Annotated in this window: 45 protein-coding genes (1 of these 45 running past the window's edge); 29 read left to right on the plus strand and 16 right to left on the minus strand. The window is 69.0% G+C overall.

Annotation, left to right across the window (positions count from 1 at the left end):
* The 4 genes from VFK57_15520 to VFK57_15535 all read left to right on the plus strand — a co-directional run.
* A partial coding sequence (locus VFK57_15520) for a glycosyltransferase family 4 protein (protein ID HET7697120.1) occupies positions 1-750 on the plus strand: 750 nt, incomplete at its 5' end.
* A gap of 40 nt (positions 751-790) precedes the next feature.
* On the plus strand, positions 791-2,065 hold the full coding sequence (locus VFK57_15525; protein HET7697121.1) for a glycosyltransferase family 4 protein: 1,275 nt from the start codon (positions 791-793) through the stop codon (positions 2,063-2,065).
* Between the two features lie 30 nt (positions 2,066-2,095).
* The gene (locus VFK57_15530) at positions 2,096-2,350 is read left to right on the plus strand and encodes an AbrB/MazE/SpoVT family DNA-binding domain-containing protein (GenBank protein HET7697122.1); all 255 of its coding nucleotides are present in this window, start codon (positions 2,096-2,098) and stop codon (positions 2,348-2,350) included.
* A complete protein-coding gene (locus VFK57_15535) occupies positions 2,347-2,814 on the plus strand; it encodes a PIN domain-containing protein (GenBank protein ID HET7697123.1) in 468 nt (155 codons plus the stop codon). The genes VFK57_15530 and VFK57_15535 overlap by 4 nt, the downstream gene beginning before the upstream one ends.
* 64 nt (positions 2,815-2,878) lie before the next feature.
* Here VFK57_15535 and VFK57_15540 read toward each other — a convergent pair whose 3' ends face one another.
* The 4 genes from VFK57_15540 to VFK57_15555 form a co-directional block, all read right to left on the minus strand.
* Positions 2,879-4,321, minus strand: coding sequence for a sigma-54 dependent transcriptional regulator (locus VFK57_15540; GenBank protein ID HET7697124.1), 1,443 nt, complete (start codon positions 4,319-4,321; stop codon positions 2,879-2,881).
* Complete coding sequence (locus tag VFK57_15545; protein ID HET7697125.1) at positions 4,318-7,191, minus strand: ATP-binding protein; 2,874 nt, start codon at positions 7,189-7,191, stop codon at positions 4,318-4,320. The genes VFK57_15540 and VFK57_15545 overlap by 4 nt, the downstream gene beginning before the upstream one ends.
* A gap of 172 nt (positions 7,192-7,363) precedes the next feature.
* Entirely contained in the window at positions 7,364-9,256 is a 1,893-nt protein-coding gene (locus VFK57_15550) for a TonB-dependent receptor (GenBank protein ID HET7697126.1), read from the minus strand.
* Positions 9,257-9,267: 11 nt separating this feature from the next.
* On the minus strand, positions 9,268-10,389 hold the full coding sequence (locus tag VFK57_15555; protein HET7697127.1) for a hypothetical protein: 1,122 nt from the start codon (positions 10,387-10,389) through the stop codon (positions 9,268-9,270).
* A gap of 107 nt (positions 10,390-10,496) precedes the next feature.
* Between VFK57_15555 and VFK57_15560 the strand changes: the two genes are divergently transcribed.
* The 4 genes from VFK57_15560 to gpmA are packed head-to-tail and all read left to right on the plus strand — an operon-like array spanning position 10,497 to position 14,541.
* Positions 10,497-11,135: a cyclase family protein gene (locus tag VFK57_15560; GenBank protein ID HET7697128.1), complete on the plus strand. Its 639-nt coding sequence runs from the start codon at positions 10,497-10,499 to the stop codon at positions 11,133-11,135.
* Positions 11,132-12,394 (plus strand): glucose-1-phosphate adenylyltransferase, encoded by a 1,263-nt coding sequence (glgC, locus tag VFK57_15565; GenBank protein ID HET7697129.1) that lies wholly within the window; start codon positions 11,132-11,134, stop codon positions 12,392-12,394. Before VFK57_15560 ends, glgC begins: the two co-directional genes overlap by 4 nt.
* Before the next feature lie 55 nt (positions 12,395-12,449).
* Positions 12,450-13,763 (plus strand): phosphopyruvate hydratase, encoded by a 1,314-nt coding sequence (gene eno / locus VFK57_15570; GenBank protein ID HET7697130.1) that lies wholly within the window; start codon positions 12,450-12,452, stop codon positions 13,761-13,763.
* A gap of 31 nt (positions 13,764-13,794) precedes the next feature.
* Positions 13,795-14,541: a 2,3-diphosphoglycerate-dependent phosphoglycerate mutase gene (gene gpmA / locus VFK57_15575; GenBank protein HET7697131.1), complete on the plus strand. Its 747-nt coding sequence runs from the start codon at positions 13,795-13,797 to the stop codon at positions 14,539-14,541.
* Positions 14,542-14,571: 30 nt separating this feature from the next.
* Here gpmA and VFK57_15580 read toward each other — a convergent pair whose 3' ends face one another.
* The gene (locus VFK57_15580; protein ID HET7697132.1) at positions 14,572-14,892 is read right to left on the minus strand and encodes a hypothetical protein; all 321 of its coding nucleotides are present in this window, start codon (positions 14,890-14,892) and stop codon (positions 14,572-14,574) included.
* Between the two features lie 183 nt (positions 14,893-15,075).
* Here VFK57_15580 and VFK57_15585 point away from each other — a divergent pair, with 183 nt between their 5' ends.
* From VFK57_15585 to VFK57_15600, 4 genes are all read left to right on the plus strand, one after another.
* Positions 15,076-16,611, plus strand: coding sequence for a methylmalonyl-CoA mutase family protein (locus tag VFK57_15585; protein ID HET7697133.1), 1,536 nt, complete (start codon positions 15,076-15,078; stop codon positions 16,609-16,611).
* Positions 16,601-17,623: an ABC transporter ATP-binding protein gene (locus VFK57_15590; protein ID HET7697134.1), complete on the plus strand. Its 1,023-nt coding sequence runs from the start codon at positions 16,601-16,603 to the stop codon at positions 17,621-17,623. The genes VFK57_15585 and VFK57_15590 overlap by 11 nt, the downstream gene beginning before the upstream one ends.
* A complete protein-coding gene (locus tag VFK57_15595; protein ID HET7697135.1) occupies positions 17,623-18,501 on the plus strand; it encodes an ATP-binding cassette domain-containing protein in 879 nt (292 codons plus the stop codon). The genes VFK57_15590 and VFK57_15595 overlap by 1 nt, the downstream gene beginning before the upstream one ends.
* A gap of 79 nt (positions 18,502-18,580) precedes the next feature.
* Complete coding sequence (locus VFK57_15600) at positions 18,581-20,902, plus strand: ABC transporter permease (GenBank protein ID HET7697136.1); 2,322 nt, start codon at positions 18,581-18,583, stop codon at positions 20,900-20,902.
* Positions 20,903-20,920: 18 nt separating this feature from the next.
* On the opposite strand, the gene VFK57_15605 is transcribed toward VFK57_15600, so the two are convergent.
* The 8 genes from VFK57_15605 to VFK57_15640 all read right to left on the minus strand — a co-directional run bounded on the left by VFK57_15605 (position 20,921) and on the right by VFK57_15640 (position 30,416).
* On the minus strand, positions 20,921-21,634 hold the full coding sequence (locus tag VFK57_15605; protein ID HET7697137.1) for an ABC transporter ATP-binding protein: 714 nt from the start codon (positions 21,632-21,634) through the stop codon (positions 20,921-20,923).
* The gene (locus tag VFK57_15610; protein HET7697138.1) at positions 21,625-23,061 is read right to left on the minus strand and encodes a hypothetical protein; all 1,437 of its coding nucleotides are present in this window, start codon (positions 23,059-23,061) and stop codon (positions 21,625-21,627) included. Before VFK57_15610 ends, VFK57_15605 begins: the two co-directional genes overlap by 10 nt.
* Positions 23,062-23,118: 57 nt before the next feature.
* The gene (gene acs / locus VFK57_15615; GenBank protein ID HET7697139.1) at positions 23,119-25,065 is read right to left on the minus strand and encodes an acetate--CoA ligase; all 1,947 of its coding nucleotides are present in this window, start codon (positions 25,063-25,065) and stop codon (positions 23,119-23,121) included.
* A gap of 69 nt (positions 25,066-25,134) precedes the next feature.
* A complete protein-coding gene (locus VFK57_15620) occupies positions 25,135-26,136 on the minus strand; it encodes a tetratricopeptide repeat protein (protein ID HET7697140.1) in 1,002 nt (333 codons plus the stop codon).
* Positions 26,133-27,086 carry an AAA family ATPase gene (locus VFK57_15625; protein HET7697141.1) on the minus strand — a complete coding sequence of 318 codons (954 nt, stop codon included), beginning with the start codon at positions 27,084-27,086 and terminating at the stop codon, positions 26,133-26,135. Before VFK57_15625 ends, VFK57_15620 begins: the two co-directional genes overlap by 4 nt.
* 56 nt (positions 27,087-27,142) lie before the next feature.
* A complete protein-coding gene (locus tag VFK57_15630) occupies positions 27,143-28,336 on the minus strand; it encodes a hypothetical protein (GenBank protein HET7697142.1) in 1,194 nt (397 codons plus the stop codon).
* A 254-nt stretch (positions 28,337-28,590) separates the two neighbouring features.
* Positions 28,591-29,103 carry a hypothetical protein gene (locus VFK57_15635; GenBank protein HET7697143.1) on the minus strand — a complete coding sequence of 171 codons (513 nt, stop codon included), beginning with the start codon at positions 29,101-29,103 and terminating at the stop codon, positions 28,591-28,593.
* On the minus strand, positions 29,103-30,416 hold the full coding sequence (locus VFK57_15640; GenBank protein HET7697144.1) for an inositol-3-phosphate synthase: 1,314 nt from the start codon (positions 30,414-30,416) through the stop codon (positions 29,103-29,105). The genes VFK57_15635 and VFK57_15640 overlap by 1 nt, the downstream gene beginning before the upstream one ends.
* 56 nt (positions 30,417-30,472) lie before the next feature.
* On the opposite strand from VFK57_15640, the gene VFK57_15645 reads away from it, so the two are divergent.
* Positions 30,473-31,021, plus strand: a complete 549-nt coding sequence (locus VFK57_15645) for a methyltransferase domain-containing protein (protein ID HET7697145.1) — start codon at positions 30,473-30,475, stop codon at positions 31,019-31,021.
* Between the two features lie 19 nt (positions 31,022-31,040).
* Here VFK57_15645 and VFK57_15650 read toward each other — a convergent pair whose 3' ends face one another.
* On the minus strand, positions 31,041-31,796 hold the full coding sequence (locus VFK57_15650; protein ID HET7697146.1) for an SDR family oxidoreductase: 756 nt from the start codon (positions 31,794-31,796) through the stop codon (positions 31,041-31,043).
* A 135-nt stretch (positions 31,797-31,931) separates the two neighbouring features.
* Between VFK57_15650 and VFK57_15655 the strand changes: the two genes are divergently transcribed.
* From VFK57_15655 to VFK57_15705, 11 genes are all read left to right on the plus strand, one after another.
* Positions 31,932-32,981 (plus strand): energy transducer TonB, encoded by a 1,050-nt coding sequence (locus VFK57_15655; GenBank protein ID HET7697147.1) that lies wholly within the window; start codon positions 31,932-31,934, stop codon positions 32,979-32,981.
* Positions 32,982-33,134: 153 nt separating this feature from the next.
* The gene (locus VFK57_15660) at positions 33,135-33,830 is read left to right on the plus strand and encodes a hypothetical protein (GenBank protein ID HET7697148.1); all 696 of its coding nucleotides are present in this window, start codon (positions 33,135-33,137) and stop codon (positions 33,828-33,830) included.
* Positions 33,827-34,939 carry a VWA domain-containing protein gene (locus VFK57_15665; protein HET7697149.1) on the plus strand — a complete coding sequence of 371 codons (1,113 nt, stop codon included), beginning with the start codon at positions 33,827-33,829 and terminating at the stop codon, positions 34,937-34,939. The genes VFK57_15660 and VFK57_15665 overlap by 4 nt, the downstream gene beginning before the upstream one ends.
* Positions 34,940-34,968: 29 nt before the next feature.
* Positions 34,969-35,700 carry a ZIP family metal transporter gene (locus VFK57_15670; GenBank protein ID HET7697150.1) on the plus strand — a complete coding sequence of 244 codons (732 nt, stop codon included), beginning with the start codon at positions 34,969-34,971 and terminating at the stop codon, positions 35,698-35,700.
* A gap of 14 nt (positions 35,701-35,714) precedes the next feature.
* Positions 35,715-37,589: a carboxypeptidase-like regulatory domain-containing protein gene (locus tag VFK57_15675; protein HET7697151.1), complete on the plus strand. Its 1,875-nt coding sequence runs from the start codon at positions 35,715-35,717 to the stop codon at positions 37,587-37,589.
* Between the two features lie 71 nt (positions 37,590-37,660).
* Complete coding sequence (locus VFK57_15680) at positions 37,661-39,061, plus strand: AAA-like domain-containing protein (GenBank protein ID HET7697152.1); 1,401 nt, start codon at positions 37,661-37,663, stop codon at positions 39,059-39,061.
* Entirely contained in the window at positions 39,030-42,233 is a 3,204-nt protein-coding gene (locus VFK57_15685) for an AAA-like domain-containing protein (GenBank protein ID HET7697153.1), read from the plus strand. The genes VFK57_15680 and VFK57_15685 overlap by 32 nt, the downstream gene beginning before the upstream one ends.
* Before the next feature lie 107 nt (positions 42,234-42,340).
* Positions 42,341-44,125, plus strand: a complete 1,785-nt coding sequence (locus VFK57_15690) for a S41 family peptidase (protein ID HET7697154.1) — start codon at positions 42,341-42,343, stop codon at positions 44,123-44,125.
* Between the two features lie 28 nt (positions 44,126-44,153).
* The gene (locus VFK57_15695) at positions 44,154-44,795 is read left to right on the plus strand and encodes a hypothetical protein (protein HET7697155.1); all 642 of its coding nucleotides are present in this window, start codon (positions 44,154-44,156) and stop codon (positions 44,793-44,795) included.
* The gene (locus tag VFK57_15700) at positions 44,782-45,744 is read left to right on the plus strand and encodes a WD40 repeat domain-containing protein (protein HET7697156.1); all 963 of its coding nucleotides are present in this window, start codon (positions 44,782-44,784) and stop codon (positions 45,742-45,744) included. Before VFK57_15695 ends, VFK57_15700 begins: the two co-directional genes overlap by 14 nt.
* Positions 45,745-45,777: 33 nt before the next feature.
* Entirely contained in the window at positions 45,778-46,272 is a 495-nt protein-coding gene (locus VFK57_15705) for a hypothetical protein (GenBank protein ID HET7697157.1), read from the plus strand.
* Positions 46,273-46,316: 44 nt separating this feature from the next.
* Here VFK57_15705 and VFK57_15710 read toward each other — a convergent pair whose 3' ends face one another.
* Complete coding sequence (locus tag VFK57_15710; protein ID HET7697158.1) at positions 46,317-47,132, minus strand: hypothetical protein; 816 nt, start codon at positions 47,130-47,132, stop codon at positions 46,317-46,319.
* A 32-nt stretch (positions 47,133-47,164) separates the two neighbouring features.
* On the opposite strand from VFK57_15710, the gene polA reads away from it, so the two are divergent.
* Entirely contained in the window at positions 47,165-49,858 is a 2,694-nt protein-coding gene (polA, locus tag VFK57_15715; protein HET7697159.1) for a DNA polymerase I, read from the plus strand.
* Between the two features lie 4 nt (positions 49,859-49,862).
* Here polA and VFK57_15720 read toward each other — a convergent pair whose 3' ends face one another.
* Entirely contained in the window at positions 49,863-50,660 is a 798-nt protein-coding gene (locus tag VFK57_15720) for a hypothetical protein (protein ID HET7697160.1), read from the minus strand.
* Positions 50,661-50,756: 96 nt separating this feature from the next.
* Here VFK57_15720 and pcnB point away from each other — a divergent pair, with 96 nt between their 5' ends.
* The 4 genes from pcnB to VFK57_15740 form a co-directional block, all read left to right on the plus strand.
* On the plus strand, positions 50,757-52,124 hold the full coding sequence (gene pcnB, locus VFK57_15725; GenBank protein HET7697161.1) for a polynucleotide adenylyltransferase PcnB: 1,368 nt from the start codon (positions 50,757-50,759) through the stop codon (positions 52,122-52,124).
* A 309-nt stretch (positions 52,125-52,433) separates the two neighbouring features.
* Positions 52,434-55,805, plus strand: a complete 3,372-nt coding sequence (locus VFK57_15730) for a TonB-dependent receptor (protein ID HET7697162.1) — start codon at positions 52,434-52,436, stop codon at positions 55,803-55,805.
* 87 nt (positions 55,806-55,892) lie between these two features.
* The gene (locus VFK57_15735; GenBank protein HET7697163.1) at positions 55,893-57,272 is read left to right on the plus strand and encodes a tetratricopeptide repeat protein; all 1,380 of its coding nucleotides are present in this window, start codon (positions 55,893-55,895) and stop codon (positions 57,270-57,272) included.
* Positions 57,269-57,671 carry the beginning of a CRTAC1 family protein gene (locus VFK57_15740; GenBank protein ID HET7697164.1) on the plus strand. The gene runs 1,319 nt beyond the window's last position, so 403 of the gene's 1,722 nt are visible here — the first part of the coding sequence; the start codon lies at positions 57,269-57,271; its stop codon lies beyond the right edge, outside the window. The genes VFK57_15735 and VFK57_15740 overlap by 4 nt, the downstream gene beginning before the upstream one ends.

Raw genomic sequence — 57,671 nt, forward strand, 5'->3', positions numbered from 1 at the left:
TTCCGCCTCGCGGCGCTGGGCCGCCAGGAGCTGGCGACGCTCGCCGGACGCGTCGATCTGGCGCTGGGGGATTCCGACTTCAACCGGCAGGAACTGGAAGCGCTCGGCTTCGAACGCACGGGGGTGATGCCGATCGCGGTGAACACGGAGCGCATCACCGGGGCGCCGCGCCGGCCGGCGCTGGAGCGGATCCTCGCCGACGGGCTGATCAACATCCTCTTCGTCGGCCGCATCGTCCCCAACAAGCGGATCGAAGACCACGTTCGCCTGGCGGAGATGTACAAGCGCTACGTCGACAGCTACTACCGGTTCATCTTCGTCGGGCGCTACGACGGCGTGCCGCGCTACTACGCGCAGGTGCGGGCGCTGATCGAGCAGTACGAGATGCTGCCGGACCGTTTCTGGTTCACCGGGCCGGTGCCCGACGAGGATCTGGCGGCGTTCTACCGCTGGTCGGACGTCTACGTGTCGCTGAGCGAGCACGAAGGCTTCTGCGTGCCGCTCGTCGAAGCGATGGCGGCGGACGTGCCGATCGTGGCCTACGCCGCCGGCGCGGTGCCGGAAACGCTCGGCGGGGCGGGCCTGCTGTTCGCCCCCAAGGATCTCGAGGTGGCCGCTGAACTGATCGGCAGCGTCGTATACGATCGCGAGGTCCGCGGCCGCGTGCTCGACGGGCAGCGCCGCCGTCTCGCGGATTTCGCGCCCGACACAATTCAGAACAGGCTGGTTGAGGTATTGGAGCAGCTGTGAGCGAGCGAAGCGAAGCGAACCGCGCGAGCCTCGGAAGAAGATGAAGATCGCGTTCATCGTGCAGCGCTACGGAACGGAGATCCTGGGCGGATCCGAATACCATTGCCGCCTGATCGCCGAGCGCCTCGCGCCGAAGCACCAGGTCGAAGTGCTGACCACGTGCGCGCAGGACTACATCACCTGGAAGAACGAGTATGCCGAAGGCACCGACCGCATCCGCGGCGTGACGGTGCGGCGGTTCGCCAACGCGCGGACCCGGGACATCGACGCCTTCAACCGCTACTCGGAATGGATCTTCACCTCCGCGCACACGCGCGACGACGAGATGGAGTGGCTGCGCCAGCAGGGGCCGTGGTGTCCGGCGCTGCAGGACTATCTGGAGCGCAACCATCAGCAGTACGACATCCTGATCTTCTTCACCTACCTGTACGCGCCGACGGTGCTCGGCGCCCGGGTCGCACCGCACAAGTCGATCCTGGTGCCGACGGCGCACGACGAGCCCGCGATCCATCTCGAGATCTACAAGGAGCTGTTCGCCGCCCCGGCCGGCGTCGCGTTCAATACCGATGTCGAGCGCCGCTTTCTGACGACGCACTTCTCGATGCGGGCGATTGAAGAGGAAACCGTCGGCTGCGGCGTGGACCTGTCACAGGCGCAGATCTACCAGCACGACAAGCCGGACGAGGACCTCAAGGACGAGCCCGAGCCCGAGAACGTGCCCGATGACGAGCGCTCTCCGTCCTGGCGGCCGCACCTCGCCGGCCGCGGCGTGCTCTTCAAGCGGCGTCACCGCCTGCACGGCCCGCTCGCGCTCTACGGCGGCCGGATCGATCCGGGCAAGGGCTGCGAGGAGCTGATCGAGTACTTCAGCACCTACGTGCAGGAAGGGGGCGACGCCTCGCTCGTGCTGATGGGCGTCAAGCTCATGCCGCTGCCCGAGGAGCCCTTCATCCACTTTGCCGGCCGTCTGCCCGACAACGAGCGGCTGCAGGCGCTGGAAGCCGCGACGGTCGTCGTCGTGCCGTCCCCGTACGAGAGCCTGTCGCTCCTCGCGCTGGAGGCGTTCGCGGTCGGCACTCCCGTGCTGGCCAACGCGCGCAGCGAGGTCCTCGTCGAGCACTGCCAGAAGAGCAACGCCGGACTCTACTACGCGGATCGCGACGAGTTCGTCGAAGCGATGAAGCTGCTCGTGGCGGATCACCGGCTGCGCGCCGCGATGGGGCGCAACGGACGCGCCTACGTGCGCAAGAACTACCGCTGGGACGTGATCATCTCGAAATACGAGCGGATGTTCGCGAAGCTGCGCGGACGGTGACCGGTAGCCGGTAGCCGGTAATGTAATGCCATGCGCACTACCATCGACAAGGCAGGACGCGTGGTCATTCCGGCGCCGATCCGCGGTCGTGCGGGGCTGACTCCCGGCACCGCCCTGGAAGTCACTGCGGACGAGGCCGGCATCCGGATCGAGCGGGTGGCCGCTGGCCCGAAGCTGGTCCGGATTGGCAAGCGCCTCGTGGCGCGACCGACGGTCGGCGCCGACGAACGGCCGGCGGTCGATATCGCGGCGCTGATCGAGGACGAGCGGAACCGCTGGCCGTGAGCGTGTTCCTGGATACCAGCGTGCTGGTCGCGGGACTGATCGATCTCGGCCCGCAGAGCGCGCCGGCGCATTCACTGATGCATGGTGTGGCGGAACGGACGATCGGGCCTGCGGCGACCGCCTGGCACTGCTGCCTCGAGTTCTTCTCGGTGTCCACGCGGCTGCCGGCGGAGTTCAGATTGTCGCCGGGCGACGCCGCCCGCCTCGTCGAGGAGGAGATCTTCGCGCGCATGAGCGTGCACGATCTGCCCGCGGGCCATCGTGCGCCGCTGCTGCGCGCGGCGGCGCACGACGCGATCGCCGGCGGCCGCATCTACGACGCGCACACCGCCGGCGTCGCGCGCGCGGCACAGGCAGATGTCATCGTCACCGACAACCGCCGCCATTTTCTCGCCGCGCTGCGTCACGGCATCCGCGTCGAGACGCCGACAGAGTTTCTCGCCGGCCGGAAGAAGCACCGCTAGCCAGCACCTGGCACCGGCAGCGGTCAGCGGAAAGCCGTCAGCCGGAAGCTGTACGCGGCAGCCGTCAGGCGACGGTTTCGTGCTCGGCGTCGGTGTCGTCTTCGGTGGCGCGCGAGCCGTTGCCCGCCTTGCGGCGGCGCGGGCGGATATCGTGCCGCTTGATCATCTCGTTCAGCGTCGTCGGCTTGATCTGCAGCAGCTCGGCGGCGCGCTTCTGCACGCCGCCGGCGGCCTCGAGCGCCGATTCGATCAGTCCGCGCTGGAACGACGCCTCGGCGTCCCGGTAGGAGATCCCTTCGGGCGGCACCACGAACTGCGGCATGTGGAAGCGCCGGCTGCTGCGGACGTTGTCCGGGATCAAATCCGCGTCGATGCGGGATCCGGTGGAGAGCACGGTGGCGCGCTCGATCACGTTCTCGAGCTCGCGGACGTTGCCGGGCCAGTCGTAGTCGATCAGCAGGTCGAGCGCCTCGGGCGTGATCTCCAGCCCGGGCTTGTTGTTCTCCTGCCCGTACTTGTCGATGAAGTGCTGCACCAGGAGCGGAATGTCGTCCTTGCGATCGCGCAGCGCCGGCAGCTCCACGGTGATGACGTGCAGGCGGTAATAGAGGTCCTCGCGGAACTTCCCCTCCTGCATCATCTTGTGGAGGTCGACGTTGGTGGCGGCGATGATCCGCACGTCCACCTTGATGTTCTCGACCCCGCCGAGCCGCATGAACTCCCGCTCCTGGATGACGCGCAGCAGCTTCGCCTGGGTCTCGAGCGGAATGTTGCCGATTTCGTCGAAGAAGATGGTGCCCTTGTCGGCGAGCTCGAAGAGCCCCTTCTTCGGGTAGACGGCGCCGGTGAACGCCCCTTTGACGTGGCCGAACAGGTTCGACTCGAGCAGGTCGGGCGGCAGGTTGCCGCTGTTCACGGTGATGAACGCCCGGTCCGAGCGCGAGGAATTCTGATGAAGCGACCGCGCCACCAGCTCCTTGCCGGTGCCGCTCTCGCCGTTGATCAGGATGGTGGTCCGGCTCGGCGCCGCCTGGATGATCAGGTCGAACACCGCGCGCATCCGCGGGCTCTTGCCGATGATGTCGCCGAAGCGGTTGGCGTGCGCCTGCAGGTTCTGCCGCAGCGCCCGGTTCTCCGCCACCAGGCGCCGCTGGGCGAGGGCGTTGCGCAGGACGGCGAGCACCTCGTCGTTCTTGAACGGCTTGCTGATGTAGTCGTAGGCGCCGCGCTTCATCGCCGCGATCGCATTCTCGACCGAGGCGAACGCGGTGATCATCAGCACCGGCAGGTCGTCGTCCAGCTTGCGGATCTCGTCGAGCGCGGTGACGCCGTCCATCCCGGGCAGCATGACGTCGACGATCGCCGCGTCGAACGGCATCGAGCGCAGCAGGTCGAGCCCCTCGCCGGCGGTCGACGCGCAGCGCACCTGATACCCCTCGCGGGTCAGCAGCGTCTCGAGGATCTCGCGCATGATCTCCTCGTCGTCGATCACCAGGATGGTGCTCATCGCGCCTTGCGGACCGCCCCGGCGAGCGGCAGGTGAATCGTGAAGCGCGTCCCCTGCCCGAGCTGACTGTCGCAGGTGATGTGGCCGCCGTGTTCCTGGACGATGCCGTAGGTGATCGAGAGCCCGAGCCCGGTCCCCTTGCCGATGGCCTTGGTGGTGAAGAACGGATCGTAGATGCGCGACAGCTGGTCGGCGGGAATGCCGGATCCGGTATCGGCGATCTCGACGACGGCGCCGTTGCGCTCCTGCCGCGTCACGATCGTCAGCCAGCCGCCCTTGGGCATGGCGTCGCGGGCGTTGAGGAACAGGTTGAGGAACACCTGCTGGAGCTTGTGCTCGATGCCCTGGACGATCGGCGCCGCCGCGGCCAGCTCCTTGCGCACCTGGATGCTGCCGGTGCGGAACTGGTGCTCGAGCAGCGACAGCACGTCGTTGATCACCGCGTTGATGTCGCACGGGCCGCTGTCGACCTGCGCCGGACGGGCGAGGTTGAGCAGGCCGTTGACGATCTTGGCGGCGCGGAACGTCTGGCGCTCGATCTTCTCGAGCACCTTGGTCGACGGATCGTCGGCCGGCGCCTGCTGCAGCAGCATCTGCGTGTAGCTGGAGATGCCGGTGAGCGGCGTGTTGACCTCGTGAGCGACGCCGGCGGCGAGCAGGCCGATCGACGCCATCTTGTCCGAGATCTGCAGCTGCTCTTCGAGCTGCACGCGGGTCGAGATGTCTTCGATGATGACGATGGTGCCGACGATCTCGGCGGCGGAATCACGGAGCGGCGTCGCCCCGACGTTGACCAGGAGGCGGCGCGGCGGATCGTGACGCGTCGACATCGGGATCCGGTAATACGCCGCGCCCTCGCGCGACGCGCCGCGGATCATGGCGACCAGCGAGGAATCGAGCAGCGCATCGAGCGGCTGGCCGACCGCCGCTTCGTGGCGCACGCCGTAGAGCTCTTCCATCTGGCGGTTCCAGCGGATCACGCAGCCGTTGCGGTCGAGCACCGCCAGGCCGTCGTTCAGCGATTCGAGGATGTTCTCGCTGAACTGCCGCATCCGCTCGAGCTCGTCCGCCTTGGTTCGCAGCTGCCGGTACAGACGGCCGTTCTCCAGCGCCGTCGCCGCCTGCGCCGCCACCGCCGACAGCAGCGCCATGTCTTCGCTGCTCAACGGCTCGCCGCCTTCGCCCCTGCGGGGCTTCGGCGAGACCGCCTGCGGCGGCGCGAGCTTCCGTCCCAGGGCCATCACCGCGATCGTTCCCTCCTTTGAGACGCAGGGAACGAAGTAGTGGATTCCGGCGTGGCGCCAGAAATCCACTTCGTGCGGGTCGAGCCGGCGCAGCGCGAACGTGTCGTCGAGCGCGAGCGTGTGCCCCGAGAACAACCGCGTCGCCACCTCGGAGCCCGCCTGCAGCGGCGGCGGCCCGTCGGCGAAGCCGGCGTGCGCGATGGTGACGAAATCGCCGGCCGCCGCGGAAACCGGCGCCAGCATCAGCGCCATGCGATCGACCACCAGCGTTTCGGTGACCCGGTTGACCAGACGCTCGCTGAGCCGCTGCAGATCCAGGTCGCTGTTGAGATCGCGCGCGAATCCGACCAGCGCGCGCCGGTAGTCGTAGCGATCGCGGTAGTACACCCGATCGAGCCCGGTCTGGATCGCGTTCTTGACCGGCCGCGACAGGAGCACGACGACGAACGTCGCGAGCAGCGCGATGACCGGGTTGCTGCGCTGATCGGCGTCGCGCAGGAACACCGCCCCGGCCATCCGCAGCAGCACCGCGTAGATCGCCGCGATGGCGGCGAGCGCCGCCGCGTAGACCAGCGCGCGCTTGATGATCACCTCGACGTCCATCAGCCGGTAGCGCACGATGGCGGAGGCAAAGGCGAGCGGGATCAGGCCGAGCAGCAGCGCGGTCAGCTCGAACCCCCTGATCGGCGGCAGGCCGAACGCGAACGGCAGCGCATAGCCGAGAACGAACGGCACCGAGCCGAGCGCGGTGCCCCACACGATCCATCGCAGCTGGCGGCGGGCGGTCACCGATCGGACGCGGCGCAGCGCCCGCACCATGATCGCCAGCCCGGCGATCAGGCTCACCGCCAGGTAGACCAACTGGGCGGCCTGCACCAGGCCGGCGACACGCGTCAGCACCTCGCCGTGACGCGCGCCGTTGACGACGCCGGCCACCGACACCGCCCCCAGCAGCAGCGCGGGCAGATAGATCGCGGGCACCAGCGTCCGCCCGGTATCGCTGCGCACCCACGCGTCGGGCCGATCCGGGAAGACCAGCGCGAAATGCAGGAACAGCGGCGGCAGCAGCAGTTGCGCCGTGATGTCCCCCCAGTAGAACGTCCAGTCGAGCGGATCGAGCTTGCCCGTGAACGAGAACGCCATGACGCCGAAGAAGGCGACGGTGAGCCAGAAGAAGTGCAGCGTCGCCTGATGATCCGGCCGGCGCAGACGCACCGACGCGCCGACGAGAAGCGAGAAGATGCCGACCGCGGCCAGCGACAGATAGAGCCCGAACGGACCCGACGGGACGGGCGCGACGTCGATCTCGGCGTGCTGCTGCGCCCGCATCCGCAGGATCGTGTAGCGCAGCCGGTCGCCGGCCGCCGCCTCGTGCAGCCGCGACACCACGTCCTCGACGCGCTCGACGATCTGCCCGTCGACCATCAGCAGCACGTCCCCCTGCTCGACGCCGGCGCGCGCCGCGGCGGTCCCGGCGGCGACTTCGGCCGCCACGACCTCCCCCCCGGGTCCCATCTTCCAGAGGACGCCGTCTTCGAGCTCCCGCCACGTCCATCGCTGGGCGACGTTCAGCCCGGCGAGGAGGAGCAGGGCGGCGACGATGAGGCTGGTGCCCGTGCGGATCATGCGTACAGGGTGTATCCACCCCGACCTAGCAAACGGCATACCCCGCACCCGGCCGCAGAATCAGCATCGAAACCCTTTGTTTTCAGCCATTTATATCACGGCGCAGAGGCACCGGCGGCGCCGATTCCAACGCCGTGGAACAACGCATCCAAATTGTTGGAGCGGGGACTGTCTAGAACCGGATCAGGACGCCGCCGACCATCCGCTTCGGCGGCCGGACGACGAGCAGCTCGTCGTAGATCGATCCGGCGTCGTTCGGATCGCGGAACAGATTGCGAAGCCCCACGAGCACTTCCCAGCGCGCGGCGTTGCTGAACGGCATGAACGGCAGCGCCTGGTTGACCTGGACGTCGAACCGGTAGTCGAGGGACGGACGCGTCGGATCGTTGCCGCGCGCGAACGCGTTGTTCACCTTGTAGAGCACGAACACGCGCGTCGCGGTGTGCGGCAGCTCCGTTTCGAGCGACGTGGTCACGTCGTGGATGTCTTCCTGCCGCGGACGGATCGCGGCCGGCGCCCACATCGCGATCGCGGCCATGTCGCCGCGCGCGATCCACTGCGTCCGGGTGACGCTGTAATCGACCGAGCCGCGGATCTTCTGCGCCGGCGTGCTGCTCCAGCGTACGCCCCAGCCTTCCGCCTCGAGCCCCCCGGCGTTGGCGACGAAGTAGTGTCCGGGAGACTTCGGACCGCCGTTGATCGGCAGGCCGAAGAGCGTCGCGACCTGGCCGTTGACGCGCTGCTCGAAGCGGCGCACGCCGATGACGAACGCGCCGCTGAACTCGTGCGCGATGCCGACGTCGACGAACCGCACGCGCTCGACGCGCAGGTCTTCTCCTTCGAGCGGCGCGAACGTGCGCTCGGGCGGCAGCCACGGCCCGACGGTGGCCGGCGCGAGGAACTCCTCGGCGCCCGGCGCGACCATCCGCTGACCGGCGGTCGCGGTCACGAACGTATGGCGGTACGGCGTGAGCGTCAGCCCCAGACGGGGGCTGAGCAGCGACCGCTGGCGGAGGTAGTCGTAGCGGGCGTAGCGCGCGCCGTATTCGAGGGCCAGCGTCGGCGACACCGTCCAGCGATCGCGCCCGTAGATCTCGCCGACGTTGCGCGACTCGTCGTTCACCGGGGCGGCCCCGGACAGCAGCGCCCGCCGCGGGTGGGTGTACTGCTGCGTGCTGTACGACACGCCGAACGCGGAATCGTGCGACGTGGCGATGCGCGACGAGAACGACCCCGCGACGATCCACGCCGAGACGTCCGACTGGCTCATCGACGCCCGCACGTCCCAGCGGCCCGCCGCGGCGGGCGCGCCGATCGACATGTAGGCGACCCCGCGCGGCACGAACTCGCTGAACAGCAGCGGACCCGGTCCGAACGCCGACGTGGTCAGGAAGTTGACTTCGCCGGAGAACGGGGTCGCGGTGAAGAACGTCGCGGCCATGGTCGCGGCGCTGTCGAGCGCGCGCCCGAAAATCGATCCGGCCGGATCGCCGTCGAACCCGCTGGTGCGTGCCGCGTCGGCGATCGAGACGACGCCGCTCTCCTGTTTCAACACGCTGCGCTTGATGTGGCGCAGCCGCCACGCCGTCTCGGAATGATTGTCGTCGTCGGGGACGGGATTCTCGCCGGACGGGACCGACATCCCCGCGGCGAGAATCGTCCGCGCCGCCAGCGGGGCGTCGTCCGCGCGGCGCATCTGGATCTTGTCCACGTCTGCCGCGGCGGCGTTGACGCGGACGCGGTCGCGGCGCGTCGAGACGAACCCGGCGCGATGCACCCGCAGCTGATACTCGCCCGAGGGCAGCGGCTGGATGACGAAGCGGCCGCGCGCGTCGGTCGTCGCCATGAGGGTGGCGGCGCCCAGCGCCGAGACCATCGCGCCCGCCACCGGCCCGCCGCGGTCGTCGATGACGGTCCCCTGAATGCTGCCGAGCATGAGCCGCGCCTGCTGCCCCTGGACGCTGGCACGCAGCGGGGTCGCGGGAATCCGTGACTGTGCGTGCGCCGGCCCCACCGTCGCCCCGACGATCGCCGCCGCCGCGAAAAGCCCGGTCAGGCGTGCCATTGGATGTCCTCCTACGGCGTCACGGTGAAATTCACGTTCTGCGTCAGGGTCTTGGCGCTGAGCTTGTCGGTGATCTTGATTTCGAGCCGGTACGTGCCTTCGGGGAAACTCTGCAGCGGGACGCCCTGCCCCGCCTGGATGCTGCTGTTGCCGGACGGGTCGAACCCGGCGCCCATCGTCTCGGCGCTGAACGTCTGCGGCTCGGTGCTGTTGAACCGCTTCTCCGTCCCGCCGTCCTGGCGATAGAAGGTGTAGGTCGCCTCGAGATTGAATTTCTTCTCGGGCGTCAGCATCGGGTTGTAGATCTGCAGCAGGACGATCAGCTCCTGCGATTTCTTGAATTTCCGCTCCGGCGACACGACGATTTCGGTCTGGCCGAAGGCATACGGCTTCTCGGACTGCTGATCCGGGGTAATCGGCGCCGGGAGCTGATCGACGCGTTCGGCGAGGATCACCGAGCTGGTGGCGAGCTCGCCGTTGGCGTAGTTCGGCACGTCGAGCGGCTGCTTCAGCACCGACGTCTTGCCGCCGGCCGGTGCGGCCGCCGCTGACGCAGTGGACGGCGCCGCAGCGGCGCGCTCGTGCAGGACGATGTAGAGATCGTAGCTGCCGGCCGGCACGCCGATGCCGCGGTAAATCCGGATCGGCTGACCCGGCCCCGCCGCCTTCACATCCATGAAGGACACGTCTTCATAGGGATACGCCGGCCCGGCCGCGGCGGCAGCCGGCTTGTTCTTGTCTTTGTCCTTGTCCCGGTCCTTCGGGTTGGCAGGGGCCGTTGGCGCCGGCGGCGTCGTCGTGCCGCGCGGGACCACGCGCAGATACAGCGTGAGCGGACCGCTCGCCACCTTGGCCGGATCCAGCGTGAGGGTGATCGGCACCCAGACGCGGTTGCCCTGCGCCTTGAGGAAATCGTTCTGGAACTGAATCGGGAACTCGGCCGGCGCCTGCGCTCCGCTCATCGCCGTGTCGGCGAGGCGCACGAGGGACTGAATCTCCTGCTGCTGCGCCTGGGCCTGCGCCTGAGCGGCGGGATCCGGTTTCTGGTTGCCGGGAGCCTGACGAGGTTGACCGAGCGCCGGGAGCGCCCCTGTGCCAATGACCACCGCCGCCGTCAAAACGCGGCCGACCACACCCCGGGGAACCCTCAGCGCCATCGATTGCTCCTCAACCCATGGATCATAAGCTCGTAACAGGTGGGAGTCAAAAGGACTTGTGGCTCTGATAAGATGCCCGGTCTATGCCGCGCCCGCCGCGCCTCGTGGACGTGAGCGTGCTGCTTGCGCCCGGCCTCGCCACCTACCCCGGCAATCCGGAGTTCGAGATCACGCCGGTGCACAAGATTGCCGACGGCCACGGCTCGAACAACTCGCGTCTGGTCATGGGCACGCACACCGGCACCCATGTCGACGCGCCGCTGCACTTCTTCGACGGCCGCCCGGGCGTGGACGCCATGCCGCTCGAGCTGCTCGTGGGGCGCGCGCGCGTCATCGATCTGCCGCACCGCGGGGGCATCACCGAAGCGCATCTCGCCGAAGCGGGCCTCCGCGAGGACATCCGCGTGCTGCTGCGCACGCCGAACTCCGCGCTCTGGAACACGACCGACGGCTTTCACACCGACTACACGTATCTGACCGAAGGCGGCGCGAAGTTCCTCGTCGGCCAGGGGGTGAAGGTCGTCGGTGTCGACTACCTCTCGGTCGAGCAGTTCAAGAAGGCGGGAGCGCCCGCCCACAAGGCGCTGCTCGGCAACGACGTCGTCATCATCGAAGGGCTGAACCTGTCCGAGGCCGAGGCGGGGCAGTACGAGATGTACTGCCTGCCGCTGCGCATCGCGAACGGCGACGGCGCCCCCGCCCGGGTCGTCCTCAAACGATGAGCGTGCTCGACGAGGCGGTGGTGATGGTGCTCGCCGGCGGCGTCGGCGAGCGGCTGTCGCCGCTGACCAAGGATCGGGCGAAGCCGGCGGTCTATTTCGGCGGTCCCTACCGCATCATCGACTTCACGCTCAGCAACTGTCTGAACTCGGGGCTGCGCAAGATCTTCATCGCGCTGCAGTACAAGTCGCTGTCGCTCACCCGCCACCTGCGTTTCGGCTGGAGCGTCGTGGCCGACGAGCTCGGCGAGTTCATCGAGGTGCTGCACCCGCAGAAGCGCGTCGGCGAGCACTGGTATCAGGGCACGGCGGACGCGGTCTATCAGAACCTCTATTCGATCCTGCGCGAAGGTCCGCGCCATCTGATCGTGCTGTCGGGCGATCACGTCTACAAGATGGACTACTCGCGGATGCTGCGCTTCCATCTCGATCGCAAGGCGGCGGCGACGCTCGCCGTGATCGACGTGGCGTCGGAGGACGCGCACCGCTTCGGCATTCTGCAGGTCGACCACGAGGATCGGCTGACCGGATTCCTCGAGAAGCCGCGCCACCTGCCGCCGCACCAGCAGCACCTGGCGTCGATGGGGATCTACATCTTCGACATCAACATCCTGCTGCCGGCGCTCGAGGACGACGCGCGCAGCGCCTCGAGCCACGACTTCGGCAAGGACATCATCCCGTCGCTCATCACCAAGGTGCCGGTCTACGCCTACCGCTTCACGGACGAGAACAAGAAGGCGTCGAAGTACTGGCGCGACATCGGCACGCTCGACGCCTACTACGAAGCGAACATGGATCTGTGCCGGGTGAACCCGGAGTTCAACCTGTACGATCCCGAGTGGCCGGTGCGCACGCACCAGGTGCAGGCGCCGCCGGCGAAGTTCGTCTTCGCCGACGAAGGGCGGCGCTCCGGCCAGGCGCTCGACTCGCTGATCTCGGCGGGGTGCATCATCTCGGGGAGCATGATCCGCGGCAGCGTGCTGTGCCCGAACGTGCGGGTGCACAGCTTCTGCCGGGTCGAGGAGAGCATCCTGATGCCGGGCGTGCGGATCGGGCGCCACGCCCATCTGCGCAAGGTCATCGTCGATCGCGACGTCTTCATCCCCCGCGGCGCGCTGATCGGCTACAACGAAGCGGAAGATCGCCGCCGCCACACCGTCACCGAACGCGGCATCGTCGTGGTGACCAAGGACGATGAGCCGCTCATCGGTACGATCAGCGAGCACGCGCTGCGCAACGAAGCGGAGTTCGATGCGCGGTGAGGCGGATTTGGAAATTTGGAAACCTGGAAATCTGGAAATCCGGGGCGGAGTGTAGATGCAGATAACGCGCGTACACGGCAGGGAGATTCTCGACTCGCGGGGTAATCCGACGGTCGAGGTCGAGGTCACGTTGGACGGGAAGGTCACGGGCAGGGCGGCGGTGCCGTCCGGCGCGTCGACGGGCGTGCGTGAGGCGCTGGAGCTGCGGGACGGCGACAAGAAGCGCTACCTCGGCAAAGGGGTGTCGAAGGCGGTCGCGAACGTGAACGGCGAGCTGGCCAAGGCGCTCGCCGGCAAGACGGCCGACCAGCGGGCGATCGACGCGCAGATGATCGCGCTCGACGGAACGGCGAACAAGGGGCGCCTCGGCGCCAACGCCCTGCTCGGCGTGTCGATGGCGCTGGCCCGGGCGTCGGCGAACGCGTCCAGCGTGCCGCTGCACGTGCACCTCGCGCGGCTCTACGAGAAGAAGTCCGACGCGCGCGGCGCGCTGCTGCCGGTGCCGATGATGAACATCCTGAACGGCGGCGCACATGCCGACAGCAGCGTCGACATCCAGGAATTCATGGTCATGCCGATCGGCGCGGGATCGTTCGCCGAAGGGCTGCGCACCGGGGCCGAGATCTTTCACACGCTCCGCGGCATCCTGAAGAAGAAGGGCTATTCGACCGGCGTCGGCGACGAGGGCGGATTCGCGCCGAGCCTGAAGTCGAACCGCGAAGCGATCGACGTCGTGCTCGAGGCGGTCGCGCAGGCCGGATACCGGGCGGGCGAGAACGTGTTCCTGGCGCTCGACGTCGCGGCCAGCGAGCTGTGGGTCGAGGACGGCCGGCGATACGAGTTCAAGAAGTCGGGCGAGCCCACCCGGACGGCCGACGAGATGGTCAGGATGTACGAGGACTGGGTCCGGCAGTATCCGATCGTGTCGATCGAGGACGGGCTCGGGGAATCGGACTGGGACGGCTGGAAGACGATCACCAGCGCGCTCGGCCGCCGGATCCAGATCGTCGGCGACGATCTGTTCGTCACCAACCCGGAGATTCTCGCGCGGGGCATCAAGGAGCACGTCGCCAATTCGATCCTGGTGAAGCTGAACCAGATCGGCACGGTGACCGAAACGCTCGACGCGGTCTCGATGGCGCGCGACGCCGGCTACACCAGCGTCATCTCGCACCGCTCGGGTGAGACGGAAGACACGACCATCGCCGATCTCGCGGTCGCCACGGGCGCCGGGCAGATCAAGACCGGCTCGGCGAGCCGCACCGACCGCGTCGCAAAATACAACCAGCTCCTGCGCATCGAAGAGGAGCTCGGCAGCGCAGCCCGCTACGGCGGCCGCTCCGCGATCCGCCAGCTCGCGAACGCATAGATCACCCGATCACCCGATTACCTGTCACCCGATGCACAAGATCGTTCTGTTACGACACGGCGAAAGCGAGTGGAACCGCGAGAACCGGTTCACCGGCTGGAAGGACGTCGACCTCTCCGACAAGGGACGCGCCGAAGCGAAGGAAGCCGGCCGCCTGATGAAAGAGGCGGGATTCACGTTCGACCTGGCGTTCACCTCGGTGCTCACCCGCGCCATCAAGACGCTCGGCATCGCGCTCGACGAGATGGGGCTGCTCTGGATTCCGGTGGTCAAGCACTGGCGCCTGAACGAGCGGCACTACGGCGCCCTGCAGGGGTTGAACAAGGCGGAAACGGCGGCGAAGCACGGCGAAGATCAGGTGAAGATCTGGCGGCGCAGCTACGACATCCCGCCGCCGGTGATGCCGCCGGACGACGAGCGCTACGCCGGGCGGGATCCGCGCTACGCCGATCTCGCGCCGGGAGAGATCCCCGGGTCCGAATCGCTGAAAGACACCGTCGCGCGGTTCCTGCCCTACTGGCACGACAGCATCGCCCCGGCGATCAAGCGCGGCAGACGCGTGTTGATCACCGCGCACGGCAACAGCCTGCGGGCGCTGGTCAAGTATCTCGACAACGTCGGCGACACCGACATCGTCGAGTTGAACATCCCGACGGGGATACCGCTCGTTTACGAGCTGGACGACCAGCTCGCGCCGATTCGCCACTACTACCTGGGCGATCCCGAGGCAGCGGCCAGGGCGGCCGCGGCGGTGGCGAATCAGGGCGCGAAGAAATAGGGCGCGTCGAGCCGGATCTGACTCGCGCGCCTACTCGACTTCCTTCTCCTGAGTTTCGTCAGACGCGATCCGCAGCGATCTCAAGAAGCGCTTGTCGTTGGCGCTGATTTCGAACTGGCGGCGCTGCGCCGCCGGCAGCGCTTTCTGCTGCGGAACCGCCGCCGCGGCCCGCGCCATGGCGCCGGGCTGGGTGCGATTGACGAAACCGATGACCGCTTCGAGCGAGACGCGCATCTCGAATCCCGCAGCGCGTGCACGCTCGCGGCACGCCTCCACCCGGGCATCCTCCGCGACCGCGGCAGCAATGGCGTCGGACAGCTCTTTGGCCATTCGGTTCACGACGTCATCCATTCGAGACCTCCTCAACGTTCAGCGGGTTGAGCGAGCCGCCGGGGCTGGGAAACCGGGGCATGCCGCGGACGACGCCGGCCTGTGGGAATGGCGGCAGTGTCCGAGCGCCAAAGTTAATCATATGAAGGGTTTGGGGCGTGGGAAACGCTGGGAACATTGTAAACTCATGGTGCAATCGTGTCAATGGATGAACTCCCGGGCGCTTTCCCCTTTACCCGCGGCATCCAGCCGACGATGTACCGCGGCCGGCTCTGGACCATGCGGCAATATGCCGGGTTCGGGACCGCGGCCGAGTCCAACCGCCGGTACCACTACCTGCTCAGCCAGGGGGTCAGCGGCCTGAGCGTCGCCTTCGACCTGCCCACCCAGATGGGCTACGACTCCGACCACCCGCTCGCCCGTGGGGAGGTGGGGCGGGTCGGCGTCGCCATCGATTCGCTCGCCGACATGGAGGAGCTGTTCGCCGGCATCCCGCTCGGCAGCGTCTCCACCTCGATGACGATCAATGCGACCGCGATCGTGCTGCTGGCGCTGTACATGGCGGTGGCGCGGCGCCAGGGGCTCGCCGACAACGTCCGGCGCGGGCTCTCCGGAACGATCCAGAACGACATCCTCAAGGAATACGTGGCGCGCGGCACCTACATCTACCCGCCGCGGGCGTCGCTGCGGATCGTGACCGACGTCTTCGCCTTCTGCGATCGCGAGCTGCCGAACTGGAACACCATTTCGATCAGCGGGTATCACATCCGCGAGGCGGGCTCCACCGCGGTGCAGGAGGTCGCGTTCACCTTCGCCAACGCGATTGCCTACGTGCAGGCGGCGGTGGACGCCGGGCTCGACGTCAACCGGCTGGGGCAGCGGCTGTCGTTCTTCTTCAACGCGCACAACGACTTCCTCGAGGAGGTGGCGAAGTACCGCGCCGCCCGCCGGCTGTGGGCGACCATCATGCGCGACCGCTTCGGGGCGACCAACCCGCGCGCGCAGCAGCTTCGATTCCACACCCAGACGGCCGGCAGCACGCTGACCGCGCAGCAGCCCGATAACAACATCGTCCGGGTGGCGCTCCAGGCGCTCGCCGCCGTGCTCGGCGGGACGCAGTCGCTGCACTGCAACGGCCGCGACGAAGCGCTGGCGCTGCCGACCGAGGAGTCCGCCCGCATCGCGCTGCGCACGCAGCAGGTCATCGCGTTCGAGAGCGGCGTGGTCAACACCGTCGACCCGGTCGGCGGCTCGGGCGCCATCGAAGCGCTCACCGACCGCATCGAGCGCGAAGCGGCGGCGATCCTCGAGCGCATCGATCGTCTCGGGGGAACGCTGGCGGCGATCGAAGGCGGCGTCATCCAGCGGGAGATCCAGGACGCGGCCTACCTCGCCCAGCAGCGCGTCGATTCCGGCGACACGGTCGTCGTCGGCGTGAACCGCTTTGCCGATGACGATCGTCGGCCTGGCGGCGGAAGCCACCAGCAGCCTCGCATCGAAACGCTGCGGATCGATCCCGAGATCGAGACGCGGCAGATCGAGCGCTTGCAGCGCGTGCGCGCGGGACGGGATCGGGCGGCGTGGCGCGCCGCGCTCGACGCAGTGACCGCCGCCGCCCGCGGCACCGACAATCTGGTGCCGCCGATCATCCGCGCCGTGGAGGCTCACGCCACGGTCGGCGAGATCTCCGACGCGATGCGCGCCGTGTTCGGCGAGCACAGGGAGTCCGATGTCGGATGAGCCCCTGCTCAGCGTCGGGCACCTGACGACCGTCTTCGATCTCGCCGCCGGTCCGGCCGCGGCGGTGAACGACGTGAGCTTCCACGTCGCCTCCGGTGAGACCTTGTGCCTCGTCGGCGAGTCCGGCAGCGGCAAGTCGGTGACCGCGCTGTCGATCATGCGGCTGGTCCAGCCTCCGGGGCGAATCGCCGCCGGAAAGATTCTCTTCAAGGGGCGCGATCTGCTTCAGCTCGACGAACGCGGGATGCAGAAGGTCCGCGGCGCCGGGATCGGCCTGGTCTTTCAGGAGCCGATGACCGCCCTGAACCCGGTCTTCACGATCGGCAATCAGATCGAGGAGACGCTGGCGGTCCACGGCCTCGCCCGCGGCAGGCAGGCGCAGCAGCGGGCGGTGGAACTGCTCGACGCCGTCAGCGTGCCGGAGCCCCAGCGGCGCGTGCGCGACTATCCGCACCAGCTCTCCGGCGGCCTCCGGCAGCGCGCGCTGATCGCGCTGGCGCTGGCATGCAATCCGACGCTCCTCATCGCGGACGAACCGACGACGGCGCTCGACGTCACCATCCAGGCGCAGATCCTCGATCTGCTGCGCGACCTGAAGTCGCGCTTCCGCCTGTCGGTTCTTCTCATCACCCACGACCTCGGCGTCGTCGCCGAGATGGCGGACCGGGTGGCGGTGATGTATGCGGGACGGATCGTCGAAGAGGCGCCGGTCAGGCGGTTGTTCAGCGATCCGCGCCACCCCTACACGCGCGGCTTGCTCGGATCGATCCCCGGCGGGGCGCGAGGATCGAAATTGCAGGCCATCCAGGGGACGGTACCGCCTCTTGGGAAGCTGCCGCCCGGGTGCGCGTTCGCGCCGCGGTGCGCGTTTCGCTTCGAGCCCTGCGACAAGGCAGTGCCGGGAATGACGGCGATCCTTCCGCCTGAAGGCGGAAGCCCCGCCGCGACCGCTCGCTGTTATCTGTATTCGCCAGCCGTCGATCCGGAGATCCTTCCCGAGGTGAAGCGCTGATGCCGCTGCTCGAGGTCCGGCACCTCACCAAGGAGTTCACCCGCAGGAAAGGGCTGTTCGGCAAGGCCGCCGCGGTGCGCGCGGTCGACGACGTCAGCTTCGCGATCGAGAAGGGTGAGACCTTCGGGCTGGTCGGAGAATCCGGCAGCGGCAAGACGACGACGGGACGCTGCATTCTCCGGCTCATCGAGCCCACGGCGGGGCAGGTGCTGTTCGACGGACGCGACGTGCTGGCGCTCTCGCGGGCGGATCTGCGCCGCGCCCGCCGCGACATGCAGATCGTGTTTCAGGATCCGTACTCGTCGCTCAACCCGCGGATGCGCGTCGCCGACATCGTCGAGGAGCCGCTGATCATCCACAAGCTCGGATCCCGGGACGAGCGCCGCGCGCGGGTGAAGGAGCTGTTCGCGCTGGTCGGCCTGAATCCGGATCATCTCGAGCGCTACCCGCACGAGTTCAGCGGCGGCCAGCGGCAGCGCATCGGTCTGGCGCGGGCGCTGGCGCTCAACCCCTCGCTCGTCGTCGCCGACGAGCCGGTGTCGGCGCTGGACGTCTCGGTCCAGGCGCAGGTCGTGAACCTGCTGATGGAGCTGCAGCAGCGGCTCGGGCTGACCTACCTGTTCATCGCGCACGACCTGCGCCTGGTCGAGCACATCTGCACCCGCACGGCGGTGATGTATCTCGGGCGGATCGTCGAGATGGGAGAAACCGCCAAGCTGTTCAGCGCTCCGCAGCACCCGTACACACGGGCGCTGCTGTCGGCGATTCCGGTGCCGGACCCCGAGGCGCCGCGGCAGCGGATCGTGCTGGATCCGGACTCGTTCGACAGGACGGCACCCCTGCGGGAGATCAGTTCGGGGCACCTGGCCGCGGTTTGAGCGGCGGAATTCCATGCCTGGCACCCAACGTGCCCTGGCAGACCGATCCCCGGGAGAATCCCGGCTCCAGGCGACAAATATGTTGTCCGAGTTCCGTTTCGCGGCACGCGCGCTCGGGCGCTGGCGCGGCGGCGCGATCGCCGCGGTCCTGACGCTCGCGGTCGGCATCGGGACCACGACGGCCCTGTACGCCGTCGTCCGTCTGCTGCTCGGCGAGCTGCCGGGCGTCCCGGCGCTCGACCGGCTCGGGCGCGTCTATGCGGCCAATCGCGCGATTGGCGTCGAGCGCTCGCCGGTCGCGCTCACCGAGTTCGACAGCTCCCTTTCGACGGCGGCATCCTTTTCCGCCATCGGCGCCTACTCCGCCCAGGATGCGACGCTTGGCGGCGGGCCCGACGTCCTGCCGATCGTTGCCGGCCACGTGTCGCCCGCGTTCTTCACCGCGATGGGTGTGGCGCCGGCGCGCGGCCGTGTCTTCTCCCCTGCTGACCTCGACGGCGACCGGGCGGTCGCCGTCGTCAGCGACGGTCTCTGGCGGCGGCACCTGCACGGCGCCGATCTGTCGAACGCCGTGATCAGCGTCGACGGTGTGCCCCGCGCCGTGGTGGGCGTCATGCCTGCCGGGTTCGTCTATCCGTTCGTCGGGATCGGCGCCGACGTGTGGCTGCCGCTCGCCCGAGCCGGGCGGAACACGCCGGCGATCGTCACCGTATACGCGCGATTGCGCGACGGCGTCACGTGGGCGGCGGCGGAAGCCGAACTCGCGGCGCTCTCGCGCGCGCCCGGGTCGTGGGTCTGGCATGCGATCCCGGTTGCCAGCGACGTGCGCTCCCGGGCGCTGAACGCGTACGCCGGGGCTCTTGGGCCGGCGCTGCTCGTGCTGGTGATTGCGTGCGTCAACGCGGCGTGCCTGCTGCTGGCGCGCGGCCTCGCCCGCGATGCGGAGCTCGCGGTGCGCCGCGCGCTCGGCGCGACGCGCGGACGGATCGTCGCGCAGCTCTTCACCGAACACCTGGTGCTCGCCGCCGTCAGCGGCGCGCTCGGCACCGCCTTCGCGGCGGTGATGCTGCGGCTGATTGGCCGCTCGCTGGCGGTCGTCCAGCCCGAACTGGTTGCACGTCTGCCGACCGTTCCCGACCTGCTGCCGATCGCGCTCGCCGTCAGCGCGGCCGCCTGTCTCCTGTTCGGAACTGTGCCCGCCGTCCGGTTGTCCCGCCGCGACGTCGCGGCGGCCATGAACGGCGTTCCGCCGGCGCACCGCGTGCACATCGCCGGATACGGCGCGCGCGACGCGGTGGTCTTTGCCGAGGTCGCTGCCGGCGTCGGTCTGCTCGTGTGGACGGCGATGCTGTTCACGCTCTTCGCGCAGATCCGCGCCATCAGGTTCACGTTTCCGGCGGACCAGGTCGTCGCCGTTCGCGTGCCGGGCTCCGACGTGCCCGCCGTCGCGGCGCGAATCGCCGCGATTCCCGGCGTGGCGCGGGTCGGCACGTCTTCAGGAATGATCGGCGGCCGTTCGCCGGTTCGAGCGGTGGCGGACGGCGCGGCGCCGGTCGTGATGTCGCGGGTGACGGTCGGCGCTGATTTCTTCGACACGCTCGGCGTACCGATCGTCCGCGGCCGCGCGTTCGACCGATCGGAGCTGGGCGCCCTCGACGGCGTGCTGGTGCTGAGCGAGAGCGCGGCGGCGAAGCTCGCGCCGCAAGGGGACGCACTGGGCATGCGCGTGAGACTCGGCGGCGGGCCGCCGAGCGTCGTCATCGGCATCTGCCGCGATGCCATCGACTACGGCGCGCTGTCGAAAGCCGCGGTCTTCTCGCCGCCCGAAGTGTACGCGCCGTACGGGACGGCGCCCGCGGAAGGGGTCGTGCTCGCGCGCGTCAACGGCGACGCCCACGCCATGCTGCGGACGATCGCGAGCGCGGCGGGTCCGCTGCACGGCGCGCGCCCGCTCCGCCCGGTCGTTCTTGGCGACGAAGCGCAGGACAGGGCGCGACAGAGCCAGGGCGGGTTCATGATCACCCGGCTGCTCGCGTCGTTCGCGATCCTGACGCTGATCCTTGCGGCCAGCGGCGTGTTTGCCGTGGTCAATCAGTCGGTCGCGCAGAGGACCCGCGAGTTCGGCATCCGGCTGGCCGTGGGCGCGACGCCGGCGCGGGTGCTGCGCATGGTGCTCGCGCGCGAGGCGAAGCTGATCGCCGCGGCGATTGGGACGGGACTGGTGTTCGCGATGGCCGGGACGCGCGCGCTGTTCGAGGAGCTTGCCGCTCTCAATGCGATCGTGCCGGCGCTGTGGATTGGGGCGCTGATCGTTTCCGCCGCCGTTTCGGCGGCCGCCTGCGCGCTGGCGACTTGCCGGATCGTCCGCCTCGATCCGGCGGCGGTGCTGCGCCGGACGTAACCGCGGGTCAGGCCCTGCTCACGCGTGGCTTGGGGCCGCGGCGGGGAGTTCCGCGCGAGTGACGTCCTTCTCCACCTGCCCGTCGCGCACGGAAATGATCCGGTGCGCGTGCGCGGCAATGTCGGCTTCGTGCGTGACCAGGATGATGGTGTTGCCGCTTTCGTGAAGCCGCTCGAACACCTGCATGATCTCCTCGCCGGTCTTGGAGTCGAGGTTCCCGGTCGGCTCGTCGGCGAGCAGGATGGATGGATTGTTGACCAGCGCGCGGGCGATCGCGACGCGCTGCCGCTGCCCGCCCGAAAGCTCGTTGGGCCGATGGCTGGCGCGGTGCGTGAGCTCGACCTTCTCGAGCGCCTGCCTGGCGCGCTCGACCCGATCCTTGGCGGACACGCCCGCATAGACCAGCGGCAGTTCCACGTTGTGCAGCGCCGTCGCGCGCGGCAGCAGGTTGAACGTCTGGAACACGAACCCGATCTCTTCGTTTCTGATCCGCGCCAGGTCGTCGTCGTTCATCTCGGCGACTTCCTTGCCGTTCAGCAGGTAGCTGCCCTTGGTCGGCGTGTCGAGACAGCCGATCAGGTTCATCAGCGTGGACTTGCCGGATCCGGAGGGACCCATGATGGCGACGTATTCACCGCGCTCGATGTTGATGGACAGGCCGCGCAGGGCGTGGATCTCCTCGTCGCCCATCACATAGGTCTTCCAGAGATCGTGCGTCGTGATCATTCCCATGGGATCCCTATTCTACGTGCGGCCGAGGCGCGCCCGTCCAGACGAATACGAACCCGGGCGCCTGATGGTTCGCGCAGCGTGACCGTCCGCTCGTCGATGGCGACGACCACCCGGCCGCCGATGCGGTCGCCGACCCCGACCACCCTCCCGTCGTCGATCGTCGCAAACCGCCGATCCTGCGAGAACAGGATGGCCGTAACCCTGGGCAGGGGCTCCTTCGCCACCGGCGGCGGCGCTTCCGGCTCACCGGGCCGGTAGCGCGGCTCGGCTCCCAGGCGCGGCGGCTCCTCCTGCGCGGGTGTTGACTCGGCGCGCCGAGGCGGCTCCACGGGAGACCGCGGGGCGGGGTCGGCCCTGGGTGCTGCGGGCGTCGGCCGGGCGACCTGCGGCGGCAGGGCTTCGCGTCGCGGCGGCGCCGGATCGGTTCGCGGCGGCGCGGCCCTCCCCGACGTCGCGGCCGGCGGGTCGGCCGGCCGAGGAGCGGCCGTCTGAACGCTCCGCGCCTCCGCGGGCACCGCTGCCGACGACGATGAGGCTGGCGGGGCCGGCAGCCGTGCGAACCACAGGTAGGCGCCGCCGCCGCCGGCAAGCAGCGCGACCAGCGCGGCGGCGCGCATCAGCACGGCCGTTCGGTGCGCGGCGATTCGCTTCGAGTCGTCCCACGGCCGCGAGCGCCGCGCCATCACCCCGGCGCTGGCCAGCCTGATCGCGGCGGCGAGCTCGGTCAGCCGCTCGGGCGTGCCGGTTCCGATCTGCAGTCCGTCCAGCGAATCGAGCGTCTCGACCTCCACGTCGAGCTCCTCGATGAGCGGCATCGTCAGCGCGCGAAGATCGGGCAGATTGCCGCACGTGACGACGGCGGAGACCGGGGATCCGATCGCGCCCGCCGCCGCCAGCGCCCGCTTGATCTCCGGCGAGAGATAGGCGACGAGGGAATAGCGCTGCAGCATCCGCGCCTGGCTGCCGGTGGCGCCGACGCTCGAGTCCCACCCGAACGATCGGGCGTAGATCTGCTGGCCGGGACGGATCGCGACGATCGCCACGCCGGCGGTGTTGATCGCGACCCAGCAGGCCGCGCCGCCGGGGCGCGCCGGCTTCAGGCGCGCGAGGGCGCCCAGCGCGTTGCAGGGAGTCACGACGCGCTCGACCCTGAACCCGGCGGCGATGAGCGGCGCGAGCGCAGCGACCGCCCCGGGGTCGCGCGGAGTGGCGCCCTCGGGCAGGCCCCACAGCACGACGCGGGAACGCCGCGGCAGTCCGAGCGTGCGGCGCGACCTGCGCAGCGCCGCCACGAACGCGTCGGTGCCGGGGAACGACGTCGGATTGAGGAGCTCGGCCGCCGAGACCGTCACTTCGCCGCGGCGCACCGTGGTGCGCGCAATCGCGCAGGTATCGCCGTCGAACTCGATCGCGGTGATGACCGCCATAGTTATCCGAGCGGCTTCGCCTCTCTGCCCCGCCTCGACGCCCGCTCCGGCACGCCGCTACTCCTTCTCTTCGTACTCGCTCTTCAGCCGCGCGACGACGTTGGGATCGGCGAGCGTGGTGGTGTCGCCGAGCGCCTTGCCTTCGGCGATGTCGCGCAGCAGCCGCCGCATGATCTTGCCCGAGCGCGTCTTCGGCAGATCAGCGGCGAACAGGATCTGATCGGGCCGTGCGATGGCGCCGATCTTCTTGACGACGTGCTCCTTCAGCTCCGACATGAGCGCGTCGGACGGCGCGTTGCCTTCCTTCAGCGTGACGAATGCGGCCACCGCCTGACCTTTGATCTCGTGCGGCCTGCCGACGACCGCGGCCTCGGCGACGCGCGGATCGTCCACCAGCGCGCTCTCGACCTCCATCGTTCCCAGGCGGTGTCCGGCGACGTTCAGCACGTCGTCGACGCGGCCGAGCAGCCAGAAGAACCCGTCGTCGTCGACGCGCGCTCCGTCGCCGGTGAAATACGAACCGTCCTTCCACTGGCTCCAGTACTGCTTCACGAAGCGCTCCGGATCGCCGTAGATGCCGCGCAGCATCGCGGGCCACGGGCGCGTCAGCGTCAGGAGACCGCCGCCCTTCTCGATCCGCTCGCCGCTCTGGCTGCGGATCTCGGCGCTGATGCCGGGAAACGGCTGCGTCGCCGAGCCGGGCCGCGCGGCGGTGATGCCGGGAAGCGGCGTGATCATGATCTGGCCGGTCTCGGTCTGCCACCACGTGTCGACCACGGGGCAGCGTTCTCTGCCGATGTTCAGGTAGTACCAGATCCAGGCTTCGGGATTGATCGGCTCGCCGACGGAGCCGAGGAGGCGCAGCGAGCTCAGATCGTGCCTGGCCGGCCACTCCGTACCCCAGCGCATGAAGGCGCGGATCGCCGTAGGCGCGGTGTAGAAGATCGTCACGCCGTGGCGCTCGATCATCTCCCAGAAGCGATCCTTGCGCGGCCAGTCGGGTGCGCCTTCGTACATGACCACCGTGGCGCCGTTGGCGAGCGGACCGTAGACGACGTAGCTGTGCCCGGTGACCCAGCCGATGTCGGCGGTGCACCAGTAGACGTCGTCTTCCTTCAGATCGAAGACCCACTTCGCCGTGGCGTACGTGCCGGTGAGATACCCGCCGGTCGTGTGCACGATCCCCTTCGGCTTCCCGGTGGTGCCGGACGTGTAGAGGATGTAGAGCAGATCCTCCGAGTCCATTGCCTCAGGCTCGCAGTGCGATGGCGCGTCCTGCATGAGCAGGTGATACCAGTGATCGCGCCCTTCCTTCATGTGCACCGGAATCGGCGCGCCGGCCTGGCGCTGCACGACGACCACGTTGCGAATCGACGGCGTGTCGGTCAGCGCCGCATCCGCCATCTCTTTCAACGGCACGATGTGGCCGCGGCGGTAGCCTCCGTCGGCGGTGACGAGCAGGACGCACTGCGAATCGTTGATGCGATCGCGAAGCGACTCGGAACTGAACCCGCCGAACACCACGCTGTGGACCGCGCCGATGCGGGAGCACGCGAGCATCGCGATCGCCAGTTCCGGAATCAGCGGCATGTAGAGGGCGACGCGGTCGCCGCGCTTGACGCCGAGCGACTTCAGCACGTTCGCGAACGCGCCGACCTGCCGGTACAGGTCCCAGTAGGTCAGCGTCCGGCGATCGCCCGGCTCCCCTTCCCAGATGAACGCCGCCTTGTTGCGGCGCGGCCCGCGCACGTGCCGGTCGACGCAGTTGACGCTGGCGTTGATCTTGCCGCCCACGAACCATTTGGCGTGGGGCGGCTTCCACTCGAGCACGCGCGTCCACGGCTGCATCCACTCGAGCTCGCGCGCGAAGTCGGCCCAGAACTTCTCGGGGTCGGCGGCGGCGCGGGCATAGACGCCGGGATCGGCGATGTTGGCCGTCTTCCGCCACGCCTCGGCGGGCGGGAAGCTGCGGTCTTCTTTCAGCAGGGCATCGATCTCTGACATGTGTGTGTGCAGTCCGCGATCAGCAGTTCGCAGTGAGCCGTCTGGCGTTGCCGTTCGATCCGGCGCGCGCTACTTCGCCGCGCGCGTCTGGACCGCCTGCAGCCGGGCGCGAACGTCGGCCGCCTGCGGTTCCCGTTCCGGACCAGCGTACCGCAGGAACTGCCGGTAATGCTCGACCGCGCGCACGGCTTCCCCCGTGTCTTCGTACTGTCGCGCGAGATTGTAGTGCGCCAGCGGGTGGCGGGGGTCGAGCTCGAGCGCACGGCGCAGCGCCGCGAGCGAATCGGCCGGATGGCCGGCGCCTTTCCGGGCGAGAGCGAGGTTGACGAATCCGTCCACGTTGCGCGGGTCGAGCCGGAGCGCCTCCCGGGCCGAGGCCGCGGCGGCCTCGAACCGGCCGAGCTGGTAATACGCGGCCGACAGATTCACATGCGCCGTGACGTACTCGGGATCGATGGCCAGCACCCGCTGGAACTCTCGTACGGCTTCGTCGAGCAGGCCGCGGCTCAGATACAGCCCGCCGAGGTTGTTGTGCGCCTCGACGTTCAGCTCGTCGCGCTGCAGCGCCGCCTTGTAGTGCAGCAGCGCCTGTTCGAAGTCGCCCGCCCGGTGGTGGTAGAGCGCGAGCTGGAACGGATCGCCGCCGGCGGTCCGGGGCGTCGGGATCGACGCGGGGCGTCTCACGCCCCCGCGGGGCCCTGCGTCGGTCGTCGGGGGCGCGGCGTCCGAAGCGGCGGCAGCCGTCTCCGGCACGCGAGGGGCCGGCGCCGGCAACGCAGGCGGCGGGCTGGCGTCGACGGGACGCGACTGCGCCGGAGTGGAAACGGGAGAGGAAGGAGCGGTGGGAGCGGGCGGCGCTCCGGCGGATCGAACCCCAAGCCGCGGCGCCAGCGTCCAGGCGGCCGCGCCGGCGGCGACGAGCAGCAGGACGATGAGCAGCGGCCGGCCGACGCTGCCTCGCTCGGCGGCATGGTGGCCCAGTGCCGAGGGAACGGCGGTGGCGCGCGGCGGGCGTACGACCGGCGCACTCCTGCCGCGCCCGTCGCGAAGCGCATCGTGGACGCGGCTCACGGGCGGAAGTAGTGCCACATCGCGGCGGCGCCCGCTCCGAGCACGGCGGCGAGCGTGACGCCCGCCGCAAACCCCGCGAACCGTTCGCGCACCCAGCCGCGCAGCGAGCGACTCGGACGCTCGATCTCGAGCGACTCGGCGGCGCTGCGGACGAACGCCGGGACGATGCGGCCCGCATGCGCCGAGTAGGCCGTCAGGAGCGCGCGATCGCAGAGCAGATTGATGAGACGCGGAATGCCGGCGGTATAGCGGTGCACGCGCGCCAGCGCCGTGGACGTGAACGCGGCCGCGGTGCCGCCGCCCGCCACCGAGAGCCGGTGGCGCACGTAGGCGGCCGTCTCCTCGGCGGTCAACGGCTTCAGATCGTAGCGGATGGCGACGCGCTGATCGAGCTGACGCAGCTCCGGCCGGCGCAACAGGTCCTTCAGGTTCGACTGCCCGACCAGGATGATCTGCAGCAGCTTCTCCTTGTCGGTTTCGAGGTTCGAGAGGATGCGGATCTGTTCGAGCACCGGCATGGGCAGGTTCTGCGCCTCGTCGAGGATGAGCAGCGCCTGCGCACCGATCGATCGCAGCGAGAGCAGGAACTCGTTCAGCGTCTCGACCAGCTCCGCCTTGCTGACGCGCGCCAGACGTCCACGCTTGATCTCCTCGCGCGAGACGACCCCGAACTCCTGCAGCACCACGCGCAGCAGATCCTCCTCGGCGAGGAACGGATTCAGCACCAGCGCGGTGAAGGTTCGCCGATCGATCTGCTCGAGCAGCGCCCGGCACAACGTCGTCTTGCCGGTCCCGATGTCGCCGGTGATGACGACGAAGCCCTCTCGCCGGCGGATGGCGTACTGCAGCAGCTCGTAGGCGCTGGCGTGCGACGCGCTCTTGAAGAGGTACTTCGGGTCCGGTGTGAGGCTGAAGGGTTTCTCCGAGAACCCGTAATACTCCTCGTACATGTGGTCTCCTGATGCCGGCAGCTGTCGCTGACCGCTCTCCGCCTGCCGCTCTCCGCTCAGTGCCTACTGCTGCTCACGAAGGTGCCGGGATCGACGACGGTGGGTCTCAGCAGCACGACGAGCTCGGCGTAGCCGGCGGTGCGCCCCTCGCCGGCCGGGACGGCACGCAGCAGGCCGCTGACCATCGCCGTGTTGCCGTCCATGACTCGCGTCACCGTGTCGCTCTCGGCGGCCAGCGCCGGCGACGACTCCGCCCAGGCGTGCGTCACGCTCAACTGGACGATGCCGTCGGCGGCGATCTGCGGCACCACCGTCATCGTCAACGACGCTCCGGCGGCATTGCCGACGCGCACCAGCACCGGTTCGTTGTTGAGCGTGGTCACGTCGGGGGTCCACAGCGTGCGCACCGTCCCCTGCGCGATGAGCGCGTCGCGCAGCGCCGCCGGATCCGCCGCGAGTCCCGCCTGCGGCACGCCGGACTGCAGGCCGAGCTGCTGCCGCACGCGTCCCCAGTCGATCGCCGGCGCGCCGTTCAACGTGACCTCGAACACCTGCGCCTGCAGCCGGACCTGCCGCCCGCTGCGGCGATGGAGCGCGTCGACATACAGGGCGACGCGGTCGAGCCGATCGGCATAGTCGGTGACCTGCGCGATGCCGGCGTGCGGATCGACGTGGACGCGTCCGCCGTCGGACAGCAGCGTGCGAATCCCCGCGGCCACGCCGGCCATCACGTCGTCGCCGGCAAGCGTCGTGTCGAGCGCGGGGGCGGCTGACGTGCTGCCGGCCGTTCGCGACAGACCGCGGCGTACGGCCAGCAGATTCAGGTCGAAGATGCGCGTGTCGAGCTGCCGCCGCCGGACGCGGATCACCGTGCCGCGGACGTCGAACTCGAGGCCGAGCGGCGCAAGGATGGTCGTCAGCGCGTCGCGCAGCGTGAGCTGCTTCAGCTCGCCGCGGAACGATCCGCCGGCGTCGGCGTCAATCGCCACGCTGAACGGCGTTCCGGCGGTGAGCAGGGTGAGCACTTCGTCGATGGGCCGCGGCTCGAGGAACGACAGGGTCAGCCGCCGCGGCGAATTGAGCGTCGCCTCGCGCGCGTCGGTCTGCGTCGCCGGCACGCCCGGCAACGGCGGCCGCGCCCCGCCCGGAGACCCGGGCGCCTGCGCCGGGGCGCCGTTGGAGAGGCGGACGACGGGCACGTCCTGCCCCCAGGGGAGCAGCAGAACCGCCGCCAGCAGGACGCGCTGCATAACGCTGCACAGAATTTCGGCTCGCGGGCAGGGCTTCTTTAACCCGGACGGTGGGGATGGTTTCAGCAGCCGGGTTTCGGGGTTACGGGTTCTCCGGGTTCCTCGGGTTCCTCGGGTTCTCCAGGTTCAGGTTCTCCAGGTTCAGGTTCTCCGGGTTCCAGTGGTTCTGCGGGTTCGAACCCTGAACCGTCCGAACCCGAGGAACCTGAACCCGGAGAACCCGGAGAACCCGTAGAACCCGTAGAACCCGGATCCTAAGCTGGGGGCAGGACCTCGAGTGACCCCGCCGGTGGGGGCGGGACGTTCTTCTTGAACAGCGCGACGCCGAGCAGGCCGCCGAACATGCCGAAGATGAGGCCGAAGATGATCGACGTCACGAGCTTGACCATCGTCGCCGCCACCGTGGCGGCGCCGACGTTCATGTTCTCGATCATCGTGCGCGTTTCTGCGGGAAAGTCCGGGTTGCTGGCGATGATGCGCTCGAGCAGCTGGCGCTGATACGGGCCCATCACCATGTCGAGCGGAATCGAGAGGATCGTGCCGATGACGCCTCCAATGAGGCCGGCCAGCAGCCCCACCAGCGCGCCGTCAGCGGCCGTAATCGCGTACGGGTGGTTCTGCTGCATCAGATACGTCGCGAGCACGCCGCCCCCGACCACCCACATGCAGCAGAGACAATTGCCCGCGCTGATGATCGGCAGCGCCGACAGTACGCCGATGAACAGACCGCCGAACAGCGCCGGCTGCAGCTTTGGAGGCGTAGGCATCAGTCGTAGTACTCCCGCCCGAGGTGCGTGATCAGCTCCTCGCCCTGCATGTAGCGCAGCGTGTTCTTCAGCTTCATCAACTGGATGAACAGGTCGTGCTCGGGGTACAGCCCCGCGGCGTGCATCGGACTCTTGTAATAGAACGACAGCCATTCCTGGATGCCGCTCATGCCCGCGCGCCGCGCCAGGTCGAGAAACAGCGCGGAATCTAGCACAATCGGCGCCGCCAGGATGCTGTCGCGGCACAGGAAGTTGATCTTCAGCTGCATCGGGTACCCGAGCCAGCCGAAGATGTCGATGTTGTCCCAGCCTTCCTTGTTGTCGCCGCGCGGCGGGTAGTAGTTGATCCGCACGACGTGACAGAGCTTCTCGTACAGATCGGGATAGAGATTCGGCTGGAAGATGTAGTCGAGCACCGACTTCTTGCTCTCTTCCTTGGTCTTGAACGACTCGGGGTCGTCCAGCACCTCGCCGTCGCGGTTCCCGAGGATGTTGGTCGAGTACCAGCCCTCGACCCCGATCAGCCGCGCCTTCAGACCGGGCGCGATGATCGTCTTGATCAGCGTCTGCCCCGTCTTCAGGTCCTTGCCGGCGAGCGGCGATCCGGTCGTCTGCGCGAGCTGGATGAGCGCCGGGATGTCGGCGCTCAGGTTCGGCGCGGCGTTGGCGTAGGGAATCCCTTCCTTGATCGCCGCATAGGCGTAGATCATGCTCGACGGGATCGCGGCGTCGTTCGCCTCGAGCCCCTTCTCGAACGCCTCGATGCTGCCGTGCACCTCGGACTCGGTGAGGTACACCTCCGTGCTGCCGCACCAGATCAGCACCATGCGGCTCAGGCCGTGGTCGCTCTTGAACTTCTGGATGTCGGCGCGGAGCTGCTCGGCGAGATCCTTCTTCGTCTTCCCCTTCTTGACGTTCGGTCCGTCCAGGCGCTTGACGTAGCGGCGGTCGAACACGGCGGGCCACGGGCGCACCGCCTCCAGCTCCGGCTTGATCTGCTCCAGCAGCTCGCGATCGAGCACGCCGGCCGTCCTGGCCGCCTCGTAGCAGTTGTCCTCGAAAATGTCCCATCCGCCAAAGACGACGTCGTCCAGCGAGGCGAGCGGGACGAAGTCCTTGATGCGCGGCGAATTGCCCTCGGTGCGCTTGCCGAGGCGGATCGTGCCCATCTGCGTCAGCGAGCCAATCGGTCGGGCAAGGCCGCGCCGGATCGCCATCACCCCGGCGATCGTCGTGGTGCTGACGGCGCCCAGGCCGACGAGCATGATTCCGAGCTTGCCTTCCGCCTTCTCGATCTTCAACGGCTTGTTCACGACACTCGACTATATCGGATTTGGTGAATTGGTGATTTCGTGATTTGGTGATCGCCGTGGGGTTGTTCCGCAGGTCTTCGCAGGAGCCGCTGGCGGTGACCATGGCCGGCGTGAAGCTCGGACAGCGGCTGCTCGGCGTCGGCACGCGCGATCCGAAGCTGATGGCGCAGCTCGCGGTGAAGGCCGGTCTGACCGGCCGCGCCTGCATCGTCGACGCGGATGACACCGAACTGGCGAAGGCGGTGTCGGCGATCGAGCGGGAGGGGGCGTTCGTCGAACCGGCGCGCGCGCCATACGGCATGTGGCCGTTCGACGACGACAGCTTCGACGTCGCCGTGATCCCGGACCTGCTGCCGTCGCTGACTCCGGACGTCCGCGTTCTCTGCGTTGGAGAGACGCTGCGCGTGCTGCGCCCGGGCGGGCGGGCGATCGTCGTGGAGCGCGCGCAGCGCGGCGGCCTGGTCGGCGCGTTGCTGGGCGGCGCCCGCGCCGCGCCGGCGTACGAGGGTCCGATCGAGGCGCTGCGGCGCCACGGGTTCGCCGCGGTCCGTCAGCTGTCGGACGCCGACGGCGTGACATACGTCGAGGGGGTCAAGAAGGCGTGACTGTCACGCCGGGTGACCGCTATCTCGCACAAGTCAGGTGACGTCCGCCGTCGATTGAGATCGTCTCGCCGGTAATCCACCCGGCGCGGTCCGACGCCAGGAACCAGATCAACTCCGCGATCTCTTCCGGCTCCCCGGCGCGCCCGAGCGGATGGGTCGTCTTCGAGCGTTCCAGGAATGCCGCGTACTTCTCCTCGTCGACCCCGCTGCGCCGGTGCAGGTTGGTGACGGTGACGCCCGGGTTCACCGCGTTGACGCGGACGCCGTGGGGCGCGAGCTCGAGCGCGGCGCAGCGCGTGAGCTGATCGACGCCCGCCTTGCTCACGCAGTAGGCGAGCACGCCGGGAAAGGCGCGCAGCCCGGTGACGCTCGACACGTTGACGACCGATCCGCGGGAGGCGATGAGCAGGGGCGCCGCGCTGCGCATGAGGCGGAACGGCGCGCGGAGATTGATGTCGAGCATCTCGTCCCAGGCGCCGTCGGACGTGTTCTCGATCGTGCCGCTGGCGATGATCCCGGCGGCATTGACCAGCGTGTCGAGGCGGCCGAACGCCTCGCCTGCGGCGGCGGCAATCGACGCCGGCGCGGACGCCGCGGTCACGTCGGTCTCGAGCGTCACGCACCTTCCGCCCGCCAGCTCGACGGCGTGAGCCACCTCCGCGAGCGCTGCCGCCTTACGGCCGACGGCGAGAATCGACGCCCCGTCGCGCGCGAAGCGGAGCGCGGCGGCGCGGCCGATGCCGCTGGTCGCGCCGGTCACCACTACGGTCTGCATCGCGCGGTTGTAGCACAAGTTGAACACCTGTCCGTGGCGTGCGACAGCGCCGAACGGCCGCCGCAACAGATCGGGCCGCGAACGGCCGAAACTGCGATGGAACGGCCTTTGCCCGAAAGGGGGCCGGACCCCTCCATGATCGACAGCCAGGAACTGCCGCACGTCTTCTCGGCGGCGGAGATCGCCCGCGCGGCCGGGGTCCAGCCGCGCGACGTGCAGGATCTCGCGGCGGCCGGTCTGATTCAGCCAATCGGCCGCCGGTATTTCAGCTCGACCGATGCCGTCAACGCGGTGCGCGCGCTCAAGGGGCACGCCGTCGTCGTCGAACGGCCGCTGTTCCGGCCGGCGGGCGGAGTACGCCGCGAGCCGGGCCTGCCGATTGCGCTGTCGGGCACGCTGCACGCCGCGCTGGTCGCCGGGTTCGTCCTGGTGACCTCGGTCGGCATGGCCAGGACGCAGGCGCTCGTGACCGACGACGACAAGAACGAAATGCGGCTCGTGTTCCTCGTCGAGCCCGGCCCGGGCGGCGGCGGGGGCGGCGGCGGATTGAAGCAACCGGCGCCGCCGCCGCCGGCGGAACGCAAAGGGCTCGAGAAGATGCGGAGCCCGGTTCCGCCGCGGCGGCCTCCCCCGCCGGTCGATCCGCCGGTCGTCGAGCGGCCGGTCGAGCCGCCGCCGATCAAAGTGGAGCCGGTCGCGGCACCGGTCGTTCCCGTGGCCGCCGATCCGCGCGACCGCGCCGGCGTCCCGTGGACGCCCCGCGAGGCGCCGCCGCAGGAATCCGACAGTCAGGGTCCCGGCGCCGGCGGCGGCACGGGCAGCGGCCAGGGAACCGGAATCGGCGAAGGCAACGGCGCGGGCATCGGTCCCGGATCGGGAGGCGGAACCGGCGGCGGGCCGTATCGCCCCGGCACCGGCATTACGCCGCCGGCGATCGTCCGCGAAGTGAAACCGGATTACACGGAGGAAGGGCGCCGCCGGCACATCGAAGGGGACGTCGTGCTGGAAATCGTCGTCAGGAGCGACGGGAACGTGGGCAGCGTGAAGCTGGTGCAGGGGCTGGGCGCCGGCCTCGACCAGCGCGCCATCGACGCAGTCCGGCAGTGGCGGTTCTCGCCCGCGAAACGATACGGCGTGCCGGTGGACGTCATCGTGGAAGTCGCGATGGAATTCAAGCTCCGGTAGAGATTTGGAAATTTGGAAATTTTGGAATTTGGAAATCTAAGAACTGGAAACTGGGAACTGGGAACTGGAAACTGGAAACTGGGAACTGGAAACTGGGAACTGGAAACTGGCCACTGGAAACTGGGAACCGGAAACTGGCCACTGGAAACTGGTATGGATACCACGCTCGTCGGAGTGACTCTGCTCTCGCTGGCCATGGCGGCCGCCTTGAGTGTGATCGTGTGGCGGATGCTGCGTGACGAGCGGGCGCGCAGCGACGCGCGCGTCGCGGTGCTGACGTCGATGGCCGCCGCGCCGGCCGCCGCGAGCCGGCAGGACCTGCCGCTGCGGCAGGCGCCTCCGTCAGTGGGCGCGATGTTCACGGAGCCGGAGCAGGCGTCCCCGTGGGGCAACCGTGTCGCGGTGATGGCGGGGCTGGCGCTGGTCATCGCCTCAACCGTGTTGTTCGCGCTCGCGGCGGGCGGCACCAGGACCGCCGCGCGCGGCGCCGGCGCTCCGGGCGCGCCCGCCGGCGCGGCCGTTTCCGCCGCCGGGCTCGAGTTGCTCTCGCTGCGGGACAGCCGCCAGGCAGACACGCTCACCATCACCGGACTGGTGCACAATCCACGGAGCGGCACTCCGCTCACGCGCGTCGCGGTCACGGCCTACGCGTTCGACGACAATGGATCGTTCCTGGCGAGCGGACGCGCGCTCCTCGACGTGACGTCGTTCGCGCCGGGAGACGATTCGCCGTTCGTCGTCGCCGTGCCGGTGAGCGGCACGGTGGCGCGCTACCGGATTGGATTCCGAACCGAAGACGGCCGCGTCATCGCGCACATCGACAAGCGGCAGCAGGCACTCGTCCAATGACCACCCGCACGCGCCCGATCGTCGCCGCGCTCCTGCTGCTCGCCGGCACGCTGCTCTCCGCGCAGGAGCCGGCGCCGCAGCCGCAGGAGCAGTCGTTCAAGTTCCGCACCGGCGTCGAGCTGATCAACGTCAACGCGACGGTCACCGATCAGTCCGGCCGGTTCGTGTCGGGGCTGAACAAGGACGATTTCCGCGTCTTCGAAGACGAGCAGCCGCAGACGGTGACGCACTTCAACGCCGAGCGCGTACCCGTCAGCCTCGGCATCGTCCTCGACACCAGCGGCAGCATGGACGGCGACAAGATGTACGCGGCGAAGCAGGCGCTGGAGCGCTTCCTGGTCCAGCTGCTCGATCCCGAAGACGAAGTCTTCCTCTACCGCTTCGACAACGCCCCCGAGCTCGTCGAAGGCTGGACGCGCGACAAGCGGCGGATCAGCGACTCGATCCGGCGCATTCAGCCGCGCGGCGGCACGGCGCTGTATGACGCCGTCGCGGATGCCGTGCAGCTCGCGCAGCAGGGACGCAACAAGAAGAAGGCGGTGGTGATCATCTCCGACGGGAACGACACGACGAGCCGGACCGACATCTTCACGGTGAAGCAGCTGATTCGCGAGACCGAAGTGCTCGTCTACGCGATCGGCATCGACAGCCCCGGCACGGCGTTCTCGGGGTTCCGCCGGCCGGCGCCTTCCTTCCAGTTCGGCGGTGCGGCGGCGCAACTCCAGCGGCAGCGCCCGCCGCGGGCGCCGATTCCGCTGCCGTTCCCCATCCCCGGGCGAAGGCCGAGTCCGCTGCCGCCGCCGCAGCCGCCGACCAACCCGATTCCGGGCAGCAATCCGCGGACGCGATCGACCGGCACCGACGATCGCGTGAACGTCGCCGCGCTGCGCGACATCACCGACGACAGCGGCGGACGCACGGAGATCATCCGCTTCACGCGCGATCTGGATCCGGCGACCGCCGGAATCGCCGACGAGTTGAGCAAGCAGTACTACCTCGGATACGCCGCGTCGGGCCCGAAGGACGGCCGCTGGCACGCCATCCGCGTCGAGGTGCGCAGCGCGGCGTACCACGTGCGCGCTCGAAAAGGGTACGTCGCGGGGAAGTAAGCCCGAGAGCTGATGCATACTCCTAGAGCGTGCACCTGCTCGGGATCTCTGTCGCTCTGTCCGTCCTCGGCTCGTTGGGCGGAATTCTCGTCGCCTCCACGTTCCTGCTCCTGCACGAACAGATTCGCGGACGGCTCGTTCCCTGGCTGATCAGCTACGCCGTCGGCACGCTGGTCGGCGCCGCGCTGCTCGCGCTGGTGCCGGAAGCGCTCGAAGCGCTGCCGGCGCGCACGGCGATGCTGGCGATGGCGACGGGGATCCTGAGCTTCTTCGTGCTCGAGAAGGCGGTGATCTGGCGGCACTGCCATCACGACGAGGACTGCCACGTCCACAATACCGCCGCATCGCTGGTCATCGTCGGCGACGCGTTCCACACCTTCGTCGACGGCGCGGTCATCGCGGCGGCGGTGCTGACCTCGGTGCCGCTCGGTGTCACCACCGCGATCGCGGTGGCGGCGCACGAGATCCCACAGGAGGTCGGCGACGTGGCCATCCTGCTGCGCGCCGGCTACTCCCGCGGCCGCGCGCTCACGCTCAACGTGCTGTCAGCGCTCGGCGGCATCATCGGCGCGGGCGCGATGGTGCTGGCATCGACGGCGCTGCCCCAGGTGCTGCCCTACGTCCTCGCATTCGCCGCCGGCAACTTCCTGTACGTCGCCATGTCGGATCTGATTCCCGACCTGCACCGGGGCAACGACACCGGCGGCGCCCGCCAGTTTCTGCTGATTACCGCGGGGATTGTCACGATCGCGCTGATCTAGTCGTAGAGGGGATCATGACCTCACGCCGCGCCGCCGCGCTCGCCGCCCTGCTCGCGTTGTCGTTGTCGCCAGTGTGGGCGCGCCAGGGGCCTCCGGCGCAGGCGCCGGCGTCCGCCGATCAGGGCGGACGCGCACAAGGCCGGGGACAACGCCAGCCCGCGCGCGACCGGACCGCGCTGCCGAAAGGGACGGCAACCATCGCGGGCCGCGTGCTCGGAGCGGACAACGGCCGGCCGATCAAACGCGCGCGCGTCATGGTCACGGGCGCGGCCGCGGCCGGCGGCCGCGGCGGCGGAACGGCGATCACCGACGATCAAGGGCGGTATGTCGTCGCCGAGCTGGCGGCCGGCACGTACTCGATTACCGCATCGAAGAGTGGATTCGTCGACGCCGCCTACGGCCAGCGCCGTCCGCTGCAGCCCGGGCAGCCGCTCCAGGTCGCCGACGGACAATCGGCCGCCAACGTCGACCTCCGTCTCACCCGCGGCGGGGTGATCACCGGACGCATCGTCGACGAGGATGGCGAGGCGCTCGCGCGCGCGCTGGTGACCGTGCAGCGCTACCAGTACGTCCGCGGCGAGCGGCAGTTGACGCCCGCCGGCGGCGACCAGACGGACGATCGCGGCCAGTATCGCGTTTTCGGCCTTCCCCCGGGCGAGTACTTCGTCAGCGCGTCCGCCAACGGGCTCAACGAACTGATCGGACGCGGCCTGCAGCAGCTCGCGGCCGGCCTCGGCGCACAGGCCGCCGGCGGACGCGGCGGACGCGGCGGCGCGCTCGGCGCGTTCGGGCTCACGGAGGAACCCGAGGCGACCGGCTATGCGCCGACGTACTACCCGGGCGTGGTGAACGCTCCCGAGGCGGGGAAAGTGCCGGTCGGCCCGGGCCAGGAGGTCGGCGGGATCGACTTTCAGATCCAGCTCGTTCCCTTCGCGACGGTCAGCGGCATCGTCGCCGGCGCGGCCGACGACGTGGGCACGGTGATCATCGCGCCGCAGGACGGCGCCGGCGGTCCGCTGGCACGCCTCGGCGGGCAGGTCCTCACGGGGCGTGTCCAGGCTGACGGCACCTTCCGCGTCAGCAACGTTCCGCCGGGGCGCTACGTCGCCATCGCGCGATCCGGCGGCCGCGGCGGCGAGGCGCGCACCGCCGTCCAGCCGATCGTCGTCAACGGCCAGCATCTCGACGGCGTCACGCTGACGCTGCAGCCGGGCGTCACGATCTCCGGCAACATCACCGTCGAGTCGTCCGGCACGCCGGCGCCCGAGGACTACTCGACCTTCCGCATCGACGCCCCCGACGTGAGCCCGCTGCCGTTCGGCGGCGGCGGCCGCGGCGGCGGACCGTTCGCCGGCCCCGTCGGCGCCGGCGGCCGCGCCGAGAAGAACGGCAGCTTCCAGATCGCCAATCTGCTTCCCGGCGCGCACTACATCCGCGTCGCCGGCGGCGGTCAGGGACAGGCGCAGTGGGCGGTCAAGTCGATCACCGTCGGCGGACAGGACGTCTCCGATTCGACGGTCGAACTGAAACCGGGTCAGAACCTCGACAACGTGACGGTGGTGCTCACCGATCGCACGACGGAGATCTCGGGGACGGTGCGCGACGCGCGCCGCGCCGGCAGCGCCGGCATCAATGTCATCGCGTTCTCGACCGAGCAGGCCTACTGGCGGCCGCAGTCGCGCCGCATCCAGGCGGTCCGCAGCGATGGCTCCGGCGCCTACCGGATCCGCAACCTGCCGCCGGGCGATTACTTCCTGCTGGCGACCGACGACGTCGAGCAGGGGGAATGGTTCGATCCGGCGTTTCTCGAGAGCGTCCGCGGCGCGGCCGAGCGCGTCACGATCAACGAGGGGGACCGCAAGACGCAGGACCTGCGCGGTCCGGGCTGACGCGGCGGCGCCTGTGGCGATCAACACGGAGACGCACGGCGGTGTGAAACCTGACGCGCACGGCAGGTGACGTGCTGCAGCCGGCGCCGATGGAGCGAAATGGCGCCAAACGGGGTTCTGGACCGAGCGTCGCCCGGGCCGCCCCAGCGACTACAATTGCCCCACCCGCCGTGTCGACCGCGCCTCGCGCCGATTCGGGACCGCCCGCCGCCAGCCGGCGGCTGCACTCCTGGAAGGAGATCGCCGACTACCTGCGGCGCGGCGTTACCACCGTGCAGCGATGGGAGCGCGAGGAGGGCTTGCCTGTCAGGCGTCACCGGCATGCCTCCAGTGGATCGGTGTTCGCGGAGACCGGCGACATCGACACCTGGCTCGACCGCCGATCCACGCCGCCAGGAGATGACGAAGAAACGCGACCGCCCGCGGCCCGGGCTTCGGCGCTGACGGAGCACCTGGGCGCGTTGGACCCGGTCGGCGGCGCCATCCCGCTCGACTCGAGGCTCTACATCGAGCGCCCCACCGACGACGACGTCCACCAGGCCGTCGGACACGGAGCGGGCCTGGTCCTGATCAAAGGCGCGCGCCAGGTGGGCAAGAGTTCGCTGTTGGCGCGGACGCTGGATCGCGCGCGCCGCGCGGGCATGAGGGTGGCCATTTCGGACGTCCAGGCACTGGGCTCCGACGATCTGCGGTCGGCGGCGACCTGTTTCCAGGCGCTGGGCCGGAGCCTGGCGGATCAGGTGTCCGTCAAATCGCCGATTCATGCCGACTGGAACGTTCAGGACAGCCCCAACACGAACTTCTCGCGCCATCTGCAGCGCAGCGTCCTCGCCGCCAGCCCCGAACCGCTGATCTGGGGGATTGACGAGGTCGATCGCCTCGTCGGGCGCGACTACGCGATCGACGTCTACGGCCTGTTTCGTTCCTGGTACAACCGGCGCGCGCTGGACCCGCTGGCGCCGTGGCGGCGCCTGACGCTCGTGCTGGCCTATGCCACGGAAGCCCACCTCCTCATCCGCGATCTGAACCAATCGCCGTTCAACGTCGGCGTGCGAGTGACGCTCGAGGATTTCACACGCTCCGAGGTCGCGGCGCTCAACAGCAGGCACGGCTCGCCGCTCGCGTCGGACGCGGCGCTCGATCGGCTCGTCGCGGTCGCCGGCGGTCACCCCTACCTGGTGCAGACCGCGTTGCACGGGCTGACGCACGGTTCGACACTGGACGATGTCGAGCGCGACGCGCGGAAAGGAGCGGGGCCGCTCGCCGATCATCTCCGGCACGTCGCGGTGCTCCTCGAGGCCGATCCGGCGGCACGGCAGGCGATGCGGGCCGTCGTCGCGGGCGGGCGGTGTCCGGGGCGCGACGTCTTCTACCGGCTGCGCAGCGCCGGACTGATCGTCGGCGACGCACCTGAAGACGCTCGCCCGCGGTGCGGACTCTATGCTGCATACTTCGCCGCCGCCGGCGAGTGACGTGCGTGCGCCCGACTTCTTCGTCACCGGCGGAGCGCTGGCCAGCGATGCGCCCAGCTATGTAGTCCGCGATGCCGACGCGGAGCTGCTCGAGGCGCTCATCGCCGGCGAGTTCTGCTACGTCCTCACCGCGCGCCAGATGGGCAAGTCGTCCCTGATGGTGCGGACGGTCGCCGAGCTGCGCAAGAACGGCATCGATGCGGCGGTCGTCGATCTCACGGCCATCGGCCTTCACGTCACGGTCGAGCAGTGGTATCGCGGGCTGCTCACGGAAGTCGGCGAGCAGCTCGGGATGGAATCCGCCGTGGACGCGGCGTGGTCGGCGCTGCGCGATCTGCCGCCGACGCAGCGATGGCTCAAGGTCCTGCGCGATCTCCTCGTCATTCCCCGGCCGCGGCCGCTCGCGATCTTCGTCGACGAGATCGACGTCGTCCGCAGCCTGCCGTTCCGCACCGACGACTTCTTTGCCGGCATCCGCGAGATCTTCAATCGCCGCGCCCGCCAGCCGGCGATGCGGCGGCTGTCGTTCTGCCTGCTGGGCGTCGCGGCCCCGACCGACCTGATCGCCGATCCGACCTTGACCCCGTTCAACATCGGACGGCGAATCGAGCTTGCGGACTTCACGCCGACCGAAGCCGTCGTCCTCGCGGCCGGACTCGGCCGTCCTCCGGATGCGGCGCGCGCCCTGCTGGCCCGGATCGGCTACTGGACGGGCGCGCATCCGTATCTCACCCAGCGGCTCTGCCTGGCGATCGCCCGCGACCCGTCGGTGCGAAACGATGCCGACGTGGACCGGTGCTGTCAGCAGCTCTTTCTGTCGCCGCATGCTGCCGAACGCGACGACAACCTGATCTTCGTGCGCGAACATCTGCTGACGCAGGATGCGCTGCGCACGCCGCTGCTCGATCTCTATGCATCCGTCCTGCGCGGCGACGGCCGCGGCGGCGACGATCGGGTCAATCCGGTGGTCAGCGCGCTGCGGCTCTCCGGCATCGTCCGCGCGGACGGAGATCGGCTGCGCGTCCGCAACGAGATCTATGCGCGCGTCTTCGATCGGGCGTGGGTCGCGCGGCATCTCCCTGATGCGGAGGTCCGGCGGCAGCGCGCCGCGTTCCGGCGTGGCGCGTTGAGGACCGGGATCGCCGCGGCTGTCGTGCTCGCCGCGGTGTTGGGCGGTGTGGCGGCGCTGTGGCGGCAGCACGGCCAGCTGCGCGCCGAGCAGGACCGCAGCCGCGGTCTGCTGTACGCGGCCGAGATGAATCTGGCCGCGCAGGCGTGGAACGCGTCCGGGGCGGGGCGGACGCGGGCGCTGCTGGAGCATCACGTCCCTGCAGCGGGCGAGCGCGATCTGCGCGGCTTCGAGTGGCGTTACCTGTGGCGGCTCACCCACGGCGACCAGCCCCCGCTGCGCGGACGCGTCGAGGATCCGACCCGTGTTGCCTTCGCGCCCGACGGCGCTCGCCTCGCGGTCGCCGGATGGCGCGGACTGCTCGATGTCTGGGATCTCGCGTCACGTCGTCTGCTCTTCACGGTCGGTGATGCTCAGCACGGAGGGCAGACCGCCGTCACGTTCTCACCCGACGGACGCATGCTGGTGGCGGGCGGGGCGCTCGACTGGGTCCGCGTCTACGACGCGGCGGGCGGAACGCTCCTCCAGGAGCTGCGCGGCCACACCGACCGGCTGCGCGACGTGGCGTTTTCGCCGGACGGGCGGCTGCTCGCCACTGCCGGCTTCGACCGCACGATCCGGTTGTGGGATACGGCATCGTGGCGACTGCTCTCGACACTCACCGGCCACACCCGCGGTGTCAACGCGGTGCGCTTCACGGACGACGGAACGCAACTGGTCTCGGGGAGCTGGGACAACACCGTCCGGCTGTGGGATGTCCACCAGCGCCGCGAGATCGCGCAACTGCCCCACGACGGCGACGTCGAGACGCTGGCGCTGACGGGCAACGGCCGGACGCTGGTCACTGGTGGCTGGGAGCAGGCGCTGAAGATCTGGGACACGGCGTCGCGCCGGGTGCTGGCGACGCTCGCCGGTCACACGACCGTGGTCTCGCACCTGGCGGCGTCGCCGGACGGACGCACGATCGTGTCGGCGAGCAGCGACGGTACCGTTCGCCTCTGGGATCTCGGCCGCCGCCGCGAAGTTTCGCGAGTCCGGACCGGCGGGCAGCGGTACCTCGCGATCGGACTGTCGCCGGACGGGCGCCGCCTGGTTACCGCCGGAGATCAAGGAGAGCTTCGCGTGTGGCCCGTCGAAGGGCCGGGCCGCGTCGACCAGGATGCTGCGGTCCTCGAAGGCCACACGGATGTCGTCACCGGACTGGTGTTCACGCCAGACGATCGTCGATTGATCTCCACCAGCTACGACGGGACGGTGCGGATCTGGGACTGGCGCGCACGTCAGGCGGCGGCGACCCTGACGCAGGGTGGGCGCATCGGGTTGGCGCCGAGCCTCTCCTCCGACGGCCGGCTCATCGCGGTCAAGGACGATGAACGCGGCGTCGTCGTGTGGGACGTAGTCGCGGCACGCGAGACTCGGGCGTTGCCCTCGACCCCGGCACTCACGGGTGCCGTATTCACGCCTGACGGGCGTCTCGTCGCCTGCGGCAACTTCAACCTCGTGCTGTGGGACGTGACCCGCGAGACGCCTCTGTCGCGGCTCGAGACCAGCGTGAACGTGGGACCGAATCTCGCGATGTCGCCGGACGGGCGCACTCTCATCAGCGGCAACCGGCAGGGTGAAGTGACATTCTGGTCGATCTCGCCGTTCGCGCCGATGGCGGCGACGGCGCCGCACACCGATTACGTGTCGGCGTTCGATTTCTCGCCGGACGGCCGCACGATGCTGACCGCCAGCTTCGACGGCGTGATCCGGTTGTGGGACATGCGCACGCGCACGCCGCGTGCGGAGCTGCGCGGACACCAGGGCTGGGTCACGAGCGCGGTGTTCTCACCCGACGGACGCCGGATCGCGTCCGGCGGCGCCGACGGCGTCATCAAGTTCTGGGACGTCGAGACCGGGCACGAGCTGATGACGCTGTTCGGTCATCGCGACCGCATTCACGCGCTCGCGTTCGCGCATGACGGCCAGGTTCTTGCCAGCGGCTCGGCCGATCGCACCATCCGGCTGTGGCGCGCCGCGGCGTCGATGCCGTCGCGCTGACACCCCATCTCGCGCCAAATCACGCCACGTCCGGCCGGTGCATTTCGGTGTGCCTCGGCCGGGCGCTGGCTGCGTAGGCTCGTCTCGGCCGTTCCCGGAGGAGTGTCATGCCGCATGCACGAGTCACACGCATTTCCGCTGCGATCGCGGTACTGCTGTCAGCGTCCGCCAGCATTCATGCGCAGACGGCGCTCACCGAGCCGCAGCGCACCGCCGATCTGAACCAGCTGGCCGGCTTCTACGCCAAGAACTACGCGCCCTACGAGTGGAAGCGCGACCTGTTCGGGATCGACCTGCTGCGGCTCAACGACTGGTTCCAGGCGATTCACAAGACGGATGACCTGGACTTCCAGGAAGTCTTGATCGACTACGCGGCGTCGCTGAACGACGCGCATGTGGGCGTGTCGTTTCCCTCCAATTTCGACGCGGCGCTTCCTCTGCGGTTCGACATCTACGACGGCCGCGTGTTGATCGACGCGATCGATCGCACCGCACTGCCGCTCGCCCAGTTCCCATTCGGCATCGGCGACGAGCTGATCGCGTTCGACGGCATCCCCGTCCGCGACGCCATCGCCGCGCTCGCCAAGTACGCGCAGGTGGGTGTTCCGCAGATCACCGACCGGCTGGCCGCCGACCTCCTGACCTTCCGGTCGCAGAACTTCTTTCCGCACGCGCCCGACCTCGGCGACACGGCGGCGCTGCGCATCCGGCTGGACAGCAGCGGCGTCCAGAACACGTGGCTCGTGCCGTGGTTCAAGAGCGGCACGCCGATTACGTCGCAAGGGCCGGTCCCCAGCCCTGGGCGGCGCCCGTACCGGCTGACCCGCGCGGCGACCGCCGCACCGGCCGCCGACGACGTCGCGGAGGCGCCGCTCCCGCGGTCGCGTTATCGCGGCGCGGACACGGGGGTCGTCGACGACACTCTTCCCGGGTATATGGAACCGCTCCGCCCGCTGCTGAATGCCGCGCTGACGCGGGCGCCGGAGGGCGTGCTCAACTTCGGCACCAAGACGCCCGTCTATGCGATGCCGCCCGGATTCGTGCGCCGCCGCGGCGGGCCGAGCTCCGACTTCTTCCTGACCGGCGTCTTCCCGGCGGGCGGCCGCACCATCGGCTACATCCGCATTCCCAGTTTCTCGCCGCCGAGCACGTCGGTCGCGCTGCAGCAGCTCGATCAGGAGATCGCCTTCTTCACCGCGAACACGGACGGCCTCGTCGTCGACGTGATGCGGAATCCGGGAGGAAACATCGTGTTTGGCGATTCCATCCTTCAGCGGTTGATGCCGTCGCCGTTCCGCACGCTCGGCTTCGAGATTCGCGCCACTGCGACATGGCTCGCCGCGTTCGCGAACTCAGTCGAAGCGGCGCAACTGTCGAACGCGCCGCCCCAGATCATCAGCAACCTGCAGAACAACTTTGCAGAAGTCCTCCGCGCGTACCAGGAGCAGCGCGGCAGGAGCGCACCGGTCGCGCTGAATCCGACCGGCAGCGTGACGCTGACGCCGAATGCGGTGCGGTACACCAAGCCGCTGCTCGTCCTGATCGATGAATTCTCCGCCTCGGCTGCCGACATGTTCGCGGCGATCGTTCAGGACAATCAGCGCGGGCCGCTGTTCGGAATGCGCACGATGGGGGCGGGCGGCAGCGTCAGGAACTATCAGGCCACGGCGTACACCGAAAGCTCGTTCTCGATCACCGTGTCGCTCGCCAACCGCGGACGGATCGTTCAAACCTCCGACTATCCCCCGGCGCCGTACATCGAGAACATCGGCGTCCGCCCCGACATTCTGCAGAACTACATGACGCGCGAGAACCTGATGAGCGCCGGGACGCCGTTCGTGCAGGCGTTCTCGACCGCGATCGTCAATCTGATCCAGACCGGTGTCTGGTAGGCATTGACGAATCAGGAATGACGGCGGGGTGACCGGCGTGCGAACGTTCGACCTGAGCGCTGATCTCGACGAGGTGACGCCGGAGCTGGTGCGCGCCATTCGCACGGCAACCGCGGCCGCGCACGTCGTCGTGCTGTCGACGTGGAATGGCTGCGACAAGCGCACGTGGGACGTCCCGGCGGAGACCGCGCCGTGGGGAGACGTCACCGTCGAATGGCTGCTCCGTGCAGGCCAGTTCCGGCTGGATCTCAAGCTTTGGGGCAGGGCGATTCCGCCGCGCTTCACGCCCGCCGCGCTGGCGCGCGAGATCGCCAGAGCGCTGGGCGGGCCGCTGCTCTTCAGCGACTGCTCGCTGTTCCCGTGGTCGTATCTCGAAGCGACGCCGGATGGCGCGATCTGGCATGTCGTCGCGCGTCCCAACGAGGAGGACCGGCTGGATCTCCTGCCGGCCGCACCGGCCGGTGACCGCGGCCGCGAGTACTTCCCGCCGCAGCTCGTCTACGCCGCCGCGGAGGCGCTGGCGGACGCGGATCCGTCGGCGCCGGACCGCTCCAGTCCTCCCGACTACTGTGCCGTCTTCAACCGTTCGTGCCCGAAGGCGCTCCGCTGCGATCGCATAGACCTGGAGCGACCTGTCTTCCCGCCCGGAGGGTCCGATGCCGCGGTTTGACCTCTCGATCGGAGTGCTGCTCGTACTCGCCGGCATGCACGGCTGGTCCGGTCAAACCGCGGTCAGCGGACACACCAGCGAGGTGCGCGTGGTGTCGTTTCTGGCGGACGGCCGTACGCTGCTGTCCGGCGCCGCCGACTATACGATTCGCCTCTGGGACGTTCCCGATGGCAGGTCGCGGGGCATCTGGCAGAGGGTTCCCGAGTTCGACGCGGCTGCAAGTACGACGGTCATCTCCGTCTCTCCGGCCGCAGGACTCATCGCCCGCGCCGGCGCGGAGCAGGGCACCGCCGAAATCTGGGACATTGCGAAAACCGCCCGCGTCCGGACGATCCGGGCGCACGCGAGGGTGGTGGACGCGGTCGCGTTGTCGCGCGGCGGCTCGCTCCTGGTCACGGCCACCGCCGACGAAGTCAGGACGTGGGACGTGGCGGCGGGAAAAGCGCTCGCCCGGGTCACCGCGCCGAATCTCTACCGCATCGGCGGCATCGCGGCGGCGCCGGACGGCAAGACGATCGCGGTCGCCGCCACCGATCGCACGCTCGTTCTGTACGACGCGGTCAGCGGCAAGCCGCTGGTCCAGTACCAAGGGGTGCCCGGACAGGTGAAGTCGTTGGACTTCTCGCCGGACGGCAAGCTGCTGGCGTCGGGACAGGAGGCGCCGGCGGAAGACTCCGTGCGCATCTGGGATGTCAGCCAGGCCGCCGCCGTGCAGCACGTGGCCGGACCGCCGAACCAGGCCTCGGCGGTCGCGTTCTCGCCCGACGGGCGTCTACTGGCGAGCGCAGAGCGGATCGTCATGGTGTGGGACGTCGAGGCTCGAACGCCGACGCACTCGTTCACCGGGCACACCGCGCCCGTCCGCTCCCTCGCGTTCTCGCCGGACGGCGCGCTGCTGGCGTCGGCTGCCGACGATCGCGTGATTGCGCTGTGGACCATCCAGAAGTGACCGATCCGGCTGACAAGGAAGAGGAGAGATGACATGTTCGACGCTCAATCGATTCGTCGAATCGCGCTGCTTGCAGCCGTGGTCGCGATCGCTCCCGCGCAAGCTGTCGCACAGCTCGACAAAGCGAGACAGGACCCGCTCAGCGCGCTGCGCAGGAACTTCGAAGAGACCAGTCGCTACGCCAGGGACAAGAACCGCACGGACGCCGTGAAGTACCTGTTTCTGTTCGAGGAAGCGCTGTTCAAGATACGCGACCTGACGCGCGACGTCCCCGCGCAGCTCAGCAACGGAGGTCTCCCGGCGCTCGCGCAGAAGGCCCGGGAACTCCTGATCGCCCAGGCGGACCTCGAGAGAGCCGACTCGCAGCTTCGCACCAAGCTCGAGAGAGTCAGCGAGACGTACGACTCCGAGCTCTCGGCCTTCACGACGCTCTACAACGATTTTCTGAAGAAGTTCAACGAGGTATGGGAGGCATTCCTCCGCGCCGGCGCTGCGTTCAAGGCGGCATGCGCCGAGTGCGTGCGGTGAGTGGTGTCGACCTGCGCGGTCCGGGCTGACGCGGCGGCGCGCCGCTAGCCAGCCGCGCCCTCCGGCTTTCCGCCGCGCCGCATCGTCAGCCAGATGAGCGCGGCAATCACCAGCATCGCGGCGACGAAGGCGATTCCGAACAGCCACAGCGTGCGGTAGAGGATCGACTGGCGATCCATGCGCGCTTCCATCACGTCCGGCGTCCGATCTTCCGCGTAGGCGATCGGCTTTCCCTGCAGCCGCTCGCGCAGCCGCTGCTCCCAGGTGACGATGTTGCCGCGCGCCGCCGGGCGCGACTCGTCCTTCTCGAGGTAGCGGGAGTTCTGGAAGCGGATCCGCGCCGGGATGTGCAGGCGGAAGGCGACCACTTCGTCGCCGGTGAGCCCGGCGGTCAGCGGTCCCGGGCTCGACGGCTTCGACAGCGTCTGCCGGAAGACGAACTGCTCCCCTTCCTGGCGCAGATCGTACGTCGCCCACGACAGCGGCGCGACCCCGGTCAGGGCGCGGATGTCGTCGACGACGAGGTGGACGCCGACGAAGCGCCGGCCGCGCCGCGCCCAGCTGCTGATCCTGCCGACGCGGGTGTGCTCGGATGAATACAGCGATCGCAGCTGCGTCCGCAGCTCGTCGGCGCGGGTGTTCAGCGCCGTGTTCAGCGGCAGGCCGCGCAGCGCGACGAGCGCGGGAACCGACGCGTTGATGACCAGCGTCGCGGAACCGTCGAGGCGGATGGCGAGATCTTCTTCGTACTCGTACTCGGTTCCGAGCGGTCCGCCGCCGCGGCCGCCGCAGGCGCTCACGACCGCCGCCATCGCCGCCACGGCCACGGCGAGCAGGGCCGCGCGCCAGCGTGAGTGCATCAGGCGAATGATATACTGAAGCTTCCCTCCGAATGACGCCGCCGCGACTGTACCTGATCGACGGCAGCTCGCAGATGTATCGCGCGTATCACGCGATTCGCGGGCTGACGAATCCCGCTGACGGAAAATCCACCAACGCCGTCTACGGCTTCGTGACGATGCTGCGGAAGCTGATCAACGATCACCAGCCGCAGTACATCGCCGCCTCGTTCGATCTCGCCGGTCCGACGTTCCGCGACGAGATCGTCAGCGACTACAAGGCGAACCGCACGCCGATGCCCGGCGATCTGGCGGAACAGATCCCGCTGGTGCACGAGGCCTGCGAGGCGATGGGAGTGCCGATCCTGACGTCGCAGCGCTACGAAGCCGACGACGTGATCGGCACGCTGGCGACCAAAGCGGCGGCGGCCGGATTCGAGGTGGCGATCGTCACCGGCGACAAGGACTTCTTCCAGCTGGTGCACGACGGCATCAAGGTCTACAACCCGAAGGAGGAGGGGACCTGGTTCGACGCCGCCGGGGTGAAGGAGAAGTTCGGCGTCGCGCCGGCGCAGGTCGTCGACGTGCTCGCGCTGATGGGCGACACGATCGACAACATCAAGGGCGTGCCGGGCATCGGCGAGAAAGGGGCGCGCGATCTGATCGCCAGGTACGGCGACCTCGAGACCCTGCTCGCGCACGCCGCGGAGGTGCCGAACAAGCGTCAGCGCGAAGGGCTGCAGAACCACGCCGAAGACGCGCGGCAGAGCCGCACGCTGGCGCGCATCCACGTCGACTGTCCGGTGGAGTTCGACCCGGAGGCGATGCGCTATCGCGGCGCGTCGCAGCAGCGGTGCTTCGAGCTGTTCTCGCGGCTCGGCTTCCGCACGCTGGTGATGGAGTTCGCGCCGACGGCGCAGACCGTCGGCAAGGACTACGCGGTGGTGGACACGCTCGACGGGGTGGCCGCGCTGGCGGCCGATCTGCGCGCCGCCGGCCGGTTCGCGCTGCGGGTGCTGCCCGACGCCCCGTCGGCGATGCGCGCCGGCATCGTCGGGCTGTCGTTCTCGACGGCGCGCTTTCAGGCGCGCTACGTGCCGTTCGCGGGCTCCGGCCTCGGCTTCGACGGCGGGCTCGACGCGCGCGCCGCGCTCGACGCGCTCGAGCCGGTGCTCGAGGACGCGGCGATCCGCAAGGTCGGCCACGACCTGAAGTTCGACACCATCGTGCTCGCCCGCCATGGCGTGGCGCTGCAGGGGCTCGAGACCGACACGATGCTCGCGAGCTACCTGGTCGACGCGAACCGGTCGTCGCATCTCATCGAGGACCTCGCGCTCGAGCACACCGGGTACAAGGCGCTGACCGAGGACGACGTCTGCGGCCGCGGCGCCAAAGCGATGACGTTCGCCCAGATCCCGGTGCAGGCGGCGCTCGACTACGCCGGCGAGCGCTCCGACCTGGCGCTGCAGCTCGCGGCGCCGCTGCGCGCCATCCTCGCGCGCGACGGACTCGAGGCCGTGTACGAGGAGCTCGAGCATCCCCTGCTCCCCGTGCTCGTCGCCATCGAGCGCGCCGGGATCCGCATCGACGGCCCGGCGCTCGCCTCGCAGGCGCAGCGCATCGACGAGGAGCTGTACAAGCTGGCGCGGCGCATCTACGAACTGTCGGGGGAGGAATACAACATCAACTCGCCGAAGAAGCTCGGCGAGATCCTCTTCGACAAAATGGGCCTGACGACGGAGACGCTGAAGCGCACGTCGAAGACCAAGGCGCATTCGACCGCGTTCGAGGTGCTGGAGGAGCTGGGGCAGTATCACGAGCTGCCGCGGCTGGTGCTCGAGTGGCGCGCGCTGATGAAGCTGAAAGGCACCTACATCGACGCGCTGCCGCAGCTGGTCAATCCCGACACCGGCCGCGTCCACACCTGTTTCAACCAGGCGGTCGCGGCAACCGGACGCCTGAGCAGCAGCGATCCGAACCTGCAGAACATCCCGATCCGCACCGAGCTGGGGCGGGAAATCCGCCGCGCCTTCATCGCCGATCCGGGCAACGTGCTGATTTCCGCCGACTACTCGCAGATCGAGCTGCGCGTCCTGGCGCACATGTCGGGCGATCCGGCGCTGCTCGACGCCTTCACCAACAACGTCGACATCCACGATCGCACGGCGCTGAAAGTCTTCGGCACCGCCAGCGGGCTGAGCGAGCACGAGCTCCGCCGGCGCGCCAAGATCGTGAACTACGCGCTGCTCTACGGCAAGCAGGCGTTCACGCTGGCGAAGGACATCGGCGTCTCGCGGGAAGAAGCGCAGTCGTTCATCGACGCCTACTTCGCCGGCTTCCCGTCGGTGCGCGCCTTCATCGACGGCATCATCGAATCAGGACGCCGCACCGGCTCGGTGAAGACGATGTTCGGCCGCCGCCGGCTGGTGCCCGATCTGAACAACCGCAACGGCCAGATCCGCGGCGCCGCCGAGCGCGCCGCGGTGAACATGCCGATTCAGGGATCGGCGGCGGACATCCTGAAGAAGGCGATGATCGACGTGCACCGGGAGCTGCCCGGCATCGCCGGCGGCCGCGCCCGCATGATCCTCACGGTGCACGACGAGCTGCTGTTCGAGGCGCCGGAAGCCGCCGCCGGGGAAACCGCCGCGGCCGTGCGTCAGTTGATGGAGTCGGCGGTGACCCTCACCGTGCCGCTCACCGTCGACGTCGGCATCGGCGCCGACTGGAAAGCGGCCAAGAGCTGATCGATCACCACAGCGATTTGAAGGTGTCCCACTCGGCCGTCATCGCCGCCTGCGCCTGACGCCGCTCGCGCTGCGGCAGGCGGGCGGCGCGGTCGGGAATGATGGCCTGCAGCATCAGCCGATCGAGATCGCCGCGCAGCGCGGCGCCGCGATCGGGCGCGAGCGAGGCGCGAATCCATCCCGCCATCGCCGCCGACCACGCGCGATCGAGATCGCCGGCCGAGCGCGCGGCGGACGTGAGCCAGTAGTTCGCCGGGCCCGACGAGGGATCGCGCCGCAGCTCGGCTTCCATCCGCTCCGTGATCCGGAAATACACCATGCCGCGCTCGGAGGGGGCCTGCGCCTGCGCCTGGCGATCGAGCGCGGTCGCCCACCAGTCGAGCGCCCGCGCGTGCGCGTCGGGCGCCAGCGTCGACGATGATTCGACGATCGGCGCGAGCAGTTCGGCGGCGGGGCCGTAGCGCTCGTCGTAATAGAGCAGCGCCGCCAGTCCGACCTGCAGCTCGATCAGCTCTCTCGCATCGAGCACCGCGCGATCGACGAGCCGCAGCTCCTTGCGCGCCTCGTCGAGATCGGCGGGCGTGCTGGTCTGCCGGTAACGCTCGAGGTGAATGCGGCCGATCACCAGGCGGGCGGAGGAGGCCGTCTTGGGATTGCCCGCCGCCTCGCGCGCGGCGGTCAGCGCCTGTTCCAGCTGCCCCTGGTTGTAATAGCGGCGGGCCAGGGTGAGCTGGTCCGGCGTGCCCATCGCCGCCAGCGAGCTCACGAGGACGAACAGCACCACCGCGCCACGGGAGCCCATCCGCGGAATCCTAACACACCTGCGTGATGGCATAAGTGGTTGTCTTATCGTCACTTACCGAATGGCTCCGGCGGCCTGGTGCTATAATCGGACGCGATGGTGGAGCCGACCGTCATCGCGCGGTCAGAGCACTCGATTTCTCGCCGCGACATTGATCCTGACGCGCTCAAGGTTCTGTACCGCCTCCACGAGCACAACTACGTCGCGTATCTGGTCGGGGGCAGCGTGCGCGATCTGCTGCTCGGGCGGCGTCCCAAGGACTTCGACGTCGGCACCTCCGCGCACCCGCATCAGGTCAAGAAGCTCTTTCGCAACTGCTGGATCATCGGCCGCCGCTTCCGCCTCGCGCACATCAAGTACGGGCCCAAGACGATCGAGGTCGCCACGTTCCGCCGGCAGGTCGACCCATCCGAGCTGCCGGCCGATGCCGCGCAGGCGGCTGAAGCGATCGACGCGGCGATCGAGGCGTCGCCGGACATCCCGCTGCCGCCTGACGCCACCATCGAAGAGCAGGTGCAGTCGGAGGGCACGCACCTCGCCAAAGTGCGCGCGCACGATCGGCTGATCCATCGCGACAACACGTTCGGCACGCCGGAGGAAGACGCCTTCCGCCGCGACTTCACCATCAACGCGCTCTTCTACGACATCGGCACCTACGCGATCATCGATTACGTCGGCGGCCTGCAGGATCTCGAGCATCGGCTGATCCGATCGATCGGCGACCCCGGCACGCGCTTCCTCGAAGATCCCGTCCGCATGCTGCGCGCCGTCGTCTTCGCGGCGCGGCTCGACTTCACCATCGACGAGCCGATCCTCGAGGCGTTCGACACCCACCGCCACGAGATCGGCCGCGCCGCGCCGGCGCGCCTGATGGAGGAGTACTTCAAGATCCTGCGCTCGGGCAGCGCCGAGAAGACGTTCCGGATGCTGAAGGAGACGCGGCTGCTGCGTGAGATCACGCCGGAGCTCGACGCCGCCCCCGCCGCGCTCTGGGACGCGCTGGCGCGGCTCGACCGATATCGCCACCAGTTCCAGGGCGCCCCCGAGACGCTGACGAATGCGATCCTCGCCGGCACGCTGCTGGCGCCGCTCGGCCTCGCCGGGCGCGAGCGCCGCTTCAGCGCCGACGCGCTGGAGCGGCGGGTCGAGCTGGGCGTGCTGCCGATTCCGCGGCGCGACGTGGAGCGGCTCCATCAGATTCTCGCGCTGCAGCCGCGCCTGCACGACCTGCGCGCGCCGTTCCGCGCGCAGCGCGCGCTGCTGCACCGGCACGTCCTCGGCGAGGCGCTGACCTGGCTCGAGATTCACGGCAACCGCCCGGACGCGCTGGAGCACTGGCGCGCGCTGCAGGCCGAGCCGGGACCAGGAGCGCCGGCGGACCCGCTCACCCCGGGGGCGCCGCCCGCCTTCCGCCGGCGCCGCCGAAGGCGGCGGCGTCCGCGAACCGGGAGATCTCCCGCCTGAAGGTTCTTCCGCCGAATCCTGCTGTTCTTGAACGCCGCCCGGCCGCCGTGGTCCCGAATGCCGAGGTGGCGCGACCTGCTGCAAGCAGGCGGATCATGCGCCGATATTACCCGTAAGCGGCCACGAGGAACCATCCGGCACCATACGCATGAGCTTAAGTGACTGAAACGAAAAGGTTTAGTTGCCCATAAGTTCTGCTTCCATTTGCGTCCCACTCGGCGTATACCTTTCCGTTACATCCGGCCGCACGCCGGTCCCGGTTCGGCGTCGAGTTGCGGCATCTGGCAGGCATAAGTGGGAGGAGGAACAGTGATCCACGTTTCTCGGACGTCGGCGCAACGCTGGTGTGCCAGCGGGCTGCTGATCGGAGCGCTACTGCTGCTCACGTCGTCGGCGACGATCGCGCAGGTGCTGTACGGCAGCATCGTGGGAGTCGTGAAGGATCCGCAGGGCGGCAACGTGCCCGGCGCGACGGTCACGATCGTCAACAAAGACACCAACCTCACCAGGGAAGCCACGACGGACGCGGAAGGAGGCTACACGTTCAACAACGTGCAGGCGGGCCGCTACGACGTGAAGGTGACGCTGCAGGGGTTCCGCGAGAATGTCCGCACGGGCGTCCCGGTCAGCATCGGCGAGATCTCCCGCGTGGACCTGACGCTCGAAGTCGGCACGGTCAGTGAGACCGTGACGGTCGCCTCGGAGGCGCAGCTCCTCCAGACCGACAAGGCCGACGTCAGCACCGAACTCAAGTCGCAGGAACTGACCTCGATGCCGCTGAACCGGTTCCGCAACTACCAGGCGCTCATCAACCTGGTGCCGGGGACGACGCCGATGGCGTTCGGCAACGCGGAGACCGACACGCCCGCCCGTTCGCTGGCCACCAACGTCAACGGCCAGGTCAACACCAACAACTCGACCCGGACCGACGGCGCCACGAACATGAACATCTGGCTGCCGAACCACAACATGTACATCTCGCCGGCCGAGACGATCGACACGGTCAACATCTCGACCAGCAGCTTCGACGCCGAGCAGGGGATGGCCGGCGGCGCGGCGGTGACGGTGGTGACGAAGTCCGGGACGAACAAATTCAAGGGGTCGGCCTTCGAGTTCTACAACAGCGACAAGCTGAACGCGACGCCGCGGTTCTTCGGGTCGGGCGCAACCCCACCCAAGCTGCCGGTGAAGGCGAACACGTATGGCGGCACGATCGGCGGTCCGGTTCGTCGCAATGCGGTGTTCTTCTTCGGGTCGTTCGAAGGCTACAAGCGCGAGCAGAGCCTGTTTACGTTCTTCACGGTCCCGAATGAAGCGCTGCGCCGTGGCGACTTCAGCGGCGCCGTGAACACGAACGGCTCCATCCAGAACATTTACGATCCGTCGACCGGCAACACCGACGGCACCAACCGGACGCAGTTCGCCAACAACGTCATTCCGACGAACCGCATCGACCCGATCGCTCTCAAGGTGCTGCAGTTGTTCCCGCTGCCGACCCAGCCCGGCATCGGCGCCGGCGGCCTGACCAACAACTATCGCCGCCAGGAAGATCGCACGGTCGATCGCGACAATTTCGACCTGAAGCTGAACTGGAACCGGACGGCGGCGAACCAGTTGTGGGGCAAGGTCAGCTACATGAACGCGGTCGTCGACGACCTCACCAACTACCTCGGTCCGGACCCGAACGCGGAAGGTGATGGCGGCTTCACGAAGGTCTACCAGATCACCGGCGGTCAGACCTGGACGATGACCCCGACGCTGCTGATGGACATGACGTTCGGGTTCTCGCGCCAGAAGCAGGATGTCTACGGGCCCGACTTCAATGCCGGCAACTTCGGTCTCGACGTGCTCGGCATTCCCGGCACCAACGATCAGGGCATCGGCGACCAGCGCTATGCGGGCTACCCGCAGTTCGATACCGGGTTCAGTGCGGTCGGCAATCGCGACGGCTGGAACCCCATCTTCCGCGACGAGCGGACCTACTCGTTGGCCACGAACGTGTCGAAGATCAAGGGACGCCACGACGTTCGCGGCGGCTACTTCGTCAACTTCATGTATCTCGATCACTGGCAGCCGGAAACCGGCAATCCGCGCGGCCGTTTCGAGTTCAGAGGCAACGTGACGGCGCTCAACGCGTCGGGGGCGCAGTCATCGAACTTCTACAACCAGTACGCGTCGTTCCTGCTCGGACTCGTCGGCACCGCGTCGAAGAGCGTGCAGAACGAACTGATGACCGCTCGCGAATGGCAGCACGCACTGTTCATCCGCGACCGCTGGAACGTCAGCTCCAGGCTGACGCTCGACCTCGGCCTGCGCTGGGAGTTCTACCCGATCATGACGCGCGCCGATGGCCGCGGCATCGACCGGCTGGATCTCGACAACCCCGACTTCGCCCGTCGTCTCGATGTGCTCGTCGCCGGTCGCGGCGGGAACCCGCAGAGCAGCGGGATGGAGGCCAGCTTCGACAACTTCGCGCCGCGCGTCGGCGGCATCTACCGTCTGAACGACAAAACGGTGCTCCGCGCCGGCTACGGCCTGACCTTCAACGCGACCCCGTGGGCGCGCGCGCTGCGTGGCGACAACGACTACCCCGTCACCATCGCGTCGAGCAGCTCAAATCCGGGGCAGTGGCTGCCGTATGGCACGTTCGCGCAGGGCATCCCGATCCTGCGGGGCCCGGACGTCAGCTCGGGCCGGGTGCTGCTCGATCGCACGGCCGCGGTCTACACGCCGGAAGTGGGCAACGTCGATCGCGGCGAGGTCCACACCTGGAACGTCGCGTTCGAGCGTCGTCTTCCGCTCGACGTCTCGGTGGACGTCGCCTACGTCGGCGCCAAGGGCATCGGCGGCTACGCCGCGGTCGACGTCAACGCGCCGCAGACGCTCGGCGTCGGTGACGCCGGCCGTCCCTACGCGTCGCTCGGTCGCATCCTGGCCATCAACTCCTGGGGTCAGCGCCTGAAGACCGACTACGACTCGCTGCAGATCGCTCTGAACAAGCCCTTCACGAGAGGGCTGCTCTTCAAGGGAGCCTACACCCTCAGCAAGTCGATGAACGAGAGCGACAACGACGGGCGGGCGACTCTGAGCTATAACACGCCGAGCGAGTTGCACCGCAACTGGGCACCGGCCGGATTCGACCGGCGGCACAACTTCCAGTTGGGTTTCGCCTACCAGCTGCCGTGGCAGAGCCAGGGCTCGCTGGGCTCGAGCCCGGTTGGCTGGGTGATCAACGACTGGCAGATCAACGGCGTTTTCGCGGCATTCAGCGGTACGCCGTTCACCGTGACCGCGAGCGGCACCAGCCTGAACACTCCGAACAACCTGCAGACCGCCGATCAGGCCAAGGAGTTCACGGTGCTGGGCGACATCGGCGCCTCGGGTCCCTGGTTCGATCGGACGTCGTTCACGCAACCGACGGGGGTGCGCTTCGGCAACACCGGCCGGAACCAGTTCTACGGACCCGGCGCCTATAACCTGGACTTCTCGGTGTTCCGCATGTTCCCGGTGGGTGGCGCCAAGCGTCTCGAGTTCCGTGTCGAAGCCGGGAACGTGCTCAACCACGCGGTCTATGGCAACCCGCAGGGCAGCATTACCTCCGGAACGTACGGCCAGATCACGGGCATCAACGGGAACTACCCGGAGCGCATGGTGCGTCTCGGGCTGCGGTTCACGTTCTAAACCGGCGACCGGTTACCGGTTACCGGTTACCGGAAACCGGGTAATCTGCAGGGGCGCGGCATCCATGCCGCGCCCCTTTTCATTTCCATGCGCGCGCTCGTACCCGGCCTCGTCGTGCTCACGCTGCTGCAGCCCGCGGCGCAGCCGCCGCTGCCCGCGCTGGCGCTCGACAGCTACCCGGCAGCGGCGCGGACGGCGATCGCGCGCGCCTATCAGGCGGCACAGGCGGCGCCCGGCGAGGCGCAGGCCGCCGGGCACCTGGGACGCGTGCTGCACGCGTGGGAACAGTGGGAGGCGGCGCGCGCCGCATACGCGCGCGCGTCGGCGCTCGCGCCCAAGGCTCACGAATGGCGATACCTGGAGGGGCTCGTGCTGGTGCGGCTCGCCCGCCCCGATCTGGCGGTCGACGCTCTTCGCGCGGCGCTGGCGCGCGAGCCCACCTATCTGCCGGCGCGGCTGAAGCTGGCGGAAGCGCTGCTCGACGCCGGCGACCTGGCAGAGAGCCGGACGCGCTTCACCGAACTCACCGATCCATCCTGCGCGCCGGCGGTGCAGTTCGGCCTCGGCACGATCGCGGCGCGCGAGGGGCGCCACGCGGACGCGGTGTCGCACCTCGAGCGCGCCGTCGCCCTCTTTCCCGAGTTCGCTGCCGCGCACTATGCGCTGGCGCGTTCGTATCGCGCCCTCGGCCGGGTCGCGGACGCGGAAGCGGCGCTTGCCAGGCATGCGCGGTTCGGCGCGCGCTGGCCGGCGATTCCGGATCCGCTCGCCGAATCGGTCGCGGCCCTGCGCGCCGATCCGGGCGCGCTCCTGCAGCGCGGCGTGAAACAGGCGGAGGCCGGCGAGGTGGAGGCCGCCATCGCGTCGCACGAAGCGGCGCTGGCGCTCAACCCGTCGTTCGCGCAGGCGCACGCCAACCTGATCTCGCTCTACGGGCGCGCGCGCAACTGGAGCAAAGCCGAAGAGCACTACCGCGCCGTCGTCGCGCTCGCCGTCAACGTCGCCGACGCGCACTATGACTATGGCGTGCTCCTGGGAATGCAGGAGCGGTGGGACGCCGCCGCGGACGCGTATCGCAAGACGCTCGAGCTCAATCCGCAGCACGCCCAGGCGCGCAACAATCTCGGCCAGATGCTCGAGCGGCTGGGACGGCCGGCCGACGCCGCCGCCGAGTACCGCCTCGCCGTCGAGAGCCAGCCGACGCTGCGCATCGCACGCTTCAACCTCGGCCGCATGCTGATCGCGCAGGGAGCCAACGACGCCGCAGCCGCCGAGCTGTCGAAGATTACCGAGCCACGCGACGCGGAGGCGCCGCGCTATCTGTTCGCGCTGGCCACGGCGCACCTGCGCGCGGGGCGCCGCGACGAGGCCATCCGGTGGGCGATGGATGCTAAGGGGCTGGCGGAGCGCTTCGGCGACACCGCGCTCGCGGCGGCGATTGAGAAGGATCTGGCGAGGATTCGATGAGCAGAGCGTTCGTGTCGATCGGGATGGCGATCGGCATTCTGATTCTCCGGCCCGAAGGCCGGAGCTCCCTGCAGATCTCGATCGACGCCCAGGCGCCGCTGTTCGTGGACGGCGCGGAATCCTCCGGACTGAAATTCGTTCACGTCACGGGTGAGACCGGTCAGTACTACATGGCCGAGCAGATGGGCGCGGGAGTGGCGCTGTTCGATTACGACGGCGACGACGACCTCGACGTGTTCCTGGTGCAGGGGGGGCCCGCCTTCGGGGCGGGCAAGCCGGAACGGGCGGCGAACCAGAATCCTGGCAGCCGGCTGTTCCGCAACGATCTCTCCGTCACGCCGGATGGCAGGCGCACGCTGCGCTTCACCGACGTCACCGCCGCGGCGGGCGTGGGCTTCC

Source organism: Vicinamibacterales bacterium (genome assembly GCA_035699745.1).
Taxonomy (GTDB): Bacteria; Acidobacteriota; Vicinamibacteria; order Vicinamibacterales; family 2-12-FULL-66-21; genus JAICSD01.

Bases quoted from the DNA above. Each gene is read 5' to 3' on its own strand.
- VFK57_15630 (HET7697142.1), bottom strand. From the start codon at position 28,336: ATGCAGCGCGTCCTGCTGGCGGCGGTTCTGCTGCTCCCCTGGGGGCAG.
- VFK57_15625 (HET7697141.1), bottom strand. From the start codon at position 27,086: ATGTACGAGGAGTATTACGGGTTCTCGGAGAAACCCTTCAGCCTCACA.
- VFK57_15540 (HET7697124.1), bottom strand. From the start codon at position 4,321: ATGAGCACCATCCTGGTGATCGACGACGAGGAGATCATGCGCGAGATC.
- acs (HET7697139.1), bottom strand. From the start codon at position 25,065: ATGTCAGAGATCGATGCCCTGCTGAAAGAAGACCGCAGCTTCCCGCCC.
- eno (HET7697130.1), top strand. From the start codon at position 12,450: ATGCAGATAACGCGCGTACACGGCAGGGAGATTCTCGACTCGCGGGGT.
- VFK57_15585 (HET7697133.1), top strand. From the start codon at position 15,076: ATGGATGAACTCCCGGGCGCTTTCCCCTTTACCCGCGGCATCCAGCCG.
- VFK57_15655 (HET7697147.1), top strand. From the start codon at position 31,932: ATGATCGACAGCCAGGAACTGCCGCACGTCTTCTCGGCGGCGGAGATC.
- VFK57_15685 (HET7697153.1), top strand. From the start codon at position 39,030: ATGCTGCATACTTCGCCGCCGCCGGCGAGTGACGTGCGTGCGCCCGAC.
- glgC (HET7697129.1), top strand. From the start codon at position 11,132: ATGAGCGTGCTCGACGAGGCGGTGGTGATGGTGCTCGCCGGCGGCGTC.
- VFK57_15690 (HET7697154.1), top strand. From the start codon at position 42,341: ATGCCGCATGCACGAGTCACACGCATTTCCGCTGCGATCGCGGTACTG.
- VFK57_15735 (HET7697163.1), top strand. From the start codon at position 55,893: ATGCGCGCGCTCGTACCCGGCCTCGTCGTGCTCACGCTGCTGCAGCCC.
- polA (HET7697159.1), top strand. From the start codon at position 47,165: ATGACGCCGCCGCGACTGTACCTGATCGACGGCAGCTCGCAGATGTAT.
- VFK57_15580 (HET7697132.1), bottom strand. From the start codon at position 14,892: ATGGATGACGTCGTGAACCGAATGGCCAAAGAGCTGTCCGACGCCATT.
- VFK57_15665 (HET7697149.1), top strand. From the start codon at position 33,827: ATGACCACCCGCACGCGCCCGATCGTCGCCGCGCTCCTGCTGCTCGCC.
- VFK57_15700 (HET7697156.1), top strand. From the start codon at position 44,782: ATGCCGCGGTTTGACCTCTCGATCGGAGTGCTGCTCGTACTCGCCGGC.
- VFK57_15710 (HET7697158.1), bottom strand. From the start codon at position 47,132: ATGCACTCACGCTGGCGCGCGGCCCTGCTCGCCGTGGCCGTGGCGGCG.
- VFK57_15635 (HET7697143.1), bottom strand. From the start codon at position 29,103: ATGCCTACGCCTCCAAAGCTGCAGCCGGCGCTGTTCGGCGGTCTGTTC.
- VFK57_15675 (HET7697151.1), top strand. From the start codon at position 35,715: ATGACCTCACGCCGCGCCGCCGCGCTCGCCGCCCTGCTCGCGTTGTCG.
- VFK57_15705 (HET7697157.1), top strand. From the start codon at position 45,778: ATGTTCGACGCTCAATCGATTCGTCGAATCGCGCTGCTTGCAGCCGTG.
- gpmA (HET7697131.1), top strand. From the start codon at position 13,795: ATGCACAAGATCGTTCTGTTACGACACGGCGAAAGCGAGTGGAACCGC.
- VFK57_15595 (HET7697135.1), top strand. From the start codon at position 17,623: ATGCCGCTGCTCGAGGTCCGGCACCTCACCAAGGAGTTCACCCGCAGG.
- VFK57_15600 (HET7697136.1), top strand. From the start codon at position 18,581: ATGTTGTCCGAGTTCCGTTTCGCGGCACGCGCGCTCGGGCGCTGGCGC.
- VFK57_15605 (HET7697137.1), bottom strand. From the start codon at position 21,634: ATGGGAATGATCACGACGCACGATCTCTGGAAGACCTATGTGATGGGC.
- pcnB (HET7697161.1), top strand. From the start codon at position 50,757: ATGGTGGAGCCGACCGTCATCGCGCGGTCAGAGCACTCGATTTCTCGC.
- VFK57_15660 (HET7697148.1), top strand. From the start codon at position 33,135: ATGGATACCACGCTCGTCGGAGTGACTCTGCTCTCGCTGGCCATGGCG.
- VFK57_15560 (HET7697128.1), top strand. From the start codon at position 10,497: ATGCCGCGCCCGCCGCGCCTCGTGGACGTGAGCGTGCTGCTTGCGCCC.
- VFK57_15650 (HET7697146.1), bottom strand. From the start codon at position 31,796: ATGCAGACCGTAGTGGTGACCGGCGCGACCAGCGGCATCGGCCGCGCC.
- VFK57_15530 (HET7697122.1), top strand. From the start codon at position 2,096: ATGCGCACTACCATCGACAAGGCAGGACGCGTGGTCATTCCGGCGCCG.
- VFK57_15525 (HET7697121.1), top strand. From the start codon at position 791: ATGAAGATCGCGTTCATCGTGCAGCGCTACGGAACGGAGATCCTGGGC.
- VFK57_15610 (HET7697138.1), bottom strand. From the start codon at position 23,061: ATGGCGGTCATCACCGCGATCGAGTTCGACGGCGATACCTGCGCGATT.
- VFK57_15720 (HET7697160.1), bottom strand. From the start codon at position 50,660: ATGGGCTCCCGTGGCGCGGTGGTGCTGTTCGTCCTCGTGAGCTCGCTG.
- VFK57_15550 (HET7697126.1), bottom strand. From the start codon at position 9,256: ATGGCACGCCTGACCGGGCTTTTCGCGGCGGCGGCGATCGTCGGGGCG.
- VFK57_15545 (HET7697125.1), bottom strand. From the start codon at position 7,191: ATGATCCGCACGGGCACCAGCCTCATCGTCGCCGCCCTGCTCCTCCTC.
- VFK57_15590 (HET7697134.1), top strand. From the start codon at position 16,601: ATGTCGGATGAGCCCCTGCTCAGCGTCGGGCACCTGACGACCGTCTTC.